Annotated in this window: 57 protein-coding genes and 1 pseudogene (1 of these 58 running past the window's edge); 30 read left to right on the top strand and 28 right to left on the bottom strand. The window is 64.8% G+C overall.

The genetic code is table 11. The features are described 5' to 3' along the window. Positions 1-49 precede the first annotated feature (49 nt). The gene (locus U4Y90_RS22005) at positions 50-952 is read left to right on the top strand and encodes a LysR substrate-binding domain-containing protein (protein WP_321797697.1); all 903 of its coding nucleotides are present in this window, start codon (positions 50-52) and stop codon (positions 950-952) included. Positions 953-1037: 85 nt separating this feature from the next. Then, on the top strand, positions 1038-2312 hold the full coding sequence (locus tag U4Y90_RS22010) for an MFS transporter (protein ID WP_321797699.1): 1275 nt from the start codon (positions 1038-1040) through the stop codon (positions 2310-2312). A gap of 21 nt (positions 2313-2333) precedes the next feature. Here U4Y90_RS22010 and U4Y90_RS22015 read toward each other — a convergent pair whose 3' ends face one another. From U4Y90_RS22015 to U4Y90_RS22050, 8 genes are all read right to left on the bottom strand, one after another. Next, positions 2334-3167: a serine hydrolase gene (locus tag U4Y90_RS22015; RefSeq protein WP_321797701.1), complete on the bottom strand. Its 834-nt coding sequence runs from the start codon at positions 3165-3167 to the stop codon at positions 2334-2336. 127 nt (positions 3168-3294) lie between these two features. Next, positions 3295-4527 carry an MFS transporter gene (locus U4Y90_RS22020; RefSeq protein ID WP_321797702.1) on the bottom strand — a complete coding sequence of 411 codons (1233 nt, stop codon included), beginning with the start codon at positions 4525-4527 and terminating at the stop codon, positions 3295-3297. Beyond that, positions 4524-5726 (bottom strand): YbfB/YjiJ family MFS transporter, encoded by a 1203-nt coding sequence (locus tag U4Y90_RS22025; protein WP_321797704.1) that lies wholly within the window; start codon positions 5724-5726, stop codon positions 4524-4526. The genes U4Y90_RS22020 and U4Y90_RS22025 overlap by 4 nt, the downstream gene beginning before the upstream one ends. A gap of 109 nt (positions 5727-5835) precedes the next feature. Continuing rightward, positions 5836-6759, bottom strand: coding sequence for a LysR family transcriptional regulator (locus U4Y90_RS22030; protein ID WP_321797706.1), 924 nt, complete (start codon positions 6757-6759; stop codon positions 5836-5838). Between the two features lie 69 nt (positions 6760-6828). Further along, the gene (locus tag U4Y90_RS22035; RefSeq protein ID WP_321797708.1) at positions 6829-7245 is read right to left on the bottom strand and encodes an organic hydroperoxide resistance protein; all 417 of its coding nucleotides are present in this window, start codon (positions 7243-7245) and stop codon (positions 6829-6831) included. A gap of 36 nt (positions 7246-7281) precedes the next feature. Further along, entirely contained in the window at positions 7282-7554 is a 273-nt protein-coding gene (locus U4Y90_RS22040) for a hypothetical protein (protein ID WP_321797710.1), read from the bottom strand. A 47-nt stretch (positions 7555-7601) separates the two neighbouring features. Next, on the bottom strand, positions 7602-7820 hold the full coding sequence (locus U4Y90_RS22045) for a DUF4148 domain-containing protein (RefSeq protein WP_321797712.1): 219 nt from the start codon (positions 7818-7820) through the stop codon (positions 7602-7604). 202 nt (positions 7821-8022) lie between these two features. Continuing rightward, positions 8023-8562 (bottom strand): thioredoxin family protein, encoded by a 540-nt coding sequence (locus U4Y90_RS22050; RefSeq protein ID WP_321797714.1) that lies wholly within the window; start codon positions 8560-8562, stop codon positions 8023-8025. 239 nt (positions 8563-8801) lie between these two features. Here U4Y90_RS22050 and U4Y90_RS22055 point away from each other — a divergent pair, with 239 nt between their 5' ends. From U4Y90_RS22055 to U4Y90_RS22070, 4 genes are all read left to right on the top strand, one after another. Further along, positions 8802-8945: a hypothetical protein gene (locus U4Y90_RS22055; protein WP_167390430.1), complete on the top strand. Its 144-nt coding sequence runs from the start codon at positions 8802-8804 to the stop codon at positions 8943-8945. Further along, a complete protein-coding gene (locus U4Y90_RS22060; protein WP_321797717.1) occupies positions 8932-9675 on the top strand; it encodes a response regulator in 744 nt (247 codons plus the stop codon). The genes U4Y90_RS22055 and U4Y90_RS22060 overlap by 14 nt, the downstream gene beginning before the upstream one ends. After that, positions 9672-11000: a HAMP domain-containing sensor histidine kinase gene (locus tag U4Y90_RS22065; protein WP_321797719.1), complete on the top strand. Its 1329-nt coding sequence runs from the start codon at positions 9672-9674 to the stop codon at positions 10998-11000. The genes U4Y90_RS22060 and U4Y90_RS22065 overlap by 4 nt, the downstream gene beginning before the upstream one ends. 229 nt (positions 11001-11229) lie before the next feature. Further along, positions 11230-13215, top strand: coding sequence for a glycoside hydrolase family 28 protein (locus U4Y90_RS22070; protein WP_321797721.1), 1986 nt, complete (start codon positions 11230-11232; stop codon positions 13213-13215). Positions 13216-13218: 3 nt separating this feature from the next. Here the strand turns inward: U4Y90_RS22070 and U4Y90_RS22075 are convergent, their stop codons facing one another. From U4Y90_RS22075 to U4Y90_RS22115, 9 genes are all read right to left on the bottom strand, one after another. Then, positions 13219-14523 carry a c-type cytochrome gene (locus U4Y90_RS22075; protein ID WP_415749399.1) on the bottom strand — a complete coding sequence of 435 codons (1305 nt, stop codon included), beginning with the start codon at positions 14521-14523 and terminating at the stop codon, positions 13219-13221. Positions 14524-14533: 10 nt separating this feature from the next. Then, entirely contained in the window at positions 14534-16309 is a 1776-nt protein-coding gene (locus U4Y90_RS22080; protein ID WP_321797723.1) for a GMC family oxidoreductase, read from the bottom strand. Positions 16310-16312: 3 nt separating this feature from the next. Next, positions 16313-17035 (bottom strand): gluconate 2-dehydrogenase subunit 3 family protein, encoded by a 723-nt coding sequence (locus U4Y90_RS22085; RefSeq protein ID WP_321797724.1) that lies wholly within the window; start codon positions 17033-17035, stop codon positions 16313-16315. Positions 17036-17224: 189 nt separating this feature from the next. Beyond that, positions 17225-17992, bottom strand: a complete 768-nt coding sequence (locus tag U4Y90_RS22090; RefSeq protein ID WP_321797726.1) for a glycosyltransferase family 2 protein — start codon at positions 17990-17992, stop codon at positions 17225-17227. 62 nt (positions 17993-18054) lie between these two features. Beyond that, the gene (locus tag U4Y90_RS22095) at positions 18055-18864 is read right to left on the bottom strand and encodes a lysophospholipid acyltransferase family protein (protein WP_321797728.1); all 810 of its coding nucleotides are present in this window, start codon (positions 18862-18864) and stop codon (positions 18055-18057) included. Continuing rightward, positions 18857-19708, bottom strand: a complete 852-nt coding sequence (locus tag U4Y90_RS22100) for a MipA/OmpV family protein (RefSeq protein ID WP_321797824.1) — start codon at positions 19706-19708, stop codon at positions 18857-18859. Before U4Y90_RS22100 ends, U4Y90_RS22095 begins: the two co-directional genes overlap by 8 nt. Before the next feature lie 5 nt (positions 19709-19713). Beyond that, positions 19714-21042 carry an NAD(P)/FAD-dependent oxidoreductase gene (locus U4Y90_RS22105; RefSeq protein ID WP_321797729.1) on the bottom strand — a complete coding sequence of 443 codons (1329 nt, stop codon included), beginning with the start codon at positions 21040-21042 and terminating at the stop codon, positions 19714-19716. Between the two features lie 22 nt (positions 21043-21064). Beyond that, entirely contained in the window at positions 21065-21781 is a 717-nt protein-coding gene (gene fabG / locus U4Y90_RS22110) for a 3-oxoacyl-ACP reductase FabG (protein ID WP_321797730.1), read from the bottom strand. A gap of 156 nt (positions 21782-21937) precedes the next feature. Continuing rightward, the gene (locus tag U4Y90_RS22115) at positions 21938-22198 is read right to left on the bottom strand and encodes a phosphopantetheine-binding protein (protein WP_008348277.1); all 261 of its coding nucleotides are present in this window, start codon (positions 22196-22198) and stop codon (positions 21938-21940) included. Between the two features lie 432 nt (positions 22199-22630). Here U4Y90_RS22115 and U4Y90_RS22120 point away from each other — a divergent pair, with 432 nt between their 5' ends. From U4Y90_RS22120 to U4Y90_RS22165, 10 genes are all read left to right on the top strand, one after another. Next, positions 22631-23284 carry a hypothetical protein gene (locus U4Y90_RS22120; protein WP_321797736.1) on the top strand — a complete coding sequence of 218 codons (654 nt, stop codon included), beginning with the start codon at positions 22631-22633 and terminating at the stop codon, positions 23282-23284. Between the two features lie 20 nt (positions 23285-23304). Then, positions 23305-24969, top strand: a complete 1665-nt coding sequence (locus U4Y90_RS22125; RefSeq protein WP_321797825.1) for an AMP-binding protein — start codon at positions 23305-23307, stop codon at positions 24967-24969. Positions 24970-25001: 32 nt separating this feature from the next. Continuing rightward, positions 25002-25976 carry an acyl-CoA synthetase gene (locus tag U4Y90_RS22130; protein WP_321797738.1) on the top strand — a complete coding sequence of 325 codons (975 nt, stop codon included), beginning with the start codon at positions 25002-25004 and terminating at the stop codon, positions 25974-25976. Between the two features lie 4 nt (positions 25977-25980). After that, positions 25981-26565, top strand: a complete 585-nt coding sequence (locus U4Y90_RS22135) for an outer membrane lipoprotein carrier protein LolA (protein WP_321797739.1) — start codon at positions 25981-25983, stop codon at positions 26563-26565. Between the two features lie 7 nt (positions 26566-26572). Then, entirely contained in the window at positions 26573-28954 is a 2382-nt protein-coding gene (locus U4Y90_RS22140) for an MMPL family transporter (RefSeq protein ID WP_321797740.1), read from the top strand. Beyond that, positions 28951-29763 carry a polysaccharide deacetylase family protein gene (locus U4Y90_RS22145; RefSeq protein WP_321797741.1) on the top strand — a complete coding sequence of 271 codons (813 nt, stop codon included), beginning with the start codon at positions 28951-28953 and terminating at the stop codon, positions 29761-29763. The genes U4Y90_RS22140 and U4Y90_RS22145 overlap by 4 nt, the downstream gene beginning before the upstream one ends. A 31-nt stretch (positions 29764-29794) precedes the next feature. Beyond that, entirely contained in the window at positions 29795-30517 is a 723-nt protein-coding gene (locus tag U4Y90_RS22150) for a class I SAM-dependent methyltransferase (protein WP_321797743.1), read from the top strand. A gap of 79 nt (positions 30518-30596) precedes the next feature. Beyond that, complete coding sequence (locus tag U4Y90_RS22155) at positions 30597-31802, top strand: beta-ketoacyl-[acyl-carrier-protein] synthase family protein (RefSeq protein WP_321797744.1); 1206 nt, start codon at positions 30597-30599, stop codon at positions 31800-31802. After that, the gene (locus U4Y90_RS22160) at positions 31799-32596 is read left to right on the top strand and encodes a beta-ketoacyl synthase chain length factor (protein ID WP_321797745.1); all 798 of its coding nucleotides are present in this window, start codon (positions 31799-31801) and stop codon (positions 32594-32596) included. The genes U4Y90_RS22155 and U4Y90_RS22160 overlap by 4 nt, the downstream gene beginning before the upstream one ends. After that, positions 32593-33060 carry a hotdog family protein gene (locus U4Y90_RS22165; protein WP_321797746.1) on the top strand — a complete coding sequence of 156 codons (468 nt, stop codon included), beginning with the start codon at positions 32593-32595 and terminating at the stop codon, positions 33058-33060. The genes U4Y90_RS22160 and U4Y90_RS22165 overlap by 4 nt, the downstream gene beginning before the upstream one ends. Here the strand turns inward: U4Y90_RS22165 and U4Y90_RS22170 are convergent. From U4Y90_RS22170 to U4Y90_RS22180, 3 genes are all read right to left on the bottom strand, one after another. Continuing rightward, positions 33033-33809, bottom strand: coding sequence for a class I SAM-dependent methyltransferase (locus U4Y90_RS22170; RefSeq protein ID WP_321797747.1), 777 nt, complete (start codon positions 33807-33809; stop codon positions 33033-33035). The genes U4Y90_RS22165 and U4Y90_RS22170 overlap by 28 nt on opposite strands. Positions 33810-33966: 157 nt before the next feature. Then, positions 33967-34662: a hypothetical protein gene (locus U4Y90_RS22175; protein WP_321797749.1), complete on the bottom strand. Its 696-nt coding sequence runs from the start codon at positions 34660-34662 to the stop codon at positions 33967-33969. Positions 34663-34903: 241 nt separating this feature from the next. Beyond that, positions 34904-35485: a flavin reductase family protein gene (locus U4Y90_RS22180; RefSeq protein ID WP_321797751.1), complete on the bottom strand. Its 582-nt coding sequence runs from the start codon at positions 35483-35485 to the stop codon at positions 34904-34906. A 155-nt stretch (positions 35486-35640) separates the two neighbouring features. Between U4Y90_RS22180 and U4Y90_RS22185 the strand changes: the two genes are divergently transcribed. The 3 genes and pseudogenes from U4Y90_RS22185 to U4Y90_RS22195 form a co-directional block, all read left to right on the top strand. Continuing rightward, a complete protein-coding gene (locus tag U4Y90_RS22185; RefSeq protein ID WP_321797753.1) occupies positions 35641-36378 on the top strand; it encodes a PadR family transcriptional regulator in 738 nt (245 codons plus the stop codon). Positions 36379-36393: 15 nt separating this feature from the next. Continuing rightward, on the top strand, positions 36394-37224 hold the full coding sequence (locus U4Y90_RS22190) for a siderophore-interacting protein (RefSeq protein WP_321797755.1): 831 nt from the start codon (positions 36394-36396) through the stop codon (positions 37222-37224). A 103-nt stretch (positions 37225-37327) separates the two neighbouring features. Next, positions 37328-37645 (top strand): annotated as a pseudogene (locus U4Y90_RS22195) (dihydroxy-acid dehydratase); the annotation flags it as partial. Between the two features lie 16 nt (positions 37646-37661). Here the strand turns inward: U4Y90_RS22195 and U4Y90_RS22200 are convergent. After that, positions 37662-38162, bottom strand: a complete 501-nt coding sequence (locus U4Y90_RS22200; protein WP_321797756.1) for a universal stress protein — start codon at positions 38160-38162, stop codon at positions 37662-37664. 161 nt (positions 38163-38323) lie between these two features. On the opposite strand from U4Y90_RS22200, the gene U4Y90_RS22205 reads away from it, so the two are divergent. From U4Y90_RS22205 to U4Y90_RS22225, 5 genes are all read left to right on the top strand, one after another. Then, entirely contained in the window at positions 38324-39592 is a 1269-nt protein-coding gene (locus U4Y90_RS22205) for a LysR family transcriptional regulator (RefSeq protein ID WP_321797757.1), read from the top strand. Positions 39593-39749: 157 nt separating this feature from the next. Next, the gene (locus U4Y90_RS22210; RefSeq protein WP_321797759.1) at positions 39750-40415 is read left to right on the top strand and encodes an O-methyltransferase; all 666 of its coding nucleotides are present in this window, start codon (positions 39750-39752) and stop codon (positions 40413-40415) included. A 155-nt stretch (positions 40416-40570) separates the two neighbouring features. Further along, entirely contained in the window at positions 40571-41131 is a 561-nt protein-coding gene (locus tag U4Y90_RS22215; RefSeq protein WP_321797761.1) for an anti-sigma factor, read from the top strand. 4 nt (positions 41132-41135) lie between these two features. Next, positions 41136-41654: an RNA polymerase sigma factor gene (locus U4Y90_RS22220; RefSeq protein WP_321797762.1), complete on the top strand. Its 519-nt coding sequence runs from the start codon at positions 41136-41138 to the stop codon at positions 41652-41654. Beyond that, the gene (locus tag U4Y90_RS22225) at positions 41651-42478 is read left to right on the top strand and encodes an anti-sigma factor (RefSeq protein ID WP_321797764.1); all 828 of its coding nucleotides are present in this window, start codon (positions 41651-41653) and stop codon (positions 42476-42478) included. Before U4Y90_RS22220 ends, U4Y90_RS22225 begins: the two co-directional genes overlap by 4 nt. A 6-nt stretch (positions 42479-42484) precedes the next feature. Here the strand turns inward: U4Y90_RS22225 and U4Y90_RS22230 are convergent, their stop codons facing one another. Both U4Y90_RS22230 and U4Y90_RS22235 read right to left on the bottom strand, forming a co-directional pair. Then, a complete protein-coding gene (locus U4Y90_RS22230) occupies positions 42485-44062 on the bottom strand; it encodes a SulP family inorganic anion transporter (protein WP_321797766.1) in 1578 nt (525 codons plus the stop codon). Between the two features lie 82 nt (positions 44063-44144). Beyond that, positions 44145-44792 carry a carbonic anhydrase gene (locus tag U4Y90_RS22235; protein WP_321797767.1) on the bottom strand — a complete coding sequence of 216 codons (648 nt, stop codon included), beginning with the start codon at positions 44790-44792 and terminating at the stop codon, positions 44145-44147. A 30-nt stretch (positions 44793-44822) separates the two neighbouring features. Between U4Y90_RS22235 and U4Y90_RS22240 the strand changes: the two genes are divergently transcribed. Then, positions 44823-44975, top strand: coding sequence for a hypothetical protein (locus U4Y90_RS22240; protein WP_321797768.1), 153 nt, complete (start codon positions 44823-44825; stop codon positions 44973-44975). 94 nt (positions 44976-45069) lie between these two features. Beyond that, entirely contained in the window at positions 45070-45897 is an 828-nt protein-coding gene (locus U4Y90_RS22245) for an alpha/beta hydrolase (protein ID WP_321797769.1), read from the top strand. Position 45898: 1 nt separating this feature from the next. Here the strand turns inward: U4Y90_RS22245 and U4Y90_RS22250 are convergent, their stop codons facing one another. The 3 genes from U4Y90_RS22250 to U4Y90_RS22260 all read right to left on the bottom strand — a co-directional run bounded on the left by U4Y90_RS22250 (position 45899) and on the right by U4Y90_RS22260 (position 49451). Beyond that, a complete protein-coding gene (locus U4Y90_RS22250; RefSeq protein ID WP_321797770.1) occupies positions 45899-46753 on the bottom strand; it encodes a polysaccharide deacetylase family protein in 855 nt (284 codons plus the stop codon). Beyond that, on the bottom strand, positions 46750-47835 hold the full coding sequence (locus U4Y90_RS22255; protein WP_321797771.1) for a glycosyltransferase: 1086 nt from the start codon (positions 47833-47835) through the stop codon (positions 46750-46752). The genes U4Y90_RS22250 and U4Y90_RS22255 overlap by 4 nt, the downstream gene beginning before the upstream one ends. Positions 47836-48692: 857 nt before the next feature. Continuing rightward, positions 48693-49451 carry a FadR/GntR family transcriptional regulator gene (locus U4Y90_RS22260; RefSeq protein WP_321797773.1) on the bottom strand — a complete coding sequence of 253 codons (759 nt, stop codon included), beginning with the start codon at positions 49449-49451 and terminating at the stop codon, positions 48693-48695. 564 nt (positions 49452-50015) lie between these two features. Between U4Y90_RS22260 and U4Y90_RS22265 the strand changes: the two genes are divergently transcribed. Continuing rightward, the gene (locus U4Y90_RS22265) at positions 50016-50438 is read left to right on the top strand and encodes a hypothetical protein (protein WP_321797775.1); all 423 of its coding nucleotides are present in this window, start codon (positions 50016-50018) and stop codon (positions 50436-50438) included. 30 nt (positions 50439-50468) lie between these two features. On the opposite strand, the gene U4Y90_RS22270 is transcribed toward U4Y90_RS22265, so the two are convergent. Next, a complete protein-coding gene (locus tag U4Y90_RS22270) occupies positions 50469-50711 on the bottom strand; it encodes a hypothetical protein (protein WP_321797776.1) in 243 nt (80 codons plus the stop codon). A 150-nt stretch (positions 50712-50861) separates the two neighbouring features. Here U4Y90_RS22270 and U4Y90_RS22275 point away from each other — a divergent pair, with 150 nt between their 5' ends. Next, positions 50862-53531, top strand: coding sequence for an excinuclease ABC subunit UvrA (locus U4Y90_RS22275; protein ID WP_321797778.1), 2670 nt, complete (start codon positions 50862-50864; stop codon positions 53529-53531). 129 nt (positions 53532-53660) lie between these two features. Here U4Y90_RS22275 and U4Y90_RS22280 read toward each other — a convergent pair whose 3' ends face one another. After that, complete coding sequence (locus U4Y90_RS22280) at positions 53661-54368, bottom strand: YdcF family protein (protein WP_321797780.1); 708 nt, start codon at positions 54366-54368, stop codon at positions 53661-53663. Positions 54369-54786: 418 nt separating this feature from the next. Here U4Y90_RS22280 and U4Y90_RS22285 point away from each other — a divergent pair, with 418 nt between their 5' ends. Both U4Y90_RS22285 and U4Y90_RS22290 read left to right on the top strand, forming a co-directional pair. Then, the gene (locus tag U4Y90_RS22285; RefSeq protein WP_008348335.1) at positions 54787-55038 is read left to right on the top strand and encodes an acyl carrier protein; all 252 of its coding nucleotides are present in this window, start codon (positions 54787-54789) and stop codon (positions 55036-55038) included. Then, positions 55035-55426 carry the beginning of an acyl-CoA dehydrogenase family protein gene (locus U4Y90_RS22290; RefSeq protein WP_321797784.1) on the top strand. Its footprint extends 862 nt past the window's final position, so 392 of the gene's 1254 nt are visible here — the first part of the coding sequence; it begins with the start codon at positions 55035-55037; its stop codon lies off the right edge, out of view. Before U4Y90_RS22285 ends, U4Y90_RS22290 begins: the two co-directional genes overlap by 4 nt.

Raw genomic sequence — 55426 nt, forward strand, 5'->3', positions numbered from 1 at the left:
ATCGAGCGATGGCAATATAGGCGCACACGCCGCCGAACTCCTCGCGAACATGCCCCAGCGCCTCCCCCCGCTCAACGCCCTGCGTCTCTTCGAAGCCGCCGCGCGCCATCGCAGTTTCAAGCTCGCGGCCGCCGAGCTCAACGTGACGCCGGGCGCGGTCAGCCACGGCATCGGCGCGCTCGAGGAGATGCTCGGCGTCGAGCTCTTCGTGCGCGAGCCGCGCGGGCTGTCGCTCTCCGCCGCCGGCGAGCAGTATCTGCCGTATATCGCCGAGGCGTTCTCGCTCATCGCCATCGGCACGCAAGCGCTGCCCGACAAGCGCAAGCGCCGCACGATCTCCGTCACCTGCGCGCCGACGCTCGCCGCCCGCTGGCTCGTTCCGCGTCTCGCCGATTTCCGCGCGCGCTGGCCCAACATCGATGTCAGCGTGGACACCTCGCGCCGGCAAGCGGGCTTTCCCGTCGACGGCTTCGATTTCGGACTGCGCCTCTCGCGCGGCCCGGTCGACGGCGCATCGTGGCAGCGTCTGTTCGGAGAGCGGCTCGTGCCGGTCTGCAGTCCGGCGTATCGCGCGATGCTGACCGGCGCCGACGGCATCCCCGATCTCGCCCGCGCCGCGCTCATCCATGTCGATACCGCCAGTCAGGACTGGCAGGCGTGGATGGACGGCGCGGGCGTCGACGGCCTCGATCTGCAGGGCGGCCTGCGCTTCGACACCGTCCAGCTCGGCTTCGACGCCGCCGCTGCCGGGCTCGGCGTCGTCATCGGCCGGCGGCCGCTCGTCGATCGCGAACTGGCCGCGGGCACGCTCGTCGAAGTCTCCGCGACGCGCGTCGAGACGCAGACCGCCTACTGGCTCTGCGAGACGCCGCACGCAAGCGCGCGCGCGGATCTCGTCGCGTTTCGCAACTGGCTGATCGAACAGGCGGCCGGCTTTGGCGACAACGGTTGAACTGCGCTCATCCGTCCGCGAAATCTTTTCGTTTGTCAGCACGGACGTTCGCCTGCGACGATGCCCGCAAGGAGGAACACGCGCCATGTCGTCCCTATCCACCGCCAGCACGAGCACGAGATCGGACCGCGCCGCGACCTGGGCGCTCATCGGCGCGGCTGCGCTGATCCTGAGCGCCGCGATGGGCGTGCGCCAGACATTCGGGCTCTTCATCGGGCCGTTTTCGTTCGATCGCGGGATGCCCGTCACGCTGATCGCCTTTGCGATCGCGCTGCACAATCTTGTTTGGGGCTTCGCGCAGCCGTTCGCGGGCGCGGCCGCCGACCGTTACGGCGCGGCGCCCGTCGTCGCGACGGGCGCGGCCACCTTCGCCGCCGGACTCGCGCTCGCCGCCGCCGCGACCTCCGGCTGGATGCTGGTGCTCGGCCTCGGCTTGCTCGTCGGCATCGGCATCAGTTGCACGAGTTTCGGTGTCGTGCTCGCGACAGTCGGGCGCTTCGCGTCGCCGCAAACGCGCAGCGTCGCGATGGGCCTCGCCAGCGCGGGCGGCTCGCTCGGGCAAGTGTTGATGGTGCCGTTCGCACAGGCCATGCGCGTGCACGCGGGCGTGTCGGGCTCGCTCTACGCGCTCGCCTTCGTGCTGCTGCTCGCCGCGCCGCTCGGCATCGTGCTCGATCGCGCGAGCCGCCGGCGCCTCGCATCGGCATCGGCATCGGCATCGCATGAAACGCACGCGCAACCCGCCGCGATGCCGTTGCGCGAAACACTCGCCTATGCGTCGCGTCATCGCGGCTATCGGCTGCTGACGCTCGGCTTCTTCACGTGCGGCTTCCAGCTCGCGTTCATCGCGACGCATCTGCCGGGCTATCTGATGCTGTGCCATATGCCGGTCGGCCTCGGCGCGACGGCGCTGGCGCTGATCGGCCTGTTCAACATGCTCGGCAGTTGGGGATGCGGCTGGCTCGGCGGACGCTGCCGGCAGCATCACGTGCTCGCGTGGCTCTATCTGATTCGCGGCGGCGCGATCGCCCTCTTCGTGCTGCTGCCGACGACGAGCGTGTCCGTCGTCATCTTCGCCGCCGTGATGGGACTGACCTGGCTCGGCACGGTGCCGCTCACCAACGGCCTGATCGCGAAGGTGTTCGGCACGCGGCATCTCGGCACGCTCTTCGGCGTCGTGTTTCTCAGTCACCAGCTCGGATCGTTTCTCGGCGCGTGGCTCGGCGGCTACGTGTTCGACACGACCGGCTCGTACTCGCTGATCTGGGGCGCCACGGCCGTCGCGGGTCTCGTCGCGGCGCTGCTGCATTTTCCGATCGACGACCGGCCTGTCACGGAAGCATCGCTCGCCACGACGTGATGCCGGGAGCCGCGGCGGCGTTCAACGGCGATGCACCTGCCGCTTGAGCAACCAGCTACGCAGATTCGCCGCGTCCTGAAAGTGCGCGTGCGCGCCGGGCGCGCCGAGGATGACGAAGAGCGTCGGCCGCCCATGCACCTGCGCGACGACGATGAGGCAATGCCCCGCCTCGTTCGTGAAACCGGTCTTCTGCAAGCCGACGCGCCACGCCGCGTCGTACACGAGCGGATCGGTGTTGCGATACATGAGCGGACCGTCTCCGCCGAGCACGAGCTTGTGATGCGAGGTCGCGTAGTCGCGGATCGCCGGATAGCGATACGCCGCGCGCGCGAGCTTCGTGAGATCGCGCGCGCTCGATACATTGTGCGGCGAGAGGCCGGTCGGATCGACGAAATGGCTGCGGCTCATGTGCAGGCGCTTCGCGGTGCGGTTCATCGCGCGCACGAAGCCCGCGCGTCCTCCCGGATAGTCGCGACTCAACGCAAACGCAGCGCGATTCTCCGACGACATCAGCGCGATATGCAGCATCGTCTTGCGCAACAGGAGCGAGCCGACCGGCAGGCGCGAGCGCGACCACTTGAGCCGGTCGACATCGGCATCGGTGATGCGCGCCGGCTTGAGCAGCGAGCGCTTCGAGTCGAGCACGACCATCGCGGTGAGCAGCTTGGTGAGCGATGCGATCGGCACGCGCGCGTCGGCGTGCTTCGCGTAGAGCGTGCGCCCGGTCGTCAGATCGACGGCGATCGCGGCGCGCGCCTGCAGTGCCGGTTTGCCGGCCACGCGTTTCGCATGCGCGATCAGCGGCACGAGACTCGCGAAAAGGAAAACGATGAAGAAGAGATGGAGTTTGAGCATGACGCGTTCAGATGCGCGTCATCGAAGCACGTGGCGGCGAATGTGGAGACATGGGGAAACAACGGGCGAAGGAGTCCGCTACCGTAAGTTGCAAGTCTTAAGTGAAACTTAAACCGCGCCCGATATCTCAGCGCCCGCGCGCCCAGTACGCCAGCCCCGCGCACGCGATCAGCAAACTGCCCGTGACGAAGAACACCGAGTGCAGCCCGAACCAGACGCCGATCTGTCCGCCGACGAGCGGCCCGACGACCTGCCCGCTGAATTGCGCCGACTGCAGATAGCCGAGCATCTGCCCGCTGCTGCTTTCGTCGACGGTGCTGCGCGCGAGCTTCGAAATGGAAGGCAGCAGACCGGCGAGCGTCATGCCCATCAGCATGCGCAGCGCGGCGAGCTGCCACCACTGATGCACGAACGCCTGCGGAATCATCGCGAGGCCGGTCAGCACGAGACATCCGACGATCACGTTCCAGCTTCCGACGCGGTCCGCGAGCGCGCCGAGCCGCGCCGCCGTCAGCATGCTGCCGAGCGCGGAGCACGCCATGACGACGCCCGCGATGCGCGCGACGTGATCGGGCATCACGCCCAGGCTGCCGATGTAGACCGTGATGATCGGTTCGATCGACATGTTCGCGAGCAGCACCATCATCGCGGTCGCGAGCAGCGCGGCGACGACGATGTAATTCGTGCGATGCGCCTGCGCGGAAGCCGCGTGCGTCGCGCGCTGGTTCGCATCGGCGGGATGGAACTCCTCCTTCACGAGGATGATCGTGAACAGCGCGGCGAGCGCGATCATTCCTGCGCCCGCGAAAAACGTCCCGCGAATCCCGATGAGCCCCGGCAACATGCCGCCGACGAGCGGTCCGGCGAGATTGCCCGCGAGCGCGCCCGTCGACAATATGCCGAGCGCCCACCCTGCGCGCTCGCGCGGCGCCTGCGTGCCGATCATCACCGTCGACGCCGACGCATAACCGCCGATCAGTCCCGCGAGCAGACGCAACGCGACCAGTTGATGCACCGAATGCGCGACGCCGATCAGCGACATCACGATCGCCATGCCCACAGCCGCGCGCACGAGCATCGGCTTGCGGCCGTAGCGGTCGGCGAGTCGCCCCCAGAGCGGCGCGGTGACGGCGGTGCCGAGAAAGGTCGCGCTGAACGCGACGCCCGACCACTCGATCACCGCCGCCTGCGAACTCACGCCGAGCTGCCGCACATACAGCGGCAGGAACGGCAGCAACATGCTGAGACTCACGAGCGTGGTGAACGAGCCGAACACGCAGACGGCGAGATTGCGCCGCCAGTATTGCCCGTTGCGTTCGGCGTAGCCGGGCGGCATCGACGTTCGAAGGACCGGGCTCATTTCGACCTCAATGCGGTGAACAGATCGACGGCAAGCGCAATTGCAAGCGCGCCCGCGCCGATCACGAACAACAAGCGGTAATCACCGCCGCTGCTCGAAAACAGGAACGAGAGGCCGTAGGCGGCGAGCGCCTGAAACACGGCGAATCCCGTCGTCGCGGTGCTCCATGCGCCCTTCTGCGCGACCGGATGATGCGCGAGCAATTCGTTCACGCGCCCCAGCACGAGCGGCACGATGCCCGGCGTGAACGCGCCGACCAGCACGCTCGACACCATCAGGACGCCCGCGTTCGACGAAACCGCCGGCAACGCGACCGCAATCAGTTGAAGCAGGTACGCGACGCGCAACGCCGGGCCGAAACCCGCGCGATCCGCGAGATGACCGGCCAGCAGCGGTCCGACCATCGCGCCGAGCCCGTACAGCACCCAGAACTGCGCGCCCGCGTCGACGCCCTTGCCGAGACCGCGCGCGACGAAATCGACGAGAAAGATCATGTGCGGCACGAGACCGACCGCATTCAACGCGTACTCGACAAAAAGCGCACGCAACGCGGGCGGCGGCGACGCCTTCGCCTGTTCGCGCGCATTTCCATGCGAGAAAGCCGCGGCATTCTGCGACGGCCATCCGTTCCACGCGACGATCGTCAGCAGCAAAGAGACGGCCGCGAGGCCCAGCCACGTCTGCGTCAGTCCTTGCCGCAACAGCAGCGGCACGATCGTCCCCGATGCGGCGATGCCCAGCCCGATGCCCGTGAAAATCGCCCCGCTCGCAAAGCCGCGACGCGACGGCGCGACATGCGCGATGATCGTCGGCGCGGCGAGCACCATCAGCGCGCCGCCGGCTATGCCCGAGAGGAACCGCCACGCGAAGAACCACAGAAACGAAACAGGAAACGCGCACGCGACGAACGCAATGGTCGCGATCACCATCATCGCGCGCAGGACCGTCGCCGCGCGCGCATGCCGCGCCAGCAAACCGGCGATGAGCGCGCCCGCGAGGTATCCGCCGAGATTGGCCGCGCCGAGATAGGCCGCCGTCGACGCGGAAAACCAGTGCGCACCGATGATCGCCGGCAGCAGCGGCGTGTAGGCAAAGCGCGCGAGCCCGATGCCGACGAGACTCGCGCTCGCGCCGGCGAGCACGCCGCGCCAGAGCTGGAACGACCCGCGTTCCGATCGATTCAAGACTGCGTATCGCATACCGCCTCCATCATTGCGTCCGGCGCGGCCTGCGCGCCTGTCGATGAAGGCGAGTCTATATTCGATCGATACGCGAGAGAATCGACGGAATTCGGAAGACAATCTTCCGTTATTCGGTCGAATCGAGCCGCAATTGCTTGAAATGGCGGCGCAGACGCGGCGCGGCGAAGTCGACGAACGCGCGCACCTTCGGCACCGACAACCGCCCGTGCGGCGTCAGCAGATGCACCGGCAACGGCGCGTGCTCGCTATCCGGCAACACGATCCGCAGCGTCGCCTCCTTCACTTCCTTCGCGACGTGATAGGAAAAAAGGCGCGTGAGACCGTGTCCGTCGACGGCGGACGCGACGGCCGCGCGCACCGTGTTCACGATGAGGCGCGGCGCGAACTGCACCACTTGCGGAATGGTCGAGCCGCTTGAAGTCGGAAAGCTCCACGAATCGAGGCCGAAATGCGTCATCGAAATGATCTGATGCTGAGCGAGATCGGCGGGCCGTCCGATATGCGGATGCTTCGCGAGATAGCGCGGCGACGCGGCCACGACGCGCCGCACTTCGCCGACCGGAATCGCGACCAGCGTCGAGTCCGCCAGATGCGCGATGCGCAACGCGACATCGATGCCTTCATCGATCAGGCTCACGGGACGGTCGAGCATCTGCAGGCGCACGGAGACGGCGGGAAAGCGCGCGATGAAATCATCGAGCAGCGGACGCAGCAGGTCTTCGCCGGCCGCGACGGGCGCGGTGATCGTCAGCAGCCCGCGTGGCGCCGAGCGTTCGTGCGCGATCAGCAGGTCGGCTTCTTCGAGATCGGTGAGGATGCGGCGGCACGCGGCTGCATAACGTTCGCCGGCTTCGGAAAGCCGGATCGTGCGCGTCGTGCGATGGAGCAGCGCCGCGCCGGTGTGCTCTTCGAGAAAGGCGATCGCCCGGCTCACGGCGGCGGGCGAGCGGCCGAGCCGCCGCCCCGCGCCCGCCAGACTGCCTTCGTCCAGCGTGGCGATGAACACTTTCATCGCGTCGATTCGGTCCATGTCGGCTCGGTGCTTCGCTCGGATCGGAAGCGCCCAGTCTACCGGACCGCATCGCACGGATGAAACGTGTCAGACGACCGCGATCGTCACGTCGATGTTGTGCTTCAGCGCCTTCGAGTACGGGCAGGTCTGATGCGCCATCTGCGCGATCTCCTCCGCGAGCGCGCGCTCGATGCCCGGCAGGCTCACGTTCAGCCGCGCGCGCAGCAGATACGCTTCACCGCTCATGCCGAGGTCCACTTCGGCATCGACGGCGGTCTCGGCGGGCAGACGCGTCTTCAGCTTCGCCGCGGCCTTGCCCATCGCGCCGATGAAACACGCCGACCAGCCCGCGGCGAGCATCTGCTCGGGATTGGTGCCCGCCCCGCTCGATCCGGGCGGCGAGAGTTTGACGTCGAGACGGCCATCGGTGCTTTTCGCATGGCCTTCGCGGCCTCCGACGACGCGGGTTTTGCCGGTGTACAGGACGGTGTCGATCTGGGTCATGATGAATTCCTCGTGTGAGTTCGAAAGTCGATTGGGTCAGTGATGCGCGAAGAGCCGGGCGGTGTCGATAGCGGTCACGCCGCGCGCACCGGATTGCGAAACCGTGTCGCTCATGCCGCCGTATGACTGCATCGGCATGGCGGCGCTTTCATTGGCGATGGTCTGCGCGCTCACGCCGCGCTGCGATGACGGCGCGCCCGCGAGCGGGTCGTAGTGCGGCGCGGGACCGTATCCGCTGCTGGCGAACGCGGAGCCGGCGGCGACGGCGCTGATGGCGATGACTGCGGCGGTGACGAATTGCTTGATCATGATCGGGCCTCTCTTGCGTGAATGCGGGAATGGGGTAAGCAAGCTGATCAGCTGCCTTGATAGAGACTGCGCAATGCGGCGATCTGGCCATCGCGTTGCGCCTGAACCAGCTCGCGCTTCACTTCGGCGCGGGTCTTGCCGGCATGGGCGTGATTCGCCACGGCTTGTTCGGTCTGCACGCTCACCGGCGTGTTCGCCACGGCGGCGTGAGCAACGCCGGTCAGCGCGCCGGCGACGAGAGCGAAAGCAACGATCGTGGATTTCATGGTGTTTCTCCTTGGCGGTGAATCAGTCGATTGAATGAGTTGCGGCACTCGGGCTTCGCGGTGTTCGTCTTGCGTGTCACTCGTGAGCCGTCGTTGTGTGTATTTGAAGGCCCGCAGGTATCTGGCTTGTGTCCGGGAAGCGGGCCTTGTGCAATGTTTTGTATCGCGTGCGTTGCAGATACATTGCGATACAGAACCCGGCCTAGCGCTCGGCCAGGAGCTTGCCGATCGCGGCTTCGGTCTGCGCATAATCGCCTTCGCCGAAGTGCGTGTAAGCCACGCGTCCGTGCTTGTCGATCAGATAGAACGCCGGCCAGTACTGGTTGCCGTACGCGGCCCAGGTCGCGTAGCGGTTGTCCTGCGCGACCGGATACGCGATGCCGAAGCGCTCGATCGCGCGCTTCACGTTGTTCGTGTCCTGCTCGAACGGAAACTCGGGCGTATGCACGCCGATCACGACGAGCCCCTTGTCCTTGTACTTCTGATGCCACGACTTCACGGCCGGCAGCGTATTGATGCAGTTGCCGCACGCGAAGGTCCAGAAATCGACGAGCACGACCTTGCCGCGCAACTGCGCGAGCGTGAGCGGCTCGCTGTTGAGCCACGTGTCGATGCCGGCGAATTCCGGCGCGGCAGTTGCGTTGACGTGAGCGCTTGCGGGCGCGTCGGCGTGCGCGGGCGCGATGGCCGCGCAGGCGGCCAATCCCGCGCACGCGGCAGCGTTCCTGATGGAAGCGAACATGACGAAGTCCTTTGGATGCGGTAGGAAGCGGGGCGGCGTGACATGGACATGTCGCCCCGGCGAGCCGGCGATTGCGTCGGCATGACCGCATTGGACTGCGCGCGCGTATCCCGCTTGTGTCGGCGCAAGGCGCATTGCGCAATGTTATGTATCGCGTGACATGCGAGATACACTGCGATACAAAACCTCCGCCGAAGCGCGCTATAACGCAGACATCGCGTCATCAGCGGGAGCTTCGAATGAAACGCATGCTGGCGGTCCTCGCTTTTCTCGTCGGCGGGATCGCGACGGAAATGGCCCATCCGGTTCAGTGTCTGCTGGTCAGCCCGAGCCGGGTGCAACTCAAGCGTCAACGACAACGATCCATCGATGGAAACCACTGATCACGTATTGATCGTCGACGACGATCGCGGCATCCGGGAACTCCTCGCCACCTACCTCGAAAAGAACGGCATGCGCGTGTCGCTCGCGGCGAACGGCCGGCAGATGCGCGCCGTGCTGGAGCAGCAAGGCGCGCCGGATCTGATCGTGCTCGATCTGATGCTGCCCGGCGAGGACGGTCTCGTGCTGTGCCGCGAGCTGCGCGCGGGCAAGTTCCGCGACGTGCCCGTGCTGATGCTCACCGCGCGCAACGAGGAAGCGGACCGCATTCTCGGCCTCGAAATGGGCGCCGACGATTACCTGCCCAAGCCTTTCGCCGTGCGCGAGCTGCTCGCGCGCATCCGTTCGGTGCTGCGCCGCACGCGCATGTTGCCGCCTGGAATGGAAGTGAACGAATCCTCGCAGATGCTGGGATTCGGCGACTGGCGGCTCGACACGACCGCGCGTCATCTGCTCGATGCCGAAGGCACGATGGTCTCGCTGTCGGGCGCGGAATACCGCCTGCTGCGCGTCTTTCTCGACAACGCCCAGCGCGTGCTCACGCGCGATCAGTTGCTAAACCTGACACAAGGCCGCCAGGCCGACGCGTTCGACCGCTCCATCGACCTGCTCGTGTCGCGCCTGCGCCAGCGCCTGCGCGACACCGCCCGCGAGCCGCGCTACATCAAGACCTTGCGCAGCGAAGGCTATGTGTTTTCGGCAGAAGTCAAACCGGTCGAGTCGTCTCGATGAGCAGCGTGCCGCCGACCTCACTGCTGCACTGGCCGCGCACGCTGTTCGCGCGGCTTGCGCTGATACTCGTCGTCGGGCTGGCGCTCGCGCAGACCTTCTCGTTCCTCTTGACGATGCGCGAGCGCGACGATTCGATGACCAGCATGATGATGGGCTACGTGGAGCGCGAAGTCGCCAGTTCGGTCGCACTGCTCGATCACCTTCCGGCCGACGAACGCGCGCAGTGGGCGCCGCGTCTCGCGCGGCGCAGCTACGAATTCATACTCGGGCCCGGGGTGACCGGCACGCCGCCCGATGCCGCGTTGTCGGAGCGTTTCGCACACGCGATCGGAGAAGGCATCGGCAAGCGCTATCCGCTGACGGTCAATGCCGTGCCCGGCGACAAGGAGCGTTTTCAGGTGCATCTGCGTCTGTCGGACGGCTCGCCGCTCACCATCGACATGCGCCCGATGGTCGGCACGCCGCTCTCCGGCTGGCTCCCGCTCGTTCTCGTGCTGCAACTGATCGTGCTCGGCGCGTGCTGCTGGCTCGCGGTGCGGCTCGCGACCGGTCCGCTCAAGCGTCTCGCCAGCGCCGCCGACACGCTCGGCCCCGATCTCAAGGCCGAGCGTCTGCCGGAATCCGGGCCGGAGGAAGTCGCGCGCGCCGCCAGGGCATTCAACGCGATGCAGGACCGCGTCTCGATGTACATGGCCCAGCGCATGCAGATCCTCGCGGCGATCACGCACGATCTGCAGACGCCGATCACGCGCATGCGCCTGCGCGTCGAGGTGATGGACGACGAGTCGACCGGCGCGAAGCTTCAGCAGGACCTGAAGGAGATGGAATCGCTCGTGAAGGAAGGCGTGACCTACGCGCGCACGTTGCACGGCACGAACGAAGCGCCGCGCCGCATCGATCCGGACGCGCTGTTCGAAAGCATCGTCAACGATTATCTCGATGCCGGGCAATCCGTGACGCTGTCCGGCAGCATCGGCGGCGCGTTGATGGCGCCGCCGCAGGCGCTGAAGCGCGTCGTGGGCAATCTCGTCGACAACGCGATCAAGTACGCCGGCGCGGCGGAAATCGAAGTCGCCACGCGCGCCGACGGCCGCGCCCTGGTCTGCGTGCTCGATCGCGGACCGGGCATTCCGGAGCAATCGCTGGAAGCGGTGTTCGAGCCGTTCGTGCGGCTGGAAGGTTCGCGCAACCGGCAAACCGGCGGCACCGGGCTAGGTCTCGCGATCGCGCGCCAGCTCACCCTCGCGATGGACGCGTCGCTCACGCTGCATCATCGGGAAGGCGGCGGACTCGAAGCGCGGCTCATCCTCAAAAAGGCCGCCTAAAGTAGTTTTTTCCGGGCGCCATCACATATGACGTCCTATATTTCCGACCTACACGTTAGCACTAAGTTGACGCACCTCGCCCCGCCAGGATAACGTTTTCCTTGCGCACACCGCGGACAGCGAACACACCTTTTTGCGCCGCTCCAGTCATACGACATCGTTTGTTTGAGCGTCGTCTTTCGCGCCGATTCCCACATAAAACCGGATGCACCGGATCAGGAGACAATCGATGAAACACCCTCACAACCGCGCGCGCCGTACGTTCGTGAAGTTCGCGGGCCTGTCGGCGAGCGCCCCACTGCTTGGCGCGATGGGCACATTCGGCATGCTCGCGGGCTGCGGCGGTCACGACGACGACGGCTCCGGCTCGACGCCGCCCACCGCGCAAGACCCGATCTGGGGTTCGACCGGCTCGGCGACGCAAATCGTGAACGCGCTGAAGAGTGTTTCGACGTCGATGTTTCCGAGCCGCCAGTTCCTCGTCACCGATTACGGCGCGAAGCCGTGCGCGGTCGTCGCGGCGACGAATCCGTACACCGACCCGGCGAAATCGCCCTTGAGCACCGGCGCCGACCAGACCAACGCGCCGGGCTCCTTCGACTCGCGCCCCGCGTTTCTCGCCGCCATCACGGCGTGCAACGCGGCGGGCGGCGGACATGTCGTGGTGCCGTCGGGCACCTGGTATTGCGCGGGTCCGATCGTGCTGCTGTCGAACGTCGACTTTCACCTGAGCGCGAACTGCACGATCTACTTCAGCCCGAACCCGGCCGACTATGCGAAGGACGGCCCGGTCGACTGCGGCGCGAACGGCAAGCTCTACTACAGCCGCTGGCAGGCGAACGACTGCCTCAATTACGGACCGCCGGTCTATGCGCGCAACCAGAAGAACATCGCGGTGACGGGCGAAGGCGACACCTCGGTGCTCAACGGCCAGGCGATGACGCCCTTCGCCGGCAGCGGCAACACCGCGACGTGCTGGTGGACGTGGAAGGGCAATAGCGGCGTCTATGGCTGCGTGAATTCGTCGACGCCCTCGCAGGCATCGATCAATGCGAACAACGTCGATCTGAAGACCGCCGTGCCCGGCATCGCCGATACGCTCTACGCCAAACTCACCGATCCCGCCACGCCCTGGCAACAGGACCAGAACTACCTGCCCGCGCTGTCGGAAGCGGGCGTCGCGATCGAAAAGCGCATCTTCGGCATCGGCCATTACCTGCGGCCGTGCATGGTGGAGTTCATCGGCTGCACGAACGTGCTGATGGAAACCTATCGCACGAACAACACGCCGTTCTGGCAGCATCATCCGACCGATTGCCAGAATGTCGTGATGCGCGGCGTGACGGTGGACAGCATCGGCCCGAACAACGACGGCTTCGACCCCGACGCTTGCGACACGGTCCTGTGCGAGAACGTCACCTTCAATACCGGCGACGACTGCATCGCGATCAAGTCGGGCAAGGATCTCGACACGCAGTACGGCCCGGCGCAGAACCACGTCATCCAGAACTGCACGATGAACAGCGGGCACGGCGGCATCACGCTCGGCAGCGAAATGGGTGGCGGCGTGCAGAAAATCTACGCGCGCAATCTGCAGATGCTCAACAAGTTCTGGGCGACGAACTCGCTGAACATCGCGATCCGCATCAAGACGAACATGAATCGCGGCGGCTTCGTGAAGGACTTCTACGTCGACAACGTGACGCTGCCCAACGGCGTCAGCCTCACGCCTTCCGGCTATGGCAGCAGCATGCTCGCGGGCAGCCCGATCAATTCGACGGTGCCCATCGGCGTGGTGACGGCGACGGCGGCGAATCCGTCGGCGTCCCAGGGCGGCATCATCACGTTCGATTGCGACTACCAGCCGTCGAAGGACGCGATCCGCACGCGGCCCGCGCTCGTGCAGAACGTGAACATCTCGAACGTGAAGGCGAGCAACGTGTCGCTGAACGGCGTCAACGGATCATGCTTTCAGGCGATCGTCGCGCAAGGTCCGGTCGCGTTCGACTACAACGGTCCCGCGCCGACGCCGGCGATTCCCGCGATCACCGGCGTCACGATCACGGACTGCGACTTCGGCACGCCGGTCGCGGCCGGCCCCGCCACCGCGACGACGCCGGGACCGATCTACGCGTACAACGTGCACGACATCAACTTGAAGAACACGGTGATCGCGGGTGTGACGATGAACTCGACCGTCAGCGATCCGCGTTAGCGATCAGCCGTTTTCCGGCCGCTCGGGCTGCGGGTTCGCGCGAACGCTCTTGCGCAGCTTGCGGACCTGATCGGCCGTCACCGCGGGGGCGCGATTGCCCCAGCTCGATCGCACGAAGGTGAGCACATCGGCGATATCGCGGTCGGTCAGACGTTGTGCGAAGCCGGGCATGCCGTAGTGCGTCGGCGCAGCCTTCGTCCACGGCACTTCGCCGCCCTTCAGCACCAGCGTGATGAGCGAGCTCGGATCATCCGAGTTCACGACCGGATTGAGCCCGAGACGCGGGAACGTGCCGCCGTAACCCGCGCCGCTCGTGCGATGGCAGGCCGCGCAGTTATCGACATAGGTCAGCGCGCCGTTACCCGAGACGGTTCCGGTGCGCAGCGCGAGCGTTGCCGCATCGTCGGCCTTCAATGCCGGTTCCGGCGGGCGAACGGGCGAAAGCGTCTTCAGATAGCGCGCGATCGCCATCAGATCCGTGTCGCTCATATGCTGCGTGCTGTCTTCGACGACGTCCTTCATACCGCCGAACGCAGCCGCATGCGCGGTACGCCCGCTCTTGAGCAGCGCGACGATATCCGCCTCGCTCCATCCGCCGAGCCCGTCCTTGACGTCGCCGCGCAGGCTCTTCGCCAGATAGCCGTCGACGACGCCGCCGGACAGATACAGCGGATCGGCGTCGCCGAGCGCCTTCTCCTGCAAGCCGATGCCGCGCGGCGTGTGACACGAGCCGCAATGCCCGAGCCCTTCCACGAGATAGCGTCCGCGCGCGGCCGAATCGCCGCTGACGGGCGTGTCGGCGGCAACCGGCGACGGCGCGAACATCATGCGCCAGAAGCGCAACGGCCAGCGCATCGAGAGCGGCCACGGAATGCCGTTCGCGTGATTCGGCTGAGAAACCGCTTGCACACCGTTCATGAAATAGGCGTAAAGCGCCTTGACGTCCGATGACTTCACGACCGCATACGACGCGTACGGCATCGCGGGATAGAGCGTCGTTCCGTCCTTCGCGATGCCCTGCCGCACCGCGCGCTCGAAGTCCTCGAACGTATATGCGCCGATGCCGGTCTGCTTGTCCGGCGTGATGTTGCTCGAATAGATCATGCCGACCGGCGACCCGATGCCGACGCCGCCCGCGAACGGCCTGCCGCCCGGCGTCGTGTGGCAGGCGGCGCAATCGCCGACGCTGGCGAGATAGCGGCCGCGTTCGATCAATTGCGCGTCCGCGCTGGCCGACGCGCAGGCGGGCGCCGCAACCGCGAAGCATGCCGCCGAAAGAAGCGCCGCCGTGAGTTTGTTCATGTTCATCGCCGTCTCCTCAGGCCTGCACCAGCGGAGCCGGCTGCTTCAGATACTGCTCGCGGATCGCCTTCGCGGCGTGGAACGCCAGTGCTGCGACGACACCTGTCGGGTTGTAGCCCATGTTCTGAGGAAACGCGGACGCGCCCATCACGAATACGTTGTGCACGTCCCAGCTCTGCAGATACTTGTTCACCACGCTCGTCTTCGGCGATGAACCCATCACCGCGCCGCCCGTCGTGTGCGTCGACTGATAGGCGCGCGTGTCGTAGTGATCGCCTTTCTTGCGGATCGCCTTGAAATACGCTTCGGGCTTCATCGCCTGCGCGACCGCTTCCATGCGCGTGCCCATGTAGCCGAGCATCGCGTATTCGTTGTCGTGCCAGTCGAAGGTCATGCGCAGCAGCGGCAGGCCGTGCGCGTCGCGATACGTCGGATCGAGGTCGAGACAGGCGTCGCGGTACGGCATCACCGAGCCGGAAATGCCGATCGTCATGTAGCGCTGGTAAGCGTCCGTCACGCCGGCCTTCCACTTGCTGCCCCACGCCGGCGTACCGGGCACCGTCGGCGTCATGTTGATCGGCCGCCCGCCGTAGTTCACATGGCGGATGCTCGCGCCGCCGAGAAAGCCGAGCGGGCCGTGATCGAACTGGTCGCCGTTGAGATCGTCCATCGCTACGCCGCCCGCGCCCGTGCCGATGAACGGATTGAGCACCGTGCCCTTCGGCAGCAGCACGTTGATGCCGCCGTTCATCTGATATGCGTAGTTGCGTCCGACGACGCCCTCGCCCGTCTTCGGGTCATACGGCTTGCCGATGCCCGAAAGCAGCAGCAGGCGCACGTTGTGCATCTGGAACGCCGAGACGATCACGATATCGGCGGGCTGCACGACTTCGCGGCCTTGCGCGTCGATATAGGTCACGCCCGTTGCGCGCTTCTTGTCGGAGTCGAGCAGCACCTTCGTCACGTAAGCGTGCGTGCGCAGCTCGAAGTTGGCCTTCTTCAGCAACACCGGAAGGATCGTGGTCTGCGGCGACGCCTTCGAATACATGAAGCAGCCGAAGTCCTCGCAAAAGCCGCAGAAGTTGCACGGGCCGAGACGCACGCCGTAAGGGTTCGTGTACGGCTCCGACGCGTTCGCCGCCGGCGCGGGATACGGATGAAAGCCCACTTCCCGCGCCGCTTTCTCGAAGAGCTGCGCGCCGAGCGTGTTCCTGAGCGGAGCGGTCGGATACTCGGTGCTGCGGCGCCCTTCGAGCGCATTGCCGCCTTCCTGACGCTGCCCGTTCAGATTGCCGGCCTTGCCCGACGTGCCGAACACCTTCTCCGCGAACGCGAAGTGCGGTTCGAGTTCGTCGTAGGTCACGCCGAAATCCTGAACGGTCATGCCTTCCGGAATGAACTTTTTGCCGTAGCGCGCTTCGTAGTGCGAACGCAGTTGCAGCTCTTCGGGCAACGCGCGGTAGTGCATGCCGTTCCAGTGAAAGCCCGCGCCGCCGACGCCATTGCCGAGCAAGAACGAGCCGTGCTGCCGATAGGGCACCGCGAGACCGTCCACGCCATGACGGATCGTGACGGTCTCGTCGGCCAGATGCTGAAAGAGCTTGCCACGCCCGACGTGCGCGAGTTCATCGATGACTTTCGGATAAGCCGCGTCGGTCGGCGTGTCACGCATGGCGCCGCGTTCGAGCGCGACGACTTCGAGTCCCGCGTCCGTCAGTTCCTGTCCGAGAATCGCGCCGGTCCAGCCGAATCCGACGATCACGCAATCTACTTTTTTCTTTTGAATCGCCACCGCTTACCCCCGTCTTCCGTCGATCGATACCGGGCCATACGGATAGCGGACCCCCGGCTTGTCGATCCAGTCCGCGAAATCCGCCCGAGCGCCAGGGAAGCCGACCATCTTCCAGCCGACCATGTCCCTGTTGCCGCCGTACATCGGATCGGCAAAGAAACCTTCGCGCGTGTTCTTGAGCAGATACGAGAAAAAGATCTGCGACGGCAGCGAATCGAATTCGATCGCGCCGTGCTCCATCTGCGCGAGCGTGGATTCCTGTGCCGCGATGTCGAGTTGTGCGAATGACTTGCCGTCGTGCTGCCGCACGCACCAGTCGTCGCATGCCTTGATGCCCAGGCGATAGATGTCGCGCGGCGAAAGATTCAGTTGAAAGCCCATTTCGGGCGCCTGATCCGGATGAAACGGCCCCTGCATGTACCAGAGCTTGCCGTAGCCATACGGCGTTTCCATTTGCCGGTCGATGAATTCCGGAACGCCGGCCTTCAGCGCGCCGGGACCGTGCTCGTCCTCGGGAATCAGGCGATCCGCCGCGGCGAGCAGGAAACGCCATTCGGCGTCATGGAAGTAGGCGGGATGATAGTTGCGGGATGACGACGCATGCGCCGTTTCCGACGATGGGCTGCACGCGGCTTGTGTAAGCGCGGCTCCGGAGGCGACCGTCGCTGCGGGCAGGACGGCGAGCGCCTGCCGTAAGAAACGGCGGCGTGGCAAGGGAACAGACATGATTCGGCAGATTCGCTTTATTTAATGGCATCTCGATTGTTCAAATCGAAGTGGCTACTTTATTCGCGCTACCGAGTATCTTCTATCGACCTGCCCCGAACGTGGAAAAATGCAAAGCCGGACGCGGCGCTGCGACGCAGTCAAACAAAATCGCCGTGCGGGTTTCAGTTTTTTAATGGTTGCACGCGATCAGCGCCCCGTCGCGCGACGCCATGCGAGCAATGGCAGGCGCATCACGAAACCGAGGAAGAGCCGCGTGTGCATCCATGTCAGCAGCACGTTGTCGCGGCCGTAGTGAAAGTGCGAAACGCCGCCCTCTTCCGGCGTGAAGTAACGCACCGGCGCATCGAGATTGATCGGACGCACTCCGCGCCAGCACAGACGCACGACCGCCTCGGGGTCGAAGTCGAAGCGGCGCATCCATGTCTGCTTGCGCATGAGCGCGGCGAGCGGCGCGATCGGATAGACGCGAAAGCCGTACAGCGAATCGCCGATGCCCATCCACAGCGTCTCGAGATTCGCCCAGCCGTTCGAGATGCGGCGTCCCTGCACGCGCAATTGTGGCGCGCTTGCATCGAATTTCGGGCGGCCGAGGATCATCGCGGCGGGGGCGCTCATCGACGTTTCCATGAACGTGCGGATCAGCGCGGCGGGATGCTGGCCGTCCGAATCCATCGTCAGCGCGTGCGTGAAGCCGAGCTTCGCGGCTTCGTCGAGGCCCGCGAGAATCGCCGCGCCCTTGCCGCGATTTTCCGGCAGCACGATCACGCGCAAACCGGAATCCGTTTCGGCCATTTTCGTGAGACGCTCGGCGCTGCCGTCCGTGCTGCCGTCGACGACCACCCACACCGGATTCCACTGCTCGCGCGCGCCGCGCACCGTTTCATCGACTTTTTCGCCGGGATCGTAGCTCGGAATCAGGACGAGATGCGTGGACGATGCGCGTGTCGAAAGCATGGGGAAAGACGAAAAACGGAATGGGATGCGACGAATTTTATCGTCTGCCGACGCAGACGCTTTCAGTCGCGCGCGCGATGCGGTTCGAGCTCGCCCGCGTAGAAGCGCTGCAACTCGGCGATGAATGCCTGCAACGCGGCGTGATCGCGTCCCGGCGGCGCGAAGCGGCGGCCGAGCGTCACGCGGTAGGTGATGGGCAGCGCGGGCTTCCTGAAGATCTGCCAGCCCTTGCCGAGAAAGCCCGAATCGGTCTCGATGATGAGCGTCTGCACGGGCGCCTGCGCGCGCGCCGCGATCAGCGCGATGCCGCCCTTCAGCGGATTCACCGAAGAGTTTCCGGTGCGCGTGCCTTCGGGAAAGAGCAGCAGCGGACTGCCGCGATGCAGTTCGGCGACGGCGGCGCGAATCAGCCCGACGGACGTGTCGTTGACGATATATCCCGCGAGCAGCGCGCCCGGCCCGAGAAACACATTGCCGGCGACATCGCCTTTCATGACGCAGCACGTATCGGGCACGCGCGACGCGATCAGCAGCGCATCGAGCAGGCACGGATGATTCGGCGCGAGGATCATCGCGGGCTGTCCCGCGAGCGCGTCGAGTTCCGAGAGATCGAAACGGCACGCGCCGAGCGTGCGCAGAAGCACGAAGTAGCCATGCCACACGCGCTGCACGATGGCGCGTCCGACGCGCCGTCCGGCGTCGACGTTCAACACGCGCCGCAGAATCCACGCGAACGGAAACCACGCGAGACACACGAGCGCGAGCACGACGAGCGCGAAATAGAACGCCACGCATTGCCACGCGGATTCGAGCGCCCCCCCGAGCGATACCTTGCCGCCCGCGCCGCCGATTTTCCGGTGCGCGTCACTCATCGCTCGCCACCATTTTCGACGACTGCCCGAACACCCACGCCACCGCGATGCCGCCGGACAACACACTCTTCTGCCGCACGAGCGGGCTATCGACGAAGCTCGCGCCGGCCAGATTCGCATAGCGCATGAATGCGCCGATCCAGTAGCGGCTGAAGCGCCGCGACATCGACACCAGCGCCTGCGTGCCGGCATAACCGCCGTTCGCCTGAAAGGCCGGGCGCCCCGGCGTCGCATATTGCGGCGCGACGGTGTAGTAGTGGTCGCTGTATTTGCCGTCGGCGAACATCGGTCCGGCGAGCATGCCGACGCGCAGTCCCGGCACGCCCGCGACATCGACGAGATCCAGGTTCAGGTTCGGCTCGAACTGCCAGCCCACCGTCTTCGGCGACGATTCCAGCGTGATGCCCATGCGCACCGGCAGCCGCAGATCGAGCAGCATGTCGCGCGACGGCGAGCGCCACAGATGCACTTCCATCGACGGGCCGATTTCGATCGTCGGCTTCAGGTCCGGCATGCCGGCGCGCGCGTTGTCGTCGCGGCTCGACACAGGCAGCGAGCCGAGCAGGCTGATGTTGAAATTGACGCGGTCGGTATCGAGCAACTGGCCGCGCACGCCGTCGCGGTCGGCACGAAAGAACTTGCCGCGATAGATCACGTAGGGAAACGGAAAGACCCACGCGCGCGTCTGATCCGAGCCCGGATAGTGCGCAAACGCGGCGACGCCCATGCCGATGCCGAGCTCCCACAGCGGCTTGTCAGGCGGCGGCGCTTCATCGGCGCGCGCCATTGCACTCGTGACGAGCAGCAGCACGATGGCGAGGCGCGAGGCGCGAAAGTCCGGCATCGCGATCAATTGGCCGACGGCTCCGCGCGCCGCGCATCGCTCAGATTGCGGCGACGCTGGCGATACGCGCGCAGCGAATTGCGCCAGTCGAGCGCAGCCGAAATGTAGTAGATGCCCTTGAACGCGCGCAGCGAATGCCAGATCGGCGTGGCGCCGAAGATATCGCCCGCGAGCAGCGACAGCAGCGCTTCCTTCATGCGCAGCGGATTTTTCGGGCCCATGAAGAGATTGCGCATCGTCGGCGAGGTCATGCGGTAGATGAACCACGAGAACTCGCGCGGGCCGTGGCGCACGTCGCGGTCGAACCGGGCGAGCGCGGCTTGCGCATTCGCGGGATTCGAAAGCGCCGCGTCGATCGCCAGCGCGCCCGCGAAGGCGCTCTGCATCGCGAGCATCACGCCGGACGAGAACACCGGATCGATGAAGGCGAACGCGTCGCCGAGCAGAAGGAAGTTGCGCCCGTGCGTCATGTCGCCGGTGTACGAGTAATTGCCGGTCGCGTGGACTTCGCTCACGAGTTCGGCATTGCTCAGGCGCTCGGCGAGCGGCCCACACAACGCGATGGTGTCGCGAAAGAACGCTTCGACCGAGGTGCCCTTCGGACGCTGCTTCAGATACGCGGGCCACACGACCGCGCCGACGCTCGTTACGCCGTCCGCGAGCGGGATGAACCAGAACCAGCCGTGCTCGAACCAGAACACGGTGATGTTGCCTTCGTTCTCGCCCTCGTTGCGGCGCGCATTGCTGAAATGGGCATAGAGCGCCGACGAGTTGTGCCGATCGTTGCGACGCTTCGTCTTGAAGTGATTCGCGAGCAGCGTGTCGCGTCCCGAGGCATCGACGACAAAACGCGCGCGCACTTCCTCGATGCGGCCATCGTCGTGCTCCGCGCCGATCGTCGCACTGGCGCCGTCCGCCGCGAACGCGACATCGCGCGCGCGGCAGCCTTCGCTCACGTGCGCGCCGTGTTTCGCCGCGTTGCGCAACAAGATGTCGTCCAGCTCGGAGCGGCGCACCTGGTACGCGCTCGGCATCGACTTGTCCCATGCGTCCGCGAACAGAAAGCGCTGCATGCGATTGTCGTGCTGCGGCGACACGAACTCGGCCGCGAGCTTGACCATGCCGATGGCGCGCACTTCGTCGGCGACGCCGAGCTTTTCGAACAGCCGCAAATTGGCGGGCAACAGCGACTCGCCGATATGAAAACGCGGATGCCGCGCCTTCTCCAGCACGCGCACGCGATAGCCGCGGTCCGCGAGCAGCGTCGCCGCGGTCGAACCGGCCGGTCCGCCGCCGATCACGACCACATCCCAGGTTTGCGTCGTTTCACTCATCTGCGTTCCTCGAGCCTGCTGTTCAAGCGATCCCGCCATTGATCGACAAAACCTGTCCGGTGACGTAAGCCGCCGCATCCGACACCAGATACGCGACCATGCCCGCGACTTCCTCCGCCGTGCCCGCGCGCTGCGCCGGCACCAGTTGCTTGATGCGCTCGGGCGGAAACGCGCTGCCGAGCATCGGCGAATCGATGACGCCGGGCGCCACCGCATTCACCGTGATGCCGCGCGACGCGAGCTCCTGCGCGAGCGCGCGCGTCGCACCGATCAGGCCCGCCTTCGCGGCGGCGTAGTTCACCTGCCCGCGATTGCCCATCATGCCCGACAGCGACGACATATTGACGATGCGCCCCCAGCGCGTGCGGATCATCGGCATCAGAAGCGGCTGCGTGACGTTGAAAAAACCGTCGAGCGTGACGTCGAGCACGCGTTTCCATTGCTGGCGCGTCATGCCGGCCATCGGCGCGTCGTCGTGGATGCCCGCGTTGTTCACGAGAATCTGCACCGGGCCGTCTTCGAGAATGCGCGCGAGCGCGGTCGCGGTGGCGTCGGAATCGGTGACATCGAAGCCGACGGCGCGCGCCGCGCCGCCCGCCGCGCGGATAGCTTGCACACAGCTTTCAGCGCGGTCGATGCCGCCGTTCGCGTGAATCAGGACTTCGTGTCCGGCGGCCGCCAGCGCGCGGCTGATGGCCTGTCCGATCGCGCCGCTGCCGCCTGTCACGAGCGCGCGCATGGCCTGTCTTCCGTCGTCGATTGCATTGCGCCTGTCCGTTTTCGCTTATTGCGGGGCCGCATCGGCGAGCGCACGAGCGTGCGCGTCGTTCAGTCTCGATGCGGCGGATTTCACTTGCGTGACAGCGGCTGCCGGAACAGGTTGCCGCGCCGCGCGTTATCGCGTGCGATGCGCGGCGACGTGCGCCGCGAGCGCGCCGAGGCTCGCGAAGATCTTCTGATTGTCCGGATTGTCCGAGCGCAGCTCGAAACCGTACTTCTTCGAAATCAGGAGCGCGATTTCCAGGATGTCGATGGAATCGAGCCCGAAACCTTCCTCGTACAAGCGCGTATCGGCCGAAACGGCCTTCGGATCGACGTCCTCGAGATTCAGTTCGGCAACGATCAGCTCGGCGAGCTCTCTTTCCAGTTCATTCATCGTGTGTACAGACCAGCGCAAAACGCGCGCCCCGTGTGCTCCGCGCGCTGCCGGCTGCCTGTTATCGAGATAATTGCAGTGGCGAAATTCTAGACGAAGCCCCTTGGGACGCCTAGTAGGAAAGGTAACCGGCCGTATTGAACGCCGCACCACGATATTTCTGAGAAAAATCAGCGATTTCCCCGCACAGCGGGACCCCCGCGCCGGTAGGGTAAAATCCGCCGGTCTGACGAATGTAAGATCATCAAACAATCGGTTACAGACCGGGCGCGCAACCGCGCGGGAAAATATTCGTCAGGCGGGCGACTGCCGAATTTTTGATCACCAACGGAGCGTTCTGTAAAGAACGCCGCAGCCGCATCCCATGTTGCGTACCTTTTTCCTTCGACCAGCGTCTATCGAACTGCCTTCGCGCGCAGCGGGAGCGCGCCGATGAACGCCGCCCGCTTTCTGCGCGCGGCGGGCGTCGTGGCGGCGATCGTCGCTTATCAGCTCGCCGCGCATCATGCCGCGTCCACGCCGGGCGCGCACGGGCTCGGCCTCGCGCTCGTGCTCGCCCCGCTTCTGCTCGTCGCGCTGAACGCCGCCGTGCGCTCGAACGTGCGTGCGTGGCTGCTGCCGCTCTGGGCGCTCGCGTGCGCGGCGTTGTGGCTCGGGCGCGCGACGCTCACCGCGCACTTCGGCTGGGGACTCTGGCTCGAGCACGCGAGTTTCAATCTCGCGCTCGCGTGGATGTTCGGCCGCACGCTCAGGTCGGGCCGCGAGCCGCTCTGCACGCAATTCGCGACGATGGTCCACGGCAAGCTCGAAGCGCGCGTCGTTCTCTACACACGGCGCGTCACGGCGGCGTGGGCGTTGTTTTTCGTCGGCACCGCGTTCGTATCGACGATGCTGTTCGCGTTCGCATCGATCGTCACCTGGTCCACGTTCGCCAACTACCTTGCACTGCCGCTCGTCGGACTGATGTTCGTCGCCGAGTACGCGTGCCGCCGCATCGCGTTGCCGGACATGGAGCCGTCGAGCATCATGGACGCCGTGCGCGCCTACACGCAGTCGGTGCAGATGCGTCGCAGCGGGGCGCAGTGATGTCGCCAACCTCATCGCACATGCAGACTTTTCCGCTCGTTTTCCACGCGTCGCCGGATCAGACGATCGCCTGGCGCGACGGCGCGCCCGTCGCCGTGCGCGAGTTTCTCGCCGATGTCCGGCAACTCGCCGATGCGCTGCCCGAAGGCGGCCATGTGTTCAACGTCTGCACGGACCGCTATCGGTTCACGGTGAGTCTGTGCGCGACGCTCGTCGCGGGCAAGACGAGCCTGCTGCCGTCGACGCATACGCCGGAAATGGTGCGCGCCCTCGCCTCGTTCGCGCCCGACGCGTTCTGCCTGCACGACAGCGACGATTGCGCGATCGACCTGCCGCGCTTTCGCTATCCGCAGCCGGCAACGGCCCGCGCATCCGGAGAAGCGAACGTTCCGCATATCGACGGCGCGCGCGTCGTCGCTTACGTGTTCACGTCGGGCTCGACCGGCGTGCCGGTGCCGCATCGCAAGACGTGGGGCTTTCTGGTCAAGAACGTGCGCGCCGCCGCCGACCGGCTGGGTCTGCTCGGCGATGCGCGCGCGACGCTCGTCGGCACCGTGCCGCCTCAGCACATGTACGGCTTCGAATCGACGGTGCTGCTTGCGCTCATCGGCGGGCTCGCGTTCAGCAACCGCCAGCCGTTCTATCCCGTCGATATTCGCGCGGAACTCGACGCCGTGCCCGAGCCGCGCGTGCTCGTGAGTTCGCCGATCCACCTGCGCGCGCTCTTCGCGAACGAGGAAGCATTGCCGCGCGCGTCGCTCGTGCTGTCGGCGACCGCGCCGCTCTCGGAGAAGCTCGCGCTCGATGCCGAAGCGCGCCTCGAAGCGCCGCTGATGGAGATCTACGGCAGCACCGAGACCGGCCAGATCGCGACGCGCCGCACGGCGCGCACCGCCGCGTGGGAGCTGTTTCCGGACATCGCGCTGACGCCGCGCGCCGACGAAGCCAGCGACGGCGGCGAACAGACGATGTGGGCGTCGGGCGGTCACGTCGAAGCGCCGGTGCCGATGGGCGACGCGCTCGAACTCATCGACGCGACGCATTTTCTGCTGCACGGGCGCAAGGCGGATCTGATCAATATCGCGGGCAAGCGCACATCGCTCGCGTATCTGAATCATCAACTGAACGCGGTGCCGGGCGTCGTCGACGGCGTGTTCTACATGCCCGACGATACGCACGCCGATAGCGAAGCCGTGCGTCGCCTGATGGCGCTCGTGGTCGCGCCGGGACTCGCGGCGGCGGATCTGCAACGCGCGTTGCGCGAGCGCATCGACGCCGCGTTCATGCCGCGTCCGCTGCTGTTCGTCGACACGCTGCCGCGCAACGCCACCGGCAAGCTGCCGCGCGACGTGCTCAGGCAGTTGATTGAGCAGGAACGCGATCGTCGCGCGGCGCTGACGTTCACCGTGCCGCCCGAACATCCCGCGCTCGCCGGGCATTTTCCCGGCCGTCCGATCGTGCCGGGCGTCGTGCTGCTGGATCATGCGCTCGATGCGATCGGCGCCGCGCTCGGCAAGCGCCTCGACGCGCGCAGGATCGAATCCGCGAAATTCCTGAGCCCGGCGCAACCGGGCGAAACGCTCGACATCGCCTATGAAACCGCGGCGAGCGGCGCGATCCGCTTCACGATTCGGGCGGGCGCACGCGCGGTGGCGAGCGGCGCGCTCGCGGCGCCGTCCGCGTGATCGATGACGACCGCCACGGACATGCACGCCTCGTGAACAAGCCACGCAACCGCGACGACTGGGCCGACCGCCAGGAACGCAGCAACCTCGCGTTGCTGCGCTTCATGACGTGGGTATCGCTGCGCTTCGGGCGGCGCATCGGGCGCGTGTTGCTGCGGATCATCACCGCGTATTTCGTCGTCTTCGCGCCGCGCGCGCGGCGTGCGTCGCGCGGCTTTCTGAATCGCGCGCTCGGACGGCACGCGGGCTGGCGCGACGGTTATCGGCACGTGTTCTCGTTCGCGTCGACGATCCATGACCGCATCTATCTGCTCAACGAGCGCTTCGATTTGTTCGATATCCGCACGCACGGCGTCGACGATGTCGAAGCCGCGCTCGCCGACGGCCGTGGCGCATTCCTGATGGGCGCGCATCTCGGCAGCTTCGAAGTGGTGCGCGCGATCGGCCGGGCGCAGCCGCATATCCGCATCGCGATCACGATGTACGAAGAGAACGCGCGCAAGATCAACGCGATTCTGGCCGCGGTGAATCCGGCCGCGCATCACGACGTGATCGGCCTCGGCAAGGTCGATGCGATGCTCAAGGTGCGCGAGCGGCTCGACGCGGGCAGTCTCGTCGGCATACTCGCGGACCGCACGCTGCGCCAGGCCGGCGACGCGCTCGGGGAGCGCGAATTCCTCGGCGCGCCCGCCGCGTTTCCGCTCGGGCCGCTGCATATGGCGGCGGTGCTGCGCCGTCCGGTGGTCTTCATGACGGGGCTGTATCTCGGCGGCAACCGCTACGATATCCACTTCGAAACGCTCGCCGATTTCTCGAACGTCGGGCGCGGCGAGCGCGCCGCCGCCGTCGACGCCGCGCTCACCCGCTATGTCGCGCTGCTCGAAAAGTATTGCCGCGCGGCGCCGTACAACTGGTTCAATTATTTCGACTTCTGGCAGGCGAACGCCGCGCGGGAACCCGCGCAAGCGAGTGCCGCGCGCCTGCGGGAAGCGACGAGGGATTCCTGAGCTTATGCGAGTTTTCGCTGTTGTTTTGACGGCCGCCGTGCTGTCGGCTGCATCGACGATCAGCGTCGCCGCCGACGCGCCCTGGACGCTCGATCGCCTGATGAACACGCTGGGCGCGAAGAAGTCCGGCCGCGCGCACTTCACCGAGACGCGCTATCTGAAGATCGCGGAGCAACCGCTCGAATCGTCGGGCGAACTGGTGTTCGTCGCGCCCGATCATCTGGAAAAGCACACGGTCAGCCCGAAGCCGGAGAATCTCGTCGTCGATGGCGACATGCTCACCGTCGATCGAAATGGCCGCAAGATGACGATTCCGTTGCGCAACTATCCGGAGCTGGGCGCGTTCATCGAAAGCATTCGCGCGACGCTCGCGGGCAATCGCTTCGTGCTGGAAAACGCGTACAAGGTGTCGATCGCGGGCCAGGGCGACGACTGGACGATGACGCTCGTGCCCGTCGATTCGCGCATGAAGCAGAAAATCAGCTCGATCACGCTCGCGGGCACGGGCGCCGCGCTCGCGCGCGTCGAGATCAGACAGGCCGACGGCGACCGCTCGCTGATGCGCCTGCAAGACGCGTCGGCGCACTGAACACGGCATGCGCGCGTTGTCGGGGTCTTTGCGTCAGCCCGCGGTCATCGCTTGGCTGTGCTGTCTCGCGGTGTGCGCGGCGATCATCGCGCGCGCGAGCTTCACCGCCGATCTCTCCGCGTTCCTGCCGCGCTCGCCGAGCGAGCAGCAGCGCGTGCTCGTCGAGCAGTTGCGCGACGGGCTCGTATCGCGGCTGATTCTCGTCGGCATCGAAGGCGGCGACGCGAACGGGCGCGCCGACGTCTCGCGCAAGATCGCGGCGCGGCTGCGCGAAGACCAGCGCTTTTCGGCGATCAACAACGGCGAGGCACTCGGCGCGGCGCGCGACGAGCGTTTCGTGTTCGAGCATCGCTATCGATTGAGTTCCGCGGTGACGCCGGAGCGCTTCGCCGAATCCGGCCTGAAAGACGCGCTCGCCGACAGCCTCGATCTGCTGTCGTCGTCCGCCGGCATGATCACGAAGGACCTTTTGCCGCACGACCCGACCGGCGAAGTCGCGGCGCTCGTCAGCCAGCTCGACAGCGGCGCGCAACCCGCGATGCAGGAAGGCGTGTGGAGCTCGCGCGACGGCAAGCGCGCCGTGTTGCTCGCGCAGACCGCGAGCGCCGGTTCCGACACCGACGCGCAAGCGAGCGCGATGGCCGCGATCCGCGCCGCGTTTCAGCAGGCTGCGCCGGGCGCGACGCCCTATCGCCTGCTGATGACGGGCCCCGGCGTGTTCGCGGTCGAGACGCGCGACACGATCATGCACGACGTGCGCTGGCTGTCGGCGGCAAGCATCGTGCTGATCGTCGTGCTGTTGCTCGCCGTGTATCGCTCGGTGCCGACCTTGCTGCTCGGCCTGATGCCCGTGCTGTCGGGCGTCGCGGCGGGCGTCGCCGCCGTGAGCCTCGTGTTCGGCACCGTGCACGGGCTCACCCTCGGCTTCGGCACGACCTTGATCGGCGAGGCCGTCGATTATTCGATCTATCTCTTCGTGCAATCGGCGGGCAGGACATCGGGCGGGCGGCGCGAATCGCTGAAGGACTGGGTCGCGGGCTTCTGGCCGACGATCCGTCTCGGCGTGCTGACGTCGATCTGCGGCTTCGCATCGATGCTCTTCTCCGGCTTTCCGGGCCTCGTGCAGCTCGGGCTGTATTCGATCGTCGGCTTGTCGACGGCGGGCATCGTCACGCGTTTCGTGTTGCCGCATCTGTTGCCGTCCGGCTTCGCGATCCGCGACGTCTCGCGCCTCGGCCATCTGCTCGCGCGATTCGCCGCGCAGGCGTCGCGCCTGCGCGTGGCGCTCGTGGTGCTGCTCTTCGCCGCGGTCGCGGCGCTGCTGATGCAGCGTCACGGATTGTGGAGTCAGGAGTTGTCCGCGCTCAGCCCGGTTCCCCAAGCGAGTCAGGATCTCGATGAACGCCTGCGCGCGGATGTCGGCGCGCCGGACGTGCGCTATCTCGTCGTCGTGTCGGCGGCGAACGAGCAAGCCGCGCTCGAACGCGCGGAGGCCATCGGGCAGCAGTTGCAACCGCTCGTCGATGCACACGTCATCGCCGGCTACGAAAGTCCGGCGCGCTATCTGCCGAGCGATGCCGCGCAGCGCGCGCGCATTGCGAGCCTGCCCGCCGCCGATGCGTTGCGCGCGCGGCTCGCGCTCGCGCTGCGCGATCAGACCATCAGCGTGAAGCCCGAGGTTTTCGAGCCCTTCATTGCCGATGTCGAGGCCGCGCGCGCGCAGCCGCTCCTGCGCCGCGCCGATCTGCAAGGCACGTCGATGGCGCTCGCCGTCGATTCGCTCCTCACCGAGCGCGACGGCCGCTGGACCGCGATGCTGCCGCTGCGCGCGGAACAAGGCTCGGACGTGCAGGCGCAGAAGATCCGCGCGGCGGTGGCGGCATCGCGCGTGCCGGACGCGCTTTTCGTCGACATGAAAGCCGAAGCCGATCACCTGTACCAGAACTATGTGCGCGAGGACATCCACCTGTCGCTCGGCGGATTCGCCGCGATCGTCGTGCTGCTCGTGCTCGCGTTGCGCTCGCCGGTGCGCGCGGCGCGCACGCTCGCGCCGCTCGTCGCGGCGGTGATCGTCGTGATCGCGGGGCTGGCGATCGCGGGCAAGTCGCTGACGATCCTGCATCTGATCGGCATGCTGCTGATCGTCGCGGTCGGGTCGAACTACGCGCTCTTCTTCAACTATCGCGCGCACGCCCCGGACCACGCGATCTCGCCGCAGACGCTCGTGTCGCTCGTGATCGCGAATCTCGCGACCGTGCTCGGCTTCGGGCTGCTCGCGCTGTCCAGCGTGCCGATGCTCAAGACCTTCGGGCTGACGGTCGGCCCCGGCGCGATTCTGGCGCTGCTGTTCTCGGCGATCCTCGCGCCGCGTTCGGCTTTTTCACGATGAAAGCGCCCGGCGAGCCGCGCCGCTGGACGCCGACGCCCTTGATCGGCGGCGCGGCGGCCGTGCATGCGGGCGCGCTCGCGTCCCTGCTCGTCGCGCCCGCGACGTGGCCGTGGGCGGCGGGCGGCGTGATCGCGTCGCACCTCGCGCTGACGGCGGCCGGGCTCTGGCCGAAGAGCGCGCTGCTCGGCCACAACTGGACGAGGCTGCCGGAATCGGCGGGCGCGCGCATCGCGATCACGATCGACGACGGCCCCGATCCCGATGTCACGCCGCGCGTGCTCGATCTGCTCGACGAGCACCGCGCGCGGGCGACGTTCTTCTGCATCGGCGAACGGGCGCGGGCCCATCCGCGCATCGTCGAGGCCATCGTCGCGCGCGGGCATGCGGTGGAAAATCACAGCCAGCGGCATCGGCATCATTTTTCGTTGATGGGACCGGGCGCGTTGCGACGCGAAATCGACGCCGCGCAAGCGACGCTCGGCGAAATCGCGGGCGCGCGGCCGCTCTTCTTTCGCGCGCCGGCGGGATTGCGCAATCCGTTTCTCGAACCGGTGCTGTGCGCTCTGGGGCTGCATCTCGCGAGCTGGACGCGGCGCGGCTTCGATACGCGCACGGGCGATGCGCCGCTCGTCGCGCGGCGCTTGCTTACCGGATTCGCGGCGCGCGACATTCTCCTCGTCCACGATGGCCACGCCGCGCGGGAGGCGAACGGCGCGCCCGTCGTGCTGGCCGCGCTCGATACGGTATTGCGCGCAGCGGCGCATCGCGGCTTCGAGACGGTGACGCTGCGCGACGCGATCGTCGGCTAGACTGCACGAGCCTCCGCTCAACCCTGCCCGCATGGTGCCGAACGCGCTCATCGAAACCGCCAGCCGGCCGTACCGCGCCGCGGGCCGGTTCGCGTGGCACTTCGCGTCGGCCAAGCTGCGCCTCGATCCGTTCTTCGCGCACCTTCTCGCACACGAGCTGATTCCCGACGGCGCGCGTATCCTCGATCTCGGCTGCGGTCAGGGTCTGCTCGCCGCCTGGCTCGTCGGCGCGCACGCGTGGCATCGCCACGACGCCGGCCGCGCATGGCCCGCGCGCTGGCCCGCGCCGCCCATGCCGCGTTCGATTCACGGCATCGATCTGACGCCGCGCGATGTCGACCGGGCGCGCATCGCGTTGCAGGCGCATGAGTCGTGTGTCCGTTTCGTTTGCGGCGACATTCGCGTCGCGCCCTTTCCGCAGGCGGATGTCGTCATCGCGTGCGATGTGCTCCATTACGTCGATGCGAACGCGCAGGAATCGATTCTCCGCCGCGTGCACGCGTGCCTCGACGCGGGCGGCGTGCTCCTGCTGCGCATCAGCGATGCCGCCGCGGGCTGGCGCGCGAGCCTCGACCGCGCCGTCGATTTCGGCGTGCAGGTCGCCCGTTCGGGACGCACGAGCGGCCTGACGGTCCGCAGCGAGGCGCAGTGGCTCACGCTGCTCGGCGATCTGCGCTTTCAAGTGACGATTCGTCCGATGGGCCACGGCACGCACCACGCCAATCGTCTGCTGATTGCGCGGCCCGCCGGCTGAGACGCGCGCGGGCTGAAAGGCCCCGTTTGTTACAATTCAACGTTTCGAACGCCATCGGACTTTGGGAAACGAGCCCGTAGTGAATCCTCTTCTGCTTACGCATTTCACCGCGACGAGTTGCGCGGGCCGCGGTCTCGACGCGACGCTCGCCGCGCTCTCGGACGGGCGCAGCGGTCTCGCGCCGTGCGACTTCGAAGGCGCCGCGCTTGGCACTTACACTGGGCGCGTCGCGGGCGTCGAGGACGCGCCGGTCCGCGCGGATCTCGCCGAATTCGACTGCCGGAACAACCGCCTCGCGCAACTCGCGCTGATCCAGGACGGCTTCGAGGAACGCGTCCGCGAAGCGATCGCGCGGCACGGCGGACAGCGCGTCGGCGTGTTCATGGGCACGAGCACCGCGGGGATTCTCGAGACCGAGCTCGCCTATCAACGCCGCGATGCGCAGACCGGCGCGCTGCCCGCCGACTTCAACTACGCGACCACGCACAATCCCTATTCGCTCGCCGCTTTCGTGCGCGCGTATTTCGGCTTGCGCGGGCCGGCGGTGTCGGTGTCGTCGGCGTGCTCGTCGGGCGCGAAGGTATTCGGCTCGGCGCGGCGCATGCTCGAAACAGGCGTGATCGATGCGGCCGTCGTCGGCGGCGTCGATACGCTCTGCCTCACGACGCTCTACGGCTTCAATTCGCTGGAACTGCTCGCGCCGGGCCCATGCAAGCCGTTCGATGTGAAGCGCGACGGCATTTCCATCGGCGAAGCGGCGGCGTTCGGGCTGCTCGAACGCGACTCCGCATATGACGCCGATGACGACGCGATCCGCCTGCTCGGCATCGGCGAATCGAGCGATGCGTATCACATGTCGTCGCCGCATCCGGAAGGACTCGGCGCGCGCATGGCGATGGAACAGGCGCTCGCAAGCGCCGGCCTCGATGCGGGCGATATCGGCTACGTGAATCTGCACGGCACCGCGACGCCCAGCAACGACGCCGCCGAAAGCCGCGCGCTCACGAGCCTGTTCGACCGCGTCCCGTGCAGTTCGACCAAGGGCGCGACGGGCCATACGCTCGGCGCGGCCGGCGCGCTCGAAGCGGTGATCGCCGCGCTCGCGCTCACGCACCAGATGATTCCCGCAGGCGTCAATACGAGCGAGCCGGACCCGGCGCTCGGCCTCGACTATGTGCTGACGACGCGTGCCGCGCCGTTGCGCGCGGTGCTGTCCAATTCGTTCGGCTTCGGCGGGACCAACTGCAGTCTCGTGTTCGGGCGCAAAGGGGCGAAATCGGCATGACTCCATTGCGCGCATATATCGAAGGCGTCGGCGTGATCGGGCCGGGCCTCCCCGACTGGCCTCATGCCGCCGACGTGCTCGCGCACCGCGCCGCGCGCGAAGCGGCGAAGACGGTGTTGACCGCGCCCGCGAGCCTGCCCTCCGCCGAGCGCCGCCGCACCGGGCCGGTCGTGCGCGCGGCGCTCGCGGCCGCGCACGAAGCGGTGGCGCAGAGCGGCCGCGATGCCGCGACGCTCGCGGCCGTGTTCGCGGCATCGGGCGGCGATGGCGGGAATTTCCACGCGATCTGCGAAACCCTCGCGAGCGACGAACCGCAACTCTCGCCGACGCGCTTTCACAACTCCGTCCACAACGCGCCCGCGGGCTACTGGAGCATCGCGACGCGCGCGATGGCCGCATCGAACGTGCTGTGCGCGTATGACGGCAGCTTCGCGGCGGGCTTGCTGGAGAGCCTCGCGCAAGTGAGCGTCGATGGCGCCGCGACGCTGCTCGTCGCCTACGACACGGACTATCCCGAGCCGCTGCGCCACGTGCGCCCGATCGCCGATGCATTCGGCGTCGCGCTCGTGCTCGCGCCGCAGCGGAGCGAGCACACGCTCGCGCGTATCGAAGCGCGTCTTTCGGATGCCAGCGCATCCATCTTCGCCGATGCCGATTTCGAGGCGCTGCGTCTGTCGAACCCCGCGGCGCGCGCGTTGCCGTTGCTCGAAGCGCTGACGCGCGGCGCGGCATCGCATGTCGTGCTCGACTATATCGACGGCACTCGCCTTGCCGTGGACATCGATCCGTCATGACCGGCGCGCACGTTCTCGATCGCGACTGGATCGCCGCGCGCATTCCGCATGGCGGCTCGATGTGCCTGCTGGATGCCGTCGTCGCGTGGGATGCGGAGCAGATCCGCTGCACGGCGACGAGCCATCTTCGCGCCGATAACCCGCTGCGCGCGAAAGACCGCCTCGCGTCGGTGTGCGGCATCGAATACGCGGCGCAGGCGATGGCCGTTCATGGCGCGCTCGTCGGCGAGCGGGACGAGCGCCCGCGTGTGGGCATGCTGACGAGCGTGCGCGGCGTGCAAACACATGTCGAGCGGCTCGACACGCTCGACGGCCCGCTCGATATCGAAGCCGGGCGCATCGGAGGCGATGCGAACACGGTGCTCTATCGCTTCACCGTCCACTGCGCGGGCCGTTTGCTGCTGAGCGGCCGCGCCGCCGTGATTCTCGATGCGGCTCAGACCACCGGCTTAATCGCGCAATAAGCCGAAAAGATGCCGAGTTCGACATCGCGGCGCACGTTCTCGAAACCGGCACGCTCGATGGCGGCGATCACGGTGGCGGGCGGCACGCAGGCCTCGATCGTGTCCCAGTAGTAGCGCATCAGCTCGACGCTTTCCCCTTTCTTCCCGACGATGCGCGCGATTATCGGCACGACGGCGCGCATATAGAACTTCAACGCCGCGACGCCCGCGCCGTGTGCGGGACGCGTGATTTCCAGCACGCATAGCCGGCCGCCTGGCGCGAGCACGCGGAAATACTCGTCGAACGCTTTCGCGAGATCGCTCACGTGGCGCAGCGCGAAACCCATGCTCAGAAAATCGTACGCGGCGCTGTCGCACGGCAGATCCTCCGCGGTGCCGATGCACGTCTTCACGCCGACCGGCAGATGCGCTTCGCCGACCATGCCCAGACTCGGATCCACGCCCGTCACGAGCGCCGGATCGCCGGTGATCGCGACGGCTTCCTTCGTGACGAGTCCCGTTCCCATGCCGACATCGAGCACGCGCATGCCGCGCGCGAGGCCCGCCGATCGCAGCGCGCGATTGCGATACCACGGGCCGGAGCCGAAAGCCATCGCGCGTTCGATGGCGTCGTAATCGGACGCGGTGCGGTCGAAGATCCCGCGCAGCCAGAGACGCCGCTTCGATTCGTCGGCGTAGTAGGAAGTGAGCGGCTCGTGCGGGGCTTTCGTGTCGATCGGGCTGGTCGGGTCGCGCCGGGGAAAAGTCATGCAGTCTCCAGTCTTTATCGCTGAGCCGCGGATCGTCGGTCGATCGCCTCTACCGCGGCGGATGCGATGCAGAAATGCACGGAACGGTTTTGAATTTTGGATGCAACGTGCTTAATACCATAATTCGAAGGCCGTTCATTCTGCAGCGGAAACTTCGCTACTCGGGGATCGCCGCCAGCACCTCCGCCGACCGCCCCGCGACAATGGTCCTCGGCACCGTCACGTCAGGCGCAGGCAACGCCAGCGTCAACGCCTTGCGCGCGCGCATCATGGAGTTGCGCACACGACGCTCCGGTCGGCTGAACATGCCGCCACCGACCAGCGCAACGAACGACGCGATCAGAGGCACCGCGAGCAGCATCGTCGCGAATTTGAAGAGGCCGAGCTTCAACGGACTTCGCGAAGCCCATGCGGACCACGCGAGCGCGAATCCCATATAGGCGATGCCCGCGGGCGCGCCGGCCAGCTCGGGCATGCCGAGACGTTGCGCGAACGGCATCGGAAAGATCAGGACGAAGAGCGCGATGCTCGACATCGCATGAAGGAGCAGCGTGCGCCGCTGCCGCAGCAGACCCGTGAGCGACCAGAAGGCGAGCAAGAGCACGAATGGCGGACATGCTGCCACGATAGCGGCGAGCGCGAGATACACGACGACACCGCTCACCAGATTGCGCAGATAACCTTCCGACGACGCGTAGTACACCATGTATCCCGCCGCGATCGCCGCCACGCTCGCGATGAAGGCGATGATGCCGCCCCGCCCGTCCGGCGAGACGACGAGCCTCAGCATCAGCAGACTCGTGAAGCCGACGAGATGGACCAGGAACCGCATAACCGAAAAACGCTGTTTCATACCGCACCCCTTTCCCCTGACGGTGCGAGCGGCCTTCACGACGGTCTCGCACTGCACGAGACCTTACGAGACCTGTCCTCGCCCGTCTGTCGCCAGCGTCCGAATTCGAATGACGGATCGCAAGCTCAAAGCGCCGCCGCGAATAGCCTTTCGGTCTTTCGCGGTCGACGTCTCCTTATCGACGGGGAAGCGGGGATTCTTTAGCCCTTCGGTGCGGGCTAGCGGAGAAATTCCAGCGGCATCAGCGCGTGAGCGGCTTCGCCTGCTCCATCGACGATGCGCGCACGAACTTGCCCGCGCCCAGATGGTGGATCGTGTGCAGCGGCTGATTCGATTCGTCGATGGTCCAGTGGCCGTCGATGAACACGCGCGCATCGGCGGCGGCCGCGACGACTTCGGCGAAACAGGTGTCGTAGGCGTCTTCGGTGTGCTTCTCGTCGATGAGCTTGCACTCGAGCCACGCTGCGCAGTTCGTCTCGATGAGCGGCAGGCCGAGCGCCGGCCCCTGCACCGTATCGATGCCGAACGCCTCGAACTTGTCGATCTCGCGCCCGCTCGACGTGCCGACTGCGTAGGTGAGATCGATCATCGCCGCGCCCGGCACGATGATGCCGAAGGCACCGCTCGCGGCGGCCAGTTCGCGCGTGTAAGTGCTCTTGTCAATTACGACAGCGATGCGCGGCGGCGTGAACTCGACCGGCATCGACCATGCGGCGGCCATCACGTTGCGGCGACCGCCGTGCGCGCTCGTGACGAGGACGGTCGGACCATGATTGATCAGGCGGCTGGCGTGCTCCAGCTTGACGGGACGAAACTGGCTCATAAGAGTTTTATGTATGCAAAAGACGATTCGCGCAATTGTATGCGGCGCGCAAAATGCGCGCCGCCGCATGATCGTTCCCCGAAAAATCCGCCTTGACAGACGCTCTTACGATATATATCTTTAGATATGTTTTACGACATATCTGGAGTGGTCACATGAAATCCCGTTGCTTTCAACGCGCGCGTGAAGCCGGCTTCCGCGCCTTCGGTCCTGGTTCTTCTTTCGACGCCCCCGAGTGGGCTGAACGTTTCGCTTTCGAGCGCTGGGGCATGATCGGGCGACATCGCCATGGCGGCGGCCGCTTCGAAGGCGGTCCCGGCGGCATGGGCGGCATGGGCGGCATGGGTGGCTTCGGCGGAGAAGACGGCATGCCGCGCGGACGCAAGTTTTCGTCCGACGATCTGCAACTGCTGCTGCTCGCGATGCTCGCCGAAGCGCCGCGTCACGGTTATGAACTCATCAAGGCGCTGGAAGACCGCTCCAACGGCTTCTACACGCCGAGCCCCGGCATGGTTTATCCGGCGCTCACGTATCTGGAAGAGCTCGGCTATACGACCGTCGAGCTGGAAGGCAATCGCAAGCGCTATGCGTTGTCCGACGCGGGCCGCGACTATCTCGCGTCCAACCGCGAGCGCGTGGACATCATGCTCGCGAAACTCACGCACTTCGCGCGCAAGATGGATCTCGTGCGCCGTGCATACATGGGCGAGGAAGTCGACGAGGCCGCTGCCGACAACGGCTGGGCGCCGGAGTTGATCGCCGCGCGTCGCGCGCTGAAGAAGGCACTGCTCTTGCGCACCGATGCATCGCAGGAAGAGCAGCGCCGCATCGCCGCGATACTTGCGCGCGCGACTGCCGAAATCGAACAAAACCCCGCGCCGAAGCAGGCGTAAGCGGAGCCATACACGATGACCGATTCGATCCTGCAATCCCGGCCCGACCTCGAAGTCACGCGCATGCGCCACGCGCTCAAATTTCGTCTGCTGCAAGTCACGCGCGTCGAGAAACTCAATCCTACGTTCGTGCGCGTCACCTTCACGGGCGACTCGCTCGAAGATTTCGTCAGCGCATCGTTCGACGATCACGTGAAGCTGTTTTTCCCGTCGCCGGGCGAGACCATGCCCGCGCTGCCGCAAGCCGGCCCCAATGGTCCCGAGTTCGATCCGTCGAAACCGCGTCCGATCGCGCGCGATTTCACGCCGCGCCGTTTCGATCGTGAAGCACGGGAACTCGATATCGAATTCGCGCTGCACGAGGCCGGCCCCGCGACCGCCTGGGCCGCGCAAGCCGCGCCGGGGCAATATCTTGGCATCGGCGGGCCGCGCGGATCGTTCGTGATTCCGACGCAGTTCGACTGGCATCTGATGATCGGCGATGAAACCGCGCTGCCCGCTATCGCGCGTCGTCTGGAAGAATTGCCCGAAGGCACGCGCGTCGCGACGTTGATCGAAGTGGCCGATCCTTCGGCGCGCATCGAGTTCGACACGCGCGCCGATCTGTACGCGCAATGGCGCTATCGCAATGAGAGCGAGCATCCCGGCGGCGCATTGCTGCTCGCCTTGCGCGAAACCTATGTGCCGGAGGGCGAAGGCTACGTGTGGGCGGCGGGCGAAGCGACGCTGATGCGTGCGGTGCGCAAGCTTCTCTGCGACGAACGCGGCGTCGACAAGAAACGCATTCGTGCTTCGGCGTACTGGAAGCGCGGCGAGCAAGGCGTGCATGAGACCATCGATGGCTGATTGATCGTCGATCGGCTCACGATGCCGATTTGCCAAGGCTAGAACGAAGTCGCCACAAGGCCGCGAGAATCAGGGCACGGAGACATTCGACGCCCATTCAACGGTCTCCGACGGGCGCATGGGCGGCACGGCGTTCGGCACCATCGCGTTGCCTGTGACGCGGGAAGCCGCAGTGGGCGGTCCGCTCGCGCACGTTCAAACGGGTGACCTCATTCGCCTGAGCGTATCCAAGCGCGAGATCAGTCTGCTCGTCAGCGACGAAGAACTCGCCGCGCGCGCGAAGGCTTCGCCGGTCGCTGCGCATGTTGCGGATCGCGATTATCGCAAGCTGTTTTACGACACCGTGACGCAAGCGGACAGGGGCGTCGATTTCGACTTCCTGCGCGCGACGCAGACGCAAGGCGTAATACCGCGTCGATAACCTCGCACGATCGCGATCAAGCGTGCTGCGCTTGCAGCACTTCGCCATTCAAGCCGATCACTCGCGCCTTATGTGCGACGCATGCGGTCGCGATCAGCACTTCGCGGTTCGTATGGCGGCACACCACGTTGCGCACGTGGTTCCAACCGAAGCCGAAGAAGCCGCGCTTCTTCGCGCCGAGCACGACGAGATCCGCATCGAGGCGCTCGGCTTCGTCGGCGATCACGCGCCCGATGGTGCGGCCGTCATGCGGCAGCGTGCGCGTTTGCCAGTCCGCGTCGATGCCGGCGTGCCGAAGCATCTTTTCGCTGCTGCGGCGAATCACGAGCGCGAGCTGATCGACGAGCGCGGGCATGTCGCAAAGACATTCCATCTGCCAACCTGCCCACCACGGCGACGATTCGATCACATGCAGCACGGTCAGGCGCGCATGGCTTTCGCGCGCCCGCGCGATGGCGGCCGACAACGCGGCTTCGCTGAAACTCGGCCCCACTGCGACAAGAATATGTTGATACATGGCGCAACCCTCCGATCATTGAACGGCGCCGTATGCGGGCGTCCGTCGTGGTGTGCATGACGTCATGATCCGCGCCGACACTTAGCGGAAAGTGAGCGCGCGCTTCGGGAGGCGTTACGATGCGATAAATCAAACTGATGGCATCGAGGCATCTTCGACACATGGACAATCGCGAACTGCTCAATCTCGCGTATCTGCGCGCGTTCCGGCTCGTCGCGCAAACCGGCAGCGCCACGCGCGCCGCCGCCGCGCTGTTCCGTGCGCAATCGGCGGTCACGCGTTCACTGCAGGAACTCGAAGCCGCGGTAGGCGAGACTTTGCTGGAGCGCCGTCCATCTGGCATGTTGCCCACGCCCGCCGGACGCGCGGTGCTGCTGCGCTGCCAGCGCATCTTCGCGGAACTCGAAGAGCTGGCGCAATGGTGCGCGACGCGGCAATCGCGTCGCCGGACCACGACGGGCGGCGCGCTTCCCGCCTTTCTGCTCAATACGCGCCGGCTGCAATTGTTCTCCGCGCTCGCGCGGCATCGTCACATGCCGAGTGCGGCGCAGACTCTGGGGCTCAGTCAACCGGCCGTGAGCAGCGCGATCCGCATCATGGAGACAGGCGCGGGCATGCAATTGTTCTACCGCAGTCCGCGCGGTCTGCTGCTCACGAGCGAAGGCGAAACCTTTGTCCTGCACGTGCGGCGTGCGCTGAACGAACTGCGCCATATCCCCGACGATCTCGCGGCATTGCGCGGCACGATTCAGGGTTATGTCACGGTCGGCGCGCTGCCGCTCGGCAGAACGCTGATCCTGCCTGGCGCAATCGCGCGCGTGGCCGCGCAATATCCGGGCGTGCGCATCGTGACCGACGAGAGCGCATATGAAACGCTCGTCGCGGGACTGCGTGCGGGCGATATCGACTTCGTGCTCGGAGCGTTGCGTCATAACGATGCATCGAGCGGGCTCGTCAATGAGCGCCTCATGTCGGAGGACATCGTGGTTATCGCACGTCGCGGACATCCGCTCGCGGGTCGAAGCGGATTGACGCTCAAGGATCTGATCGCCGCGCAATGGATCCTGCCGCGCAGTCAGGCGCCCGCGCGCGGGATGTTCGAAGCGCAATTCAAGCGCTGGAAGCTGAAGCCGCCGATGCCGACGGTCGAGACCGCCGACCTCGCCGTCATTCGCGGCCTGCTGATGCATACGGACATGCTCGCCGCCGTGTCCGCGCAACAACTCCATTACGAATGCGAATCGGGTCAGCTCGTCGTGATGGACATCCCGCTGCAAGCCACGCGACGTGATATCGGCCTCACGATGCGCGCGGGCGGCACGCCGTCGCCGGCGGCGCGCGCCTTGATCGACGCGATCCGTTTGACCGTCGATCAGCTCGGGCATGAACTACGGCGCGAGTCGCCCGGTATCGTCAAAACGGCCTTCTGATACCGAACAGAAGAGTGTATGGCCCGAACCATGTCAGCTCTATTTCAATTCGTTTGCGGGGCCATCTGAATCGTTTATCGCGCTAACACGCTTTGTGCCGGCAAGCACTCGTGCGGTATCGTGTCATAGGCGCGATCACCGCAACGAAGGAGATGCAATGGACGAGCAGCAATGGATTGCGATGGACGAGTACTTGTGCGATCGAACGCAAACGCCTGACGATGTGCTCGACGCAGCACTGAAATCCAGCACGGACGCGGGACTGCCCGCGATCAACGTCGCACCGAATCAGGGCAAGTTGCTGAACATGCTCGCGCGGTTGCGCGGCGCGCGACGCATTCTCGAACTCGGCACGCTCGGCGGGTATAGCACGATCTGGCTCGCACGCGCCCTGCCCGACGACGGCACGCTGCTTACGCTCGAAGCCGTCGAGCATCACGCGGACGTCGCGCGCAGGAACATCGAACGCGCGGGCTTGTCGGGCGTGGTCTCGGTGATCGTCGGCGATGCGGTCGATACGATCAAGGCTTTCGTGCGCGACGGCATTCCGCCCTTCGATTTCGTCTTTCTCGACGCCGACAAGCAGAGCTATCCGGAGTATCTGCGCCTCGTGTTGCGTCTGAGCCGGCCCGGCACCGTGATCGTCGCCGACAATGTAATTCGACGGGGCCGCGTGGCGGACGCGCATAGCGGCGACCCCGACGTGATCGGCGTGCGCACCTTCTTCGACATGCTCGCGGCGGATGCGCACGTCTCTTCCACGGCGATTCAGACGGTCGGCAGCAAAGGATGGGACGGCTTCTCGATTTCGATCGTGTCCTGAGCGTCGCTCACAACGATTCGGTTCCATCGATTCCGAAAAAAATCGCAACGCGGTTCCGGATTTTTTTCATCTGAAAATAATTCGAACGGCCGATGGAATAAAACACTCGTCCGGAAGGTTAGCGCATCGAGACCCCAAAAAATCGATGCATCAACATGGACGAGCCGCTCACCGAACGAGACATGCATGCCTTCCGGCGCGCATTCGCTCCCGTCGCGCCGCGCGAATTAAAAAGCGCTTTGCGTCACGCATTCGTCGGCGTATGCGTTGCCGTGGCCGCAGCCGGTTGGTGCCTGACGACGCAAGTCAGTCCCGACATGCTCGATGCCGTCGCGGTAATGGCATTGATGGAAACATCGGGCCAACGCGGCACGAATGTCCGGGCGCTCGTGTCGCATGATCCGCATTTCGCCGAACTCGCGCCGGTCGGTCTCGAACTGATAGAGAGCAAAACGCGACGCGTCGGCACGCTCGCTCATATCGACGAATTCGACTATCGCAACGCGAACGGCGACGCCGTGGTTCTGCTGATCGCTTCCTCGCCGTTCGCGCGCGAAGCGCCGCACTGGAGCGCGCAACGCGCAGGCAATATCCGTCTGCTGACCTGGACCAGCGGCGGCAAGCGTTGTGTCCTCGCGGGACGTGCGGATACGCGCGTACTCATGTGCGCCGCCGACGCGTTGACGCTAACAGCGCGGCAGGCGCACGACGGATAAAGCAATGGACATCCGCGAAGATTTGATCGACCACGTCCCGAGGCTGCGCCGCTATGCGCGCGCGCTGCTGAACAATCGGGATCTCGCCGACGATCTCGTGCAGGATACGATCGAACGTGCTCTGGCGCGCACGAAACAGTTCGTAGCGGGAACCGATCTGCGCGCGTGGCTCTTCACCATCATGCATAACCTGTTCGTGAATCAGGTGAGCAAGGCGTCGGCGCGCGCAATGCACGTCTCCGTCGACGATGACGAAATCAATGAGCGCGAGTTCGCCGTGCCCGGGAATCAATCTCGCTCGCTCGAAGTGCGCGATCTCGACTACGCGTTGCAGCGTCTGCCCGCCGAACAACGTGAAGTCGTGCTCCTAGTCGGGCTGGAAGAAATGAGTTATGCGGAAGTGGCGATCGCCCTCGATATTCCCATCGGCACCGTGATGTCGCGGCTGTCGCGCGGACGTGAGCGCTTGCGCACGTTGATGGCGGGCGCACAGCCCCCTGCGAAGTTGAAGGTGGTGCGATGAACGACCAACACACTCCGATCGGCGAAGAAGATTTGCACGCCTATGTCGACGGCGCGCTTTCGGCCGGGCGTCGCGAGCAGGTCGAGCGTGCCATAGAAATGAATCCCGCACTGGCCGCGCGCGTCAGCGACTACTTCTCGCTCAACAACATGTTCCATGAGCGCTACGATCGCGTGCTCAACGAACCTGTGCCCGCGCGCTTGCGTACGCTGAGGAAGCGGCGTTTGCTCAACGCGGCGAACTGGCCTCGATTCGCGAGCATGGCGGCTGCGCTCTTGATGGGTATCGGCATCGGCATCGGCACGAATATGGGCCGCGATGCGATGTCGTCCCCCGGCGCGATTGCGTCGTCGAATGCACGCAACGTGAGCGCCGATGGCATGGAGAACATGGCGCGTCAGGCCGCGATCGCGCATGTCGTGTACATGCCGGCCGTCGATCGCCCTGACGATATCGGCCAAGACCGCGAACAGGACTTCGTTCGGTATCTTTCGAACAAGCTCGGCACCGACGTGCACCCGCCTGTGCTCACGAACAGCGGTTTCGAACTGATGGGCGGCCGAATTCTTCCCGGCGAAAACGGCCCGACCGCCCAGTTCATGTATCGCGACGCCAAAGGCGAACGCGTGACGCTTTGCATCTCGCATCGCAAGACGAACACGAACGCCACCGCATTCAAGCTGTATCAGGACGGGCCCGTGAACGTGTTCTACTGGATCGATGGCGACTTCGGCTATGCGATATCAGGCGGCATCGATCGCAAGGTGATGCTCGAACTCGCGCACGATGTGTACGCACAACTGACGCCATCGACGCCGGGTTGAAGCCGCTCACTCGGACGACAACTCCTGCCTCCTCGAGCCGAGCCATCTGCCGCGCACCGCGGGCATGAACGTTTGCGAGCGAGGAAGCGGCAACTTCCTGCATTCGACATGCATGTTGCGCGACGCCGCCGCCGTCACGAACTTGTCGATCTCCTCGCGCACATCGGGATCGATGTAGTCCGCTCGCGATGCATCGAAGATCACCGTCGCACCGTCGGGAATCGCGCGCAGATGATGCTTCAGCGTGACCTTGGCAAGAAACGAAACGTCTTTGCGGAACGACACGAGATAGTGATCGTCGTGCTGCGCGATCGTGATGGGACGCTTGAGATTCGCACGGATCGCAAGCAGGAGGCTGCACGCGATGCCGAGCAAAATGCCCATCAACAGGTCCGTCAATAACACGCCGGCAATCGTCGCGATGAACGGTGCAAAGCGTTCGATGCCCTGCTTCGCGACGGCTGCGAACAACGAAGGCTTGGCGAGTTTGAGACCGGTGAAGATCAGGATTGCGGCGAGGCAGGCGAGTGGAATCAGATTGATCACGCTCGTCAGTGCGAACACGCTCACGAGCAGTAGCGCGCCGTGCACGAACGATGACCAGCGACTCTGCGCGCCCGCGTGCACGTTCGCGGAACTGCGCACGATCACGGAAGTAATCGGCAATGCGCCGATCGCACCCGCCATCATGTTGCCGATGCCCTGCGCCTTCAGTTCACGATCGGGATGCGCGGCGCGCTTCTTCGGATCGAGCTGCTCGACCGCTTCGAGGCTCAGCAGTGTTTCGAGACTCGCCACGATTGCGAGCGTGAACGCGAGCCGCCATACATCGAGGTTCACGAACTGCGCGAAGTTGGGCAATTCGAGCGCGTTCGTGAACGCGGCGAATGATTCGAGCGACGGCAACGCAACGCGATGCTGCGCGGGCGGCGCAAAGCCCGGCGCGAACATATCGAGCAACACGGTCGCGCCGATGCCGAATGCGACCACCGCGAGCGGCGCGGGCACGGCGCGCACGAGTGCGAAGCGGCGCATCGCGCGCGTTTCCCAGCCAGCGAGCATCGCAAGCGAAACGACCGCGACGAAGCAAGCCGCCATCGATATGGGTCCGAACGCCGTGCCGAGCATGCCGGGACCGCTCGCCGCGGGCGCGCCTTCATTGGCGAATCCCGCTGCGAGCGGGATCTGCTTGATGACGAGCAGAAGGCCGATCGCGGCGAGCATGCCCTTGATGACCGATGAAGGCACATAGGCCGCGAAGCGCCCTGCCTTCAGCATGCCGAAGCCGAACTGAATTGCGCCCGAGAGCAGCACCGCGAGCAGGAACGCAGAAAAGCTGCCGAGTCCCGCGATGCCGTCGACGACGATCACGATCAGGCCCGCTGCCGGGCCGCTCACGCTCAATTGCGAGCCGCTCAGCAACGCGACGACGAGTCCGCCGATGATGCCCGACAGAAGCCCGGCGAACGGTTCGACGCCGGATGCATTGGCAATGCCGAGACATAGCGGCATCGCGACCAGAAACACGACTGTGCCCGCGAACATGTCACGCGGGAAAGTGGCAAGACGATTACTTGAGTTCATGGTTTTTTTCGAACGAGTGAGGGCCTGCGAACCTCGCTAAGGCGAGCTCGCATCGGCAAGCGATCGACAGGAAATAGCGCGCTTAAGCGGCCTGAAGCGATGCGACCGGAACGCGCCCGGCGTCTTGCGTGTCGCTCTCTTCGGCATAGCCGGAAGCGAGCACTTTGATGAGGCCGTCATGCAGCCCGAAGATCCATCCGTGAACCAGCGGCGGCTCGTCGCGATCCCGCACGATGGCTTGTTCCCGCAAGAGACGCACTTGTTCGAGCACGTTCAGTTCAGCGAGGCGATTGGCACGCGCATCGAGTTCGGAGAATCCATCGAGTTCATGGCGATGTCTTTCTCCCAACGCGCACAACGGTGCAATCCGGCGATTCACGTGCGGCAAGTCGCTCGATTGCGGCAGGAGCGAGGCGCGCACGCCGCCGCATCCGTAATGGCCGCAGACGATCACGTGATCGACTTTCAGCACGCGCACCGCGTATTCCAGCACGCTCATCGTGTTGTCATCGCACGGAGAAAACAGGTTCGCGATGTTGCGGTGAACGAATAGATCGCCGGGATTGGCGTTCGTCACGGTCTCGGCCGGCACGCGGCTGTCCGCGCAACCGATCCACAACGCCTTCGGGTTTTGTCCCTGCGCGAGACGCGAGAAGAAATGCGTGTCGGCATGTGCCGTTTCGCGCGCCCACGCAATGTTTTCCAATAGCATTCGTTTCGGTCGATTCATGCATGTCTCTCCAGAACAGGCGCGCCTCGAGTGCTGGCGCAAGTCATCGAAAAAGGGCCGCATCTTCATTGCAGCGCGGCGGATTTCTTACGAATTACTTTCGCAGAAAAAGTTCAGCGGCGTCCAGAGAAAAAAATCAGTCGAATGAAATTTGTTGTCGAGCGATCGCATGCACTCGAATGATGCATTCGATGGTCGTGTTTCGGGTGCATGACGGATGCGCCGCGCACGGCATCTGATAATCTTTAGCGCTCCACGCCCAAGCACTCGCAATCAGATGACCGATCCAGCAGCAAGTATCGACGCGACGCGTTTCGTCGATTTGAACGGCGCCGCTTATTCGCTGCGCATCGAATTTCAATGGTTGAATCCTGAACTCGCCGATGCCCCCATCGCGTTGTTCCTGCACGAAGGCCTCGGCTCCATCGCGCTATGGAAAGGCTGGCCGCAAATGCTTTGCGATCGCCTGAATTTCCGCGGGCTCGTCTATTCGAGGCCCGGCTATGGGCGCTCTACTCCGCGCCCGCCCGAAGAAAAGTGGCCGGTCGAATTTCTGCATCTGCAAGCGCAACAGGTCTTGCCCGCATTGCTCGACGCGCTGGGCATCGGCGCGCAGGAACGCTCGCGCATGTGGCTCATCGGGCATAGCGATGGCGGCACGATCGCGCTACTCCATGCAAGCGCGTTTCCTGAAGCGCTCGCCGGTCTTGCCGTCCTGGCGCCGCATGTGTGCGTGGAACCGATGACAGTGCGAGCCATCGAACAGGCCCGCGTAACGTATGAAACGACATCGTTCAAAGAGAAGCTGAAGGCTTATCACGACGACGTGGATTCAGCCTTTTACGGATGGAACGATGCGTGGCTCAATCCGGCATTTCTGCACTGGGACATCACGGAGGAGATAGCGTCGATCAGACGGCCACTGCTCGCCATTCAAGGCTATGACGACGAATATGCATCGATGCTGCAGATCGACAAGATCAAGGCGGCTGTCGATCACACGCAACTCGTCAAGCTGACGCAATGCCGGCATTCACCGCATCGCGATGCGGCCAATGCGGTGAACGATGCGATCTCCGCTTTCGTGCGAAAGCACCGGTGTTGAGTCAGCGTTTGATCTTCAGATAGGCGCGGCTGATCGCGGGCCGCGTATGCACCCACAAGCGCGATGCCAGCCACGAGGCCGGCCGGTCGCGTACTTCGAGTCGCTTGATCGTGCGCTCGGCGTCGTCGGATGCATTGCGATCGAGCGGATCGGCTCCGACATTCGTCCCCGCGTGGCACGTGTAGAAGTGCCGGAAGCCCGCGTTCAACGCCACTTCGCGATAGTCATCGTCGTAATAGCCTTGCGGCCAGCACAGATGATCGGATACTTCGCCCAGACGCGCGCGCAATGCGGTGCGCGCGGCGCTCAGATCGTCTTGCAGACCCTTGCGCTTTTCGGCGGGCGATCCCGTGGCCTGATCCCAGCGCACATGAGTATGTGTGTGGCTATGAAATTCGAATGTGCCGGCATCGCGCATCGCTTCAATTTCGGACCAGCGCAGGATCACGTCGTCGGCACGTCCGTCATCGATTGCGCACTCGCCCGCGTGATGATCGAGCAATCGCGGAAGACCCGATAGTCCATAAGATGCGTTCGGACGCACGCCGCCCTCGCCGGGCCAACTGCTCACGAGAAAGCACAGGGCCGTGAAGTCATGGCGCTTCAATACGGGATGCGCATGCACCCAGTTGTCGAGATAGCCATCGTCGAAAGTAATCACGAGCGACTTGGCGGGCACGTCTTCGCCGCCCAGGAATGCCGCGAGTTGCGCCGAGCCGATCGTGCGATAGCCCGCGCTTGCAAGGTAGTCCATTTGCGCGGCGAAGTGATCGGGCCTCACCGTGATCATGCCGGGTGACGTGCTGACGTGGTGGTACATCAGCACGGGAACGGCGCGTGCCTGCTTCGCGCTCATCTGCGATGACCTCGCTCGTGTAATGCACGTCGATAGAAACTCGCCGTTTCGTGCGCCATGTCGCCCACGGTGAAGCCGCGTTCGGTAATGCGCAAGCTTTCGTCCTTGAGACGCTGACGCAGCGCGGGATCGTCGATCATGCGAACGATTGCAGCGCGCAAGGCAACCGGATCGTGCGGCGGCACGAGCAGTCCGTTCACGTTGTCCTGAATGATCTCGGGCACGCCATCGACATGCGTGCCGATGACGGGCAAGCCCGCCGCCATCGCCTCGATGAATGCCTGGCCAAGTGCCTCCTGATGCGTCGGCAGCACGAAGAGATCTGAACCGCGAAAGATGTTCGGGATATCGGAGCGAAAGCCGAGCAGATGAATGCGACCGGACAGTCCAAGGCTATCGACGATGGCCTTGATGCGATCGAAACACGGGCCATCGCCCGCCATCACGATATGCAGCCTGGGATGCGTTTCGACGAGCGGGCGCACAGCCGCGATCAGGTCCTCATGGCCCTTCTTGTCGCGCATGATCGCAACCATGCATGCGATGAACGCGTCTTGTTCGAGACCGAGCTCCGCGCGCAAGGTCGAATGCGCGACAGCCTGCGGCTTTACGATGCCGTCGTAGATCGTCTGCACGCGCTTCTCCGCGACGCCGGCGGAGATCAGATAGCGACGCACGTAATGGCTCACCGCGATCACGCGATGGGGAATCCACGTATAGGTCGCGAGCGACGAAATGGGCAGCGCGAGATGTCGCGTGCGCACGATGAGCGGCGTGCCCGCCAGCCTTCCGGCGGTGCCCGCTACGAGACTGTCGTGGCCACTATGCGTATTCAGCACGTCGAATGCGCGACGGCGCAGGAGCGTCTTCACACGCAGCATCGAACGCATGTCGCCGCCGCCGCGCATGCGCGCGTGATGCACGGCGAATCCGAGCTCGGCGCAACGCTGACCGAGACGCGCATCGCTCGGGCAAATCAATTCGACGGTGTGACCTTCTTCCCGCAACGCCACCATCTCCTTGAGCGTGCGGACTTCCTGACCGCCCCATCCCTTAGAGGACTCGCTATGTAAGATCTTCAAAACCCTTGGTCTCCCAACCTCGGCGGCGACGCGTCGGTAATATCTTGAAATAATGCGAGCAGTTTTCCGCTCGTGGTCGTTCGTAAAGAAAATGCAATGAGATCGATCGGACCCGGTTCGTTAGCTATAGCGAGTGCCTTGCTTAGCTTTCAATGATGTCAGCTTCAGCGTGCGCGATCTTAGCTTGCGCCCTCCCTCTGCCGGCCGCTCACCGGTAATATTTGGTAATTTTTCAATTACCTTTCTGCCTTTGTTTGGTCGCAATAAAATGGAAAGAGATATTCCAGCTTTGCGTCCGGACTAGGACGAGAGAGGATCAGTGCGGCAAAGCAGCGTCGCTACGTGTACCACCGGAGCAATCGATGTTCCGGCTCCAAGTCACCTTGGGCGCGGCGCGACGAAGCAGGCGGATAACCTATCGGGTAACGGGGCAGGTATGCGTTTGGTTGACGCGTAACTGGCAATTCTGTCAGCTTGATCCGATGCGATGTTATCGCGAAGAAGCTATGAACTGGTCTTTAACCGTTGCGCGTGCGGGTGGTTAAGCAAACCATAAGAAATGCGTTTGTCGCGCAAACGTTTGATGGCTCATTTGCCAAGGCAAATAGGCAAATAGGCAAAAGATGCTTGCGCGGTTGAGCATCGAATTGGATTTCAACGCCTGCTGAATCAGCGGTTATCAGAATGATCGGCATTCTTAAGGCGATCGCATAAAGCGCAATCCGATATCTCGACAAAGCCTGGACAGAAACGCGCCCACGCGCACGATTAAACAGTTCGCAGTTCGAAACTTTACGCGTCGCCGGTCCGCACTGAAAACATGCGATGTCCGACGAACAACCATCAACCGCGCATTTTCAATTCGTGTCCTGCGTCTTGGTCGACGACGCTTCGTGCGCCCGTCGCAGCCGTTCGCGGCTGTTCGACAGATGCATGCGCATGGCGGCACGCGCCGCCTCCGGATCGCGACGCTCGATCGCATCGTAGATATCTTCGTGCTCGCGGTTCACGCGATCGAGATAACCCGATGGATCATTGTGCGCGAGCGCCGCGGAATTGACGCGCGTGCGCGGAATGATCGTATTGCCGAGCTGGCTCAGGATGCTGTGGAAGTAACGATTGCCGGTAGCCTTCGCGAGCTCGAGATGGAATGCCACGTCGGCGGCGACCGCATTGCCCTCGCCCGCCTCGATCAGCCGTTCGAAGTCGTCGAGCGCGCGGCGCATCTGCGTGAGATTTTCATCGGTGCGGCGCATCGCCGCGAGGCCGGCCGCCTCCGCTTCGAGGCTGATGCGCAGTTCGAGAATCGCCATCACGTCGCGGACGGTGAGATCGCCCGCGGCTTCGATCTGGAAACGGTCCTGATCGCCCGCTTCGAGCACGAAGGTGCCGATGCCATGTCGCGTCTGAACCAGGCGCGCCGCCTGCAGCCGCGAAATGGACTCACGCACCACAGTGCGGCTCACGCCGAGCTGCGCCATGATTTCCGATTCCGTCGGCAGCTTGTCGCCGGGTTGCAGCGCGCCGCTGCGGATGCGCTCGGACAACTCGGCGACGACTTCCTCGGTGAGATTGCGGGAGCGGCGAAGCGCGCCGGACGCGAGTGCTTGGGACATGAGAGGCCGATCTTTGATGTGCTCGATGAGCAATTATAGGGCGAGCGGCAGCTTGTACGATGACTATCGACTTGCGCGCGAAAGCTCGCCGCAAATTTTAGAGGCATTACTCGCTGTATTAGGCGCGAATCGAACTCAGCAACCAGCATGATGGAAAACCCGATCAAAATCGCGCGATTGGGGACAAAACAAAGCGTTGATAAACCGTTTGTTGCGGCGTAAAGTTCATGTACCGCATGAAGTAACACCACGTTCGCCCTACTGCGTCGACCGCAGGCAGCGAACCGGCATTCGTCGAGAAAAGAAGGTTTCTTCATCGTCCGGCTCGCGAGTCCATGCCGCATCAGTTGGATTCGCCATCATTTCGCGCAGACGCGAGCCCGAACACCGCGGTTCACCGGTTTCGCGCCGCGCTTGTCTGTGCGATACGCCACGCGCCCTGCGCCTCTCGCGCATCTCGCTCATTGATCAGGCGCAAACCGGTGGACATCCGTATTCACATTCGCGAATTTCACGGCGATACTGAGGCGCGGCATCGAGGTTGGCAGGCAAGGAGACGAGCAAATGATGCGTGAAGTGAGCGGAGCGTTCCACGGCTCCCGTAAGCTGGATGAAGCACTTGAAGACTTGCGCGCGGAAGGCATCGCGGGCGACCGCGTTCGCGTAGCCAGCATGAGCGGCTTCGCCGATTTCCATACTGCGCAGACACAGAGCAACAATGCGCAAACGCAGTGGATCGCTGCGGAATATGCGGGGCACGGGGAGCATCTGGGCGTGGTCGATACGCACGACTACCCTTACGGGCTCGACGTTTCGAGCGACGACATCCTTCCCTCCTTCGGCGCCGATGGCGGCGATGCGGATCTGGCATGCGGCATCACACGCGTCATCGTCAGTATTCGCGACGAAGCCGAGATGCGCGCGGTGTGCGACATATTCTCCCGCCTCGGCACCGACGATATCGACGTCGAAAGCACCGCGGCCTGATCCGCGACGCCCGCAGCGGCTATCGTCCCTTCACTGGGGCGTCGTCGCGGGCTTGGCCTTCTTCTTGTGCTTGAAGTGCGGGCCGCTTTGGCGCGCACTGCCGGGCGCCGAAGTATTGTCACCGCCCACGGTCGGCCCGGCTGTCGCTGCGCCGTGAGCGTTGCCGCCGCCCGATCCGCCATTGCCGTTGCCGCCCGACTGCGCCATCGCCAGGCCCGAAACAGCTATCGCCGCGCCCGCTGCCAGCGCCATCAATCCGCTCAATCCAGTCATCCTCATTTTTCCCTCGCCGATCAGGTTCGTCACCGTGCTGCGCGCATTTCGCATGCAGCATGCATAACGCAAAATGCCATCTGGTATGTGGCATGCTGCATGCTGGCCCTTTCACTCCCGTTGTGCGTCAAGTTCAAATCAGCCCGACTCATGGATGTCCGCAAAGCCCGCCGCAAATCAACCGAACGCGACGATGCCGCAACTGCATCGAGAGCAGGTTTCGTGCGCGTTCGCGGCGCGCGCGAGCACAACCTGAAAAACGTCGATGTCGACGTGCCGCGCGACGCCCTCGTCGTCTTTACCGGCGTATCCGGGTCGGGCAAATCGTCGTTGGCATTCGGCACGCTCTACGCCGAAGCGCAGCGGCGCTATTTCGAGTCGGTCGCACCGTATGCGCGGCGGCTCATCGAACAAGTCGGCGCGCCGCAAGTCGATTCGATAGAAGGCTTGCCGCCGGCCGTCGCGCTTCAGCAGCAACGCGGCGCGCCGAATGCGCGTTCGTCGGTCGGCAGCGTGACGACGCTATCGAGCCTCGTACGCATGCTGTATTCGCGCACCGGCAGCTATCCGCCCAGGCAGCCGATGCTCTATGCGGAAGATTTCTCGCCGAACACGGTCCAGGGTGCGTGTCCGGTGTGTCACGGTCTCGGGCGCGTGTACGAAGTCACGGAGAAGTCGATGGTGCCCGACGACTCGCTCACGATCCGCGAGCGCGCCGTCGCGGCGTGGCCGCCCGCATGGCACGGGCAGAATCTGCGCGATATCCTCGTGACGCTCGGCTACGACGTCGATACACCGTGGCGCGACTTGCCGAAGAAGGACCGCGACTGGATCCTCTTCACCGAAGAACAGCCGACCGTGCCGGTGTACGCCGGCCTCACGCCGAAGGAAACGCAAGCCGCGTTGAAGCGCGGCGCCGAGCCGAGTTATCAGGGCACCTTTACCGGCGCACGCCGCTATGTGCTGCATACCTTCGCGCACACCCAAAGCGCGCTCATGAAAAAGCGCGTGTCGCGCTTCATGGTCGGCAGCGATTGCCATGCGTGTCACGGCAAACGGCTCAAGAAAGAAGCGCTGTCGGTGACGTTCGCGGGGCTCGACATCGCAGAGTTCGCGCGTCTGCCGCTGAACCGCCTCGCCGATCTGCTTGCGCCTATCGCGCGCGGCGAATGGCCCGCTCACGACGACGCACCGGCATCCGCGCTCGCGAAGAAGGACCGGCTCGCGGCGACGGCAAAGCGCGTCGCAGCAGGCGGCTCGTCGCACAAGGCCGCACCCGATGTGCGGCGCACCGCCAATCTCTCCGACGAGAAACGCGCCGCCGCCGAGCGCATCGCCGCCGATCTGCTGGAGCGGCTCGCCACGCTGATCGACCTCGGGCTGGGCTATCTGTCGCTGGATCGCGCGACGCCCACGCTCTCCTCCGGCGAACTGCAAAGGCTGCGGCTCGCGACGCAACTCGCGTCGCAGCTCTTCGGCGTGGTCTATGTGCTGGACGAACCATCCGCGGGCCTGCATCCCGCCGACAGCGAAGCCCTCTTCGCCGCGCTGCAGCGCCTGAAGGCCGCGGGCAATTCGCTCTTCGTCATCGAGCACGACGTGAACACGATGCGTCGCGCGGACTGGCTCGTCGATGTCGGTCCGGAAGCCGGCGAGCGAGGCGGTCATGTGCTCTACAGCGGACCGCCGGAAGGCCTCGCAAAGGTCGAAGTGTCGCAGACGCGCAAGCATCTGTTCGCGGCGCGGCGGACCATCGAACGCGCCGTGCGCGAGCCGCGCGGCTGGCTGCGTCTCGAAGGCATCGCGCGAAACAACCTGCATGGCATCGACGCGGCATTTCCGCTGGGCGCCTTCACGACCGTCACCGGCATCTCGGGTTCGGGCAAATCGAGCCTCGTGAGTCAGGCATTGCCGGAGCTTGTCGCGGAACGGCTCGGACGCACGCTCGACGACGCGGACGACGACGAACAGGATCCGCTCTTCGCGCCGGCCGATGCATCGGCTGGCGGACGCATCGTCGAGGGCATGGAGACGATCCGGCGACTCGTGCGCGTCGATCAGAAACCGATTGGCCGCACGCCGCGCTCGAATCTAGCGACCTACACCGGTCTCTTCGATCACGTGCGCAAGCTCTTCGCCGATACGCCGGCCGCACGCAAGCGCCGCTATGGCGCGGGACGCTTTTCATTCAACGTCGCCCAGGGACGCTGCCCGACATGCGAGGGCGAAGGCTTCGTCAGCGTCGAGCTGTTGTTCCTGCCTAGCGTCTATACCTCATGTGCGACATGCCACGGCTCGCGTTACAACCCGCAGACGCTGGAGATCGAATGGCAAGGGAAGAACATCGCGGATGTGCTCGGCATGACAGTGGACAGCGCATGCGAGTTCTTCGCCGATGAACATAACGTAATGCGCGCGCTCATCGTGCTACGCGACATCGGCCTCGGTTATCTGCGGCTCGGGCAGCCCGCGACGGAGCTTTCGGGCGGCGAGGCGCAACGCATCAAGCTCGCGACGGAACTACAGCGCGCGCATCGCGGCGACACGCTTTATATCCTCGACGAACCGACGACGGGCCTTCATCCCGCCGACGTGGATCGCCTGATGGCGCAACTGCAAGGGCTCGTCGATGCGGGCAACACGGTGGTGGTCGTGGAGCACGACATGCGTGTCGCGTCGCTGTCCGACTGGGTCATCGATATCGGCCCGGGCGCGGGCGAGGATGGCGGCCGGATCGTCGTGACGGGAACGCCTGCAAGCGTGGCTGGATTTGCAGAAAGCAGAACGTCCTCTTATCTGCGAGATGTCTTTAAAGACTGAGCAAGATTCGAATTTGCCGGCTTGGATGCCGCAGCGCATTTCACAAATGCTCGTATCTGCGGAGCTCTAAAAGCCACGATGACGGAGTTGCCAACTCCGTCGCCTCGCCTCACTCCGCCGCGTGCAATCTCAATACAACCCGATCCATCGCCACACATAAAAACGTGCGACACCGACCAGTTCATGCAATGCGCTGTTCGAGTCGAACCATCCTTTCGGATGCGGCCGCCACCACGTGAACTGAGGACGGATGTAGGCAACCGCGGGCTGTGGATGCAGCCCGAACGCCTCGAACGCGAGCATCGCACGGTGCATATGAAGCGATGACGTGATCAGCACCGACGTATCGTATTGCCGTGACCGCAATATCTTTTCCGTATTGCGTGCGTTCTCGTAAGTATCGAGACTTTCGTTTTCGAGGATGAGATCCGAACGCTTCACGCCCGCGTCGACAAGCAAGCCTCCATATAGATCCGCTTCGCTTTGCTCATGATGCTGGGGATTGCCTCCGCTCACGATGACAAAGCATTCTTTCTCCATCTCGCGGCAACGCTTGTAGAGCGATGCCGCGAGATCGATGCGCGTCATCGCGTCACCCTTGGGCACGAGGCGTCGATGGCGATCGTAAGACGTCCCGCCGCCGAGCACGATGATCGCCGTACGCGAGCCCAAATCCGGCTCGTGCATCGACGCGTAGTGATCGTTTGCGAGCCGCACGAGCGGGCCGGGCAGCCAGCTTCCGAGCACCCAGAACACGGCGCCCGTCAAAAGCAGGACCGTACCGCGCCGCTTCTTCCAGAAGACGAACAACACCACGAGCAGCAACAGCAAAGACAAAAGTACCAATTACTCCACCCCGAAAGTTATCGTTTCAAAAAGCTTTCATCGTGCGCATAGTTTTTGCAAGCGGCCTGTTTCTCTATGCGCAAGAGTTACCTGTTCACCGCTATGCGTGACTGGGTGTGAGTTTGAATCATGACATTGGTTCGAGACGTGCTTGATATCGCACAAAGCACAGGTTTCTCATCGAAGCCCTCCGTGCGCCATCGCACGGACGCACAAGGCCGCAAATTCGTTAAATACGATCAAACAAAAGCAACAAGACAGTGAGTGCGAGGGCCTCGTGGAATGCTCTTCACGAGACAAGAACAACACCACTGCCGATTCGCACCGGGGCGAGCGACATCGATAAGAACTCATCGTCGCAATCCGGGTTATGTGCATCAATGGCCGGGTACAAGGGAAAACACACAAAATGAAAACTGAATTGCGCCGCATCCTCGCCGAGTCCGCTCGTCTCGACGTGCCCATCGACACCCTCGCCGACGGCGACGATCTGTACGCCGCCGGTCTTTCCTCGCTTGCCACGGTCCACGTGATGCTGGCGATCGAAGACGAGTTCGGCATCGAGATCCCCGATCACATGCTCACGCGCCGGCTCTTTTCGAGCGTCGATTCGCTCGCATCGGCCGTCGACGAACTGCGTCGCTCGCAGGCGGCAGCATGAACGCGCCCGCTCAGGAGCTGGAAGTCGCCGAGCTCGCGCAGAGCGCGGGACCGCGCAGCGAGAGCGAGCTGATCGAAGCGGCGAAGCGCGTCGCCGGCGTTGCGGCGAAGCACGCCGATGCGGTCGATCGCGAAGCGCGTTTTCCTGCTGAAGCGGTTGCGGCGATGCGGCAAGAACGCCTCTTCTCCGCCATGATCCCGACGACGTTCGGCGGCGACGGCCTGTCGCTCACCGGCGTCGCGCGCCTGTGCGAGGCGATGGCGCAAGGCTGCGCATCTTCCGCGATGATCTATGCGATGCACCAGAGCCAGGTCGTATGCATCGTCGATCATGGCGCGAACGTGCCGTGGCAGCGCGACTTCCTCGCGCGCATGGTCAACGAGCAACT

Source organism: Caballeronia sp. J97 (genome assembly GCF_905220305.1).
Taxonomy (GTDB): Bacteria; Pseudomonadota; Gammaproteobacteria; order Burkholderiales; family Burkholderiaceae; genus Caballeronia.

Excerpts from the sequence above, each read along its gene's own strand:
- U4Y90_RS22005 (WP_321797697.1), top strand. The coding sequence starts at position 50 with ATGCCCCAGCGCCTCCCCCCGCTCAACGCCCTGCGTCTCTTCGAAGCC.
- U4Y90_RS22010 (WP_321797699.1), top strand. The coding sequence starts at position 1,038 with ATGTCGTCCCTATCCACCGCCAGCACGAGCACGAGATCGGACCGCGCC.
- U4Y90_RS22015 (WP_321797701.1), bottom strand. The coding sequence starts at position 3,167 with ATGCTCAAACTCCATCTCTTCTTCATCGTTTTCCTTTTCGCGAGTCTC.
- U4Y90_RS22020 (WP_321797702.1), bottom strand. The coding sequence starts at position 4,527 with ATGAGCCCGGTCCTTCGAACGTCGATGCCGCCCGGCTACGCCGAACGC.
- U4Y90_RS22025 (WP_321797704.1), bottom strand. The coding sequence starts at position 5,726 with ATGCGATACGCAGTCTTGAATCGATCGGAACGCGGGTCGTTCCAGCTC.
- U4Y90_RS22030 (WP_321797706.1), bottom strand. The coding sequence starts at position 6,759 with ATGGACCGAATCGACGCGATGAAAGTGTTCATCGCCACGCTGGACGAA.
- U4Y90_RS22035 (WP_321797708.1), bottom strand. The coding sequence starts at position 7,245 with ATGACCCAGATCGACACCGTCCTGTACACCGGCAAAACCCGCGTCGTC.
- U4Y90_RS22040 (WP_321797710.1), bottom strand. The coding sequence starts at position 7,554 with ATGATCAAGCAATTCGTCACCGCCGCAGTCATCGCCATCAGCGCCGTC.
- U4Y90_RS22045 (WP_321797712.1), bottom strand. The coding sequence starts at position 7,820 with ATGAAATCCACGATCGTTGCTTTCGCTCTCGTCGCCGGCGCGCTGACC.
- U4Y90_RS22050 (WP_321797714.1), bottom strand. The coding sequence starts at position 8,562 with ATGTTCGCTTCCATCAGGAACGCTGCCGCGTGCGCGGGATTGGCCGCC.
- U4Y90_RS22055 (WP_167390430.1), top strand. The coding sequence starts at position 8,802 with ATGAAACGCATGCTGGCGGTCCTCGCTTTTCTCGTCGGCGGGATCGCG.
- U4Y90_RS22060 (WP_321797717.1), top strand. The coding sequence starts at position 8,932 with ATGGAAACCACTGATCACGTATTGATCGTCGACGACGATCGCGGCATC.
- U4Y90_RS22065 (WP_321797719.1), top strand. The coding sequence starts at position 9,672 with ATGAGCAGCGTGCCGCCGACCTCACTGCTGCACTGGCCGCGCACGCTG.
- U4Y90_RS22070 (WP_321797721.1), top strand. The coding sequence starts at position 11,230 with ATGAAACACCCTCACAACCGCGCGCGCCGTACGTTCGTGAAGTTCGCG.
- U4Y90_RS22075 (WP_415749399.1), bottom strand. The coding sequence starts at position 14,523 with ATGAACATGAACAAACTCACGGCGGCGCTTCTTTCGGCGGCATGCTTC.
- U4Y90_RS22085 (WP_321797724.1), bottom strand. The coding sequence starts at position 17,035 with ATGTCTGTTCCCTTGCCACGCCGCCGTTTCTTACGGCAGGCGCTCGCC.
- U4Y90_RS22090 (WP_321797726.1), bottom strand. The coding sequence starts at position 17,992 with ATGCTTTCGACACGCGCATCGTCCACGCATCTCGTCCTGATTCCGAGC.
- U4Y90_RS22095 (WP_321797728.1), bottom strand. The coding sequence starts at position 18,864 with ATGAGTGACGCGCACCGGAAAATCGGCGGCGCGGGCGGCAAGGTATCG.
- U4Y90_RS22100 (WP_321797824.1), bottom strand. The coding sequence starts at position 19,708 with ATGCCGGACTTTCGCGCCTCGCGCCTCGCCATCGTGCTGCTGCTCGTC.
- U4Y90_RS22105 (WP_321797729.1), bottom strand. The coding sequence starts at position 21,042 with ATGAGTGAAACGACGCAAACCTGGGATGTGGTCGTGATCGGCGGCGGA.
- fabG (WP_321797730.1), bottom strand. The coding sequence starts at position 21,781 with ATGCGCGCGCTCGTGACAGGCGGCAGCGGCGCGATCGGACAGGCCATC.
- U4Y90_RS22115 (WP_008348277.1), bottom strand. The coding sequence starts at position 22,198 with ATGAATGAACTGGAAAGAGAGCTCGCCGAGCTGATCGTTGCCGAACTG.
- U4Y90_RS22120 (WP_321797736.1), top strand. The coding sequence starts at position 22,631 with ATGAACGCCGCCCGCTTTCTGCGCGCGGCGGGCGTCGTGGCGGCGATC.
- U4Y90_RS22125 (WP_321797825.1), top strand. The coding sequence starts at position 23,305 with ATGCAGACTTTTCCGCTCGTTTTCCACGCGTCGCCGGATCAGACGATC.
- U4Y90_RS22135 (WP_321797739.1), top strand. The coding sequence starts at position 25,981 with ATGCGAGTTTTCGCTGTTGTTTTGACGGCCGCCGTGCTGTCGGCTGCA.
- U4Y90_RS22140 (WP_321797740.1), top strand. The coding sequence starts at position 26,573 with ATGCGCGCGTTGTCGGGGTCTTTGCGTCAGCCCGCGGTCATCGCTTGG.
- U4Y90_RS22145 (WP_321797741.1), top strand. The coding sequence starts at position 28,951 with ATGAAAGCGCCCGGCGAGCCGCGCCGCTGGACGCCGACGCCCTTGATC.
- U4Y90_RS22150 (WP_321797743.1), top strand. The coding sequence starts at position 29,795 with ATGGTGCCGAACGCGCTCATCGAAACCGCCAGCCGGCCGTACCGCGCC.
- U4Y90_RS22160 (WP_321797745.1), top strand. The coding sequence starts at position 31,799 with ATGACTCCATTGCGCGCATATATCGAAGGCGTCGGCGTGATCGGGCCG.
- U4Y90_RS22165 (WP_321797746.1), top strand. The coding sequence starts at position 32,593 with ATGACCGGCGCGCACGTTCTCGATCGCGACTGGATCGCCGCGCGCATT.
- U4Y90_RS22170 (WP_321797747.1), bottom strand. The coding sequence starts at position 33,809 with ATGACTTTTCCCCGGCGCGACCCGACCAGCCCGATCGACACGAAAGCC.
- U4Y90_RS22175 (WP_321797749.1), bottom strand. The coding sequence starts at position 34,662 with ATGAAACAGCGTTTTTCGGTTATGCGGTTCCTGGTCCATCTCGTCGGC.
- U4Y90_RS22180 (WP_321797751.1), bottom strand. The coding sequence starts at position 35,485 with ATGAGCCAGTTTCGTCCCGTCAAGCTGGAGCACGCCAGCCGCCTGATC.
- U4Y90_RS22185 (WP_321797753.1), top strand. The coding sequence starts at position 35,641 with ATGAAATCCCGTTGCTTTCAACGCGCGCGTGAAGCCGGCTTCCGCGCC.
- U4Y90_RS22190 (WP_321797755.1), top strand. The coding sequence starts at position 36,394 with ATGACCGATTCGATCCTGCAATCCCGGCCCGACCTCGAAGTCACGCGC.
- U4Y90_RS22200 (WP_321797756.1), bottom strand. The coding sequence starts at position 38,162 with ATGTATCAACATATTCTTGTCGCAGTGGGGCCGAGTTTCAGCGAAGCC.
- U4Y90_RS22205 (WP_321797757.1), top strand. The coding sequence starts at position 38,324 with ATGGACAATCGCGAACTGCTCAATCTCGCGTATCTGCGCGCGTTCCGG.
- U4Y90_RS22210 (WP_321797759.1), top strand. The coding sequence starts at position 39,750 with ATGGACGAGCAGCAATGGATTGCGATGGACGAGTACTTGTGCGATCGA.
- U4Y90_RS22215 (WP_321797761.1), top strand. The coding sequence starts at position 40,571 with ATGGACGAGCCGCTCACCGAACGAGACATGCATGCCTTCCGGCGCGCA.
- U4Y90_RS22220 (WP_321797762.1), top strand. The coding sequence starts at position 41,136 with ATGGACATCCGCGAAGATTTGATCGACCACGTCCCGAGGCTGCGCCGC.
- U4Y90_RS22225 (WP_321797764.1), top strand. The coding sequence starts at position 41,651 with ATGAACGACCAACACACTCCGATCGGCGAAGAAGATTTGCACGCCTAT.
- U4Y90_RS22230 (WP_321797766.1), bottom strand. The coding sequence starts at position 44,062 with ATGAACTCAAGTAATCGTCTTGCCACTTTCCCGCGTGACATGTTCGCG.
- U4Y90_RS22235 (WP_321797767.1), bottom strand. The coding sequence starts at position 44,792 with ATGAATCGACCGAAACGAATGCTATTGGAAAACATTGCGTGGGCGCGC.
- U4Y90_RS22245 (WP_321797769.1), top strand. The coding sequence starts at position 45,070 with ATGACCGATCCAGCAGCAAGTATCGACGCGACGCGTTTCGTCGATTTG.
- U4Y90_RS22250 (WP_321797770.1), bottom strand. The coding sequence starts at position 46,753 with ATGAGCGCGAAGCAGGCACGCGCCGTTCCCGTGCTGATGTACCACCAC.
- U4Y90_RS22260 (WP_321797773.1), bottom strand. The coding sequence starts at position 49,451 with ATGTCCCAAGCACTCGCGTCCGGCGCGCTTCGCCGCTCCCGCAATCTC.
- U4Y90_RS22265 (WP_321797775.1), top strand. The coding sequence starts at position 50,016 with ATGATGCGTGAAGTGAGCGGAGCGTTCCACGGCTCCCGTAAGCTGGAT.
- U4Y90_RS22270 (WP_321797776.1), bottom strand. The coding sequence starts at position 50,711 with ATGACTGGATTGAGCGGATTGATGGCGCTGGCAGCGGGCGCGGCGATA.
- U4Y90_RS22275 (WP_321797778.1), top strand. The coding sequence starts at position 50,862 with ATGGATGTCCGCAAAGCCCGCCGCAAATCAACCGAACGCGACGATGCC.
- U4Y90_RS22285 (WP_008348335.1), top strand. The coding sequence starts at position 54,787 with ATGAAAACTGAATTGCGCCGCATCCTCGCCGAGTCCGCTCGTCTCGAC.